Origin of the sequence: Parahaemophilus parainfluenzae (genome assembly GCF_001053575.1) — a bacterium.
In the GTDB taxonomy this organism is placed as follows: Bacteria; Pseudomonadota; Gammaproteobacteria; order Enterobacterales; family Pasteurellaceae; genus Haemophilus_D; species Haemophilus_D parainfluenzae_S.
Genome location: NZ_JVSL01000031.1, coordinates 1 through 57,671, shown reverse-complemented (window position 1 = coordinate 57,671; position 57,671 = coordinate 1). Strand labels below are relative to the sequence as shown.

The 57,671-nt window shown below is 39.4% G+C and carries 48 protein-coding genes, 1 rRNA gene and 1 riboswitch (1 of these 50 running past the window's edge); of the genes, 23 read left to right on the top strand and 26 right to left on the bottom strand.

Annotated features, from left to right (window positions below):
• Positions 1-12 carry the beginning of a GTP cyclohydrolase I FolE gene (gene folE / locus AC979_RS06120; RefSeq protein WP_049370463.1) on the bottom strand. Its footprint begins 645 nt before the window's first position, so only the first 12 of its 657 coding nucleotides appear in the window; it begins with the start codon at positions 10-12; its stop codon lies beyond the left edge, outside the window.
• A 155-nt stretch (positions 13-167) separates the two neighbouring features.
• Here folE and moeA point away from each other — a divergent pair, with 155 nt between their 5' ends.
• The 4 genes from moeA (at position 168) to yedF (ending at position 3,874) form a co-directional block, all read left to right on the top strand.
• Positions 168-1,385, top strand: a complete 1,218-nt coding sequence (gene moeA / locus AC979_RS06115; protein WP_049373379.1) for a molybdopterin molybdotransferase MoeA — start codon at positions 168-170, stop codon at positions 1,383-1,385.
• Positions 1,385-2,107, top strand: a complete 723-nt coding sequence (gene moeB / locus AC979_RS06110) for a molybdopterin-synthase adenylyltransferase MoeB (RefSeq protein WP_049368841.1) — start codon at positions 1,385-1,387, stop codon at positions 2,105-2,107. The genes moeA and moeB overlap by 1 nt, the downstream gene beginning before the upstream one ends.
• Positions 2,108-2,339: 232 nt before the next feature.
• Entirely contained in the window at positions 2,340-3,563 is a 1,224-nt protein-coding gene (gene yedE / locus AC979_RS06105; protein WP_049373378.1) for a selenium metabolism membrane protein YedE/FdhT, read from the top strand.
• 41 nt (positions 3,564-3,604) lie between these two features.
• On the top strand, positions 3,605-3,874 hold the full coding sequence (gene yedF / locus AC979_RS06100; protein WP_049373377.1) for a sulfurtransferase-like selenium metabolism protein YedF: 270 nt from the start codon (positions 3,605-3,607) through the stop codon (positions 3,872-3,874).
• Between the two features lie 101 nt (positions 3,875-3,975).
• Here yedF and AC979_RS06095 read toward each other — a convergent pair whose 3' ends face one another.
• The 6 genes from AC979_RS06095 to rsmI all read right to left on the bottom strand — a co-directional run bounded on the left by AC979_RS06095 (position 3,976) and on the right by rsmI (position 11,026).
• Positions 3,976-4,815 carry a hypothetical protein gene (locus AC979_RS06095; protein ID WP_049373376.1) on the bottom strand — a complete coding sequence of 280 codons (840 nt, stop codon included), beginning with the start codon at positions 4,813-4,815 and terminating at the stop codon, positions 3,976-3,978.
• 78 nt (positions 4,816-4,893) lie between these two features.
• The gene (locus tag AC979_RS10565; RefSeq protein WP_049373375.1) at positions 4,894-5,259 is read right to left on the bottom strand and encodes a hypothetical protein; all 366 of its coding nucleotides are present in this window, start codon (positions 5,257-5,259) and stop codon (positions 4,894-4,896) included.
• A gap of 149 nt (positions 5,260-5,408) precedes the next feature.
• On the bottom strand, positions 5,409-6,788 hold the full coding sequence (pntB, locus tag AC979_RS06085; RefSeq protein WP_049373374.1) for a Re/Si-specific NAD(P)(+) transhydrogenase subunit beta: 1,380 nt from the start codon (positions 6,786-6,788) through the stop codon (positions 5,409-5,411).
• Positions 6,789-6,798: 10 nt separating this feature from the next.
• Positions 6,799-8,340, bottom strand: coding sequence for a Re/Si-specific NAD(P)(+) transhydrogenase subunit alpha (gene pntA, locus AC979_RS06080; RefSeq protein WP_049373373.1), 1,542 nt, complete (start codon positions 8,338-8,340; stop codon positions 6,799-6,801).
• Positions 8,341-8,648: 308 nt separating this feature from the next.
• A complete protein-coding gene (tldD, locus tag AC979_RS06075; protein WP_049373372.1) occupies positions 8,649-10,097 on the bottom strand; it encodes a metalloprotease TldD in 1,449 nt (482 codons plus the stop codon).
• A gap of 80 nt (positions 10,098-10,177) precedes the next feature.
• A complete protein-coding gene (rsmI, locus tag AC979_RS06070) occupies positions 10,178-11,026 on the bottom strand; it encodes a 16S rRNA (cytidine(1402)-2'-O)-methyltransferase (RefSeq protein WP_049373371.1) in 849 nt (282 codons plus the stop codon).
• Between the two features lie 69 nt (positions 11,027-11,095).
• On the opposite strand from rsmI, the gene AC979_RS06065 reads away from it, so the two are divergent.
• The 7 genes from AC979_RS06065 (at position 11,096) to lysS (ending at position 20,021) form a co-directional block, all read left to right on the top strand.
• The gene (locus AC979_RS06065; protein WP_049373370.1) at positions 11,096-12,817 is read left to right on the top strand and encodes a penicillin-binding protein activator; all 1,722 of its coding nucleotides are present in this window, start codon (positions 11,096-11,098) and stop codon (positions 12,815-12,817) included.
• Positions 12,818-12,820: 3 nt separating this feature from the next.
• The gene (locus AC979_RS06060) at positions 12,821-13,180 is read left to right on the top strand and encodes a YraN family protein (protein ID WP_049365807.1); all 360 of its coding nucleotides are present in this window, start codon (positions 12,821-12,823) and stop codon (positions 13,178-13,180) included.
• A 12-nt stretch (positions 13,181-13,192) separates the two neighbouring features.
• On the top strand, positions 13,193-13,777 hold the full coding sequence (locus AC979_RS06055; RefSeq protein ID WP_049365806.1) for a D-sedoheptulose-7-phosphate isomerase: 585 nt from the start codon (positions 13,193-13,195) through the stop codon (positions 13,775-13,777).
• Between the two features lie 84 nt (positions 13,778-13,861).
• Positions 13,862-14,443, top strand: coding sequence for a division/outer membrane stress-associated lipid-binding lipoprotein (gene dolP / locus AC979_RS06050; protein ID WP_049373369.1), 582 nt, complete (start codon positions 13,862-13,864; stop codon positions 14,441-14,443).
• A 274-nt stretch (positions 14,444-14,717) separates the two neighbouring features.
• A complete protein-coding gene (gene nrdA, locus AC979_RS06045) occupies positions 14,718-16,988 on the top strand; it encodes a class 1a ribonucleoside-diphosphate reductase subunit alpha (protein ID WP_049368852.1) in 2,271 nt (756 codons plus the stop codon).
• Between the two features lie 94 nt (positions 16,989-17,082).
• The gene (gene nrdB / locus AC979_RS06040; protein ID WP_014065539.1) at positions 17,083-18,213 is read left to right on the top strand and encodes a class Ia ribonucleoside-diphosphate reductase subunit beta; all 1,131 of its coding nucleotides are present in this window, start codon (positions 17,083-17,085) and stop codon (positions 18,211-18,213) included.
• 299 nt (positions 18,214-18,512) lie between these two features.
• Entirely contained in the window at positions 18,513-20,021 is a 1,509-nt protein-coding gene (gene lysS / locus AC979_RS06035) for a lysine--tRNA ligase (protein ID WP_049373368.1), read from the top strand.
• Between the two features lie 136 nt (positions 20,022-20,157).
• Here the strand turns inward: lysS and AC979_RS06030 are convergent, their stop codons facing one another.
• From AC979_RS06030 to pxpB, 5 genes are all read right to left on the bottom strand, one after another.
• The gene (locus AC979_RS06030) at positions 20,158-21,303 is read right to left on the bottom strand and encodes a 5-methyltetrahydropteroyltriglutamate--homocysteine S-methyltransferase (RefSeq protein ID WP_049373367.1); all 1,146 of its coding nucleotides are present in this window, start codon (positions 21,301-21,303) and stop codon (positions 20,158-20,160) included.
• 184 nt (positions 21,304-21,487) lie between these two features.
• On the bottom strand, positions 21,488-22,681 hold the full coding sequence (locus AC979_RS06025) for an NRAMP family divalent metal transporter (RefSeq protein WP_049373366.1): 1,194 nt from the start codon (positions 22,679-22,681) through the stop codon (positions 21,488-21,490).
• Between the two features lie 48 nt (positions 22,682-22,729).
• Positions 22,730-23,467 (bottom strand): 5-oxoprolinase subunit PxpA, encoded by a 738-nt coding sequence (gene pxpA, locus AC979_RS06020; RefSeq protein ID WP_049373365.1) that lies wholly within the window; start codon positions 23,465-23,467, stop codon positions 22,730-22,732.
• On the bottom strand, positions 23,454-24,383 hold the full coding sequence (locus AC979_RS06015; protein WP_049373364.1) for a 5-oxoprolinase/urea amidolyase family protein: 930 nt from the start codon (positions 24,381-24,383) through the stop codon (positions 23,454-23,456). Before AC979_RS06015 ends, pxpA begins: the two co-directional genes overlap by 14 nt.
• Positions 24,380-25,021, bottom strand: coding sequence for a 5-oxoprolinase subunit PxpB (gene pxpB, locus AC979_RS06010; protein ID WP_049373363.1), 642 nt, complete (start codon positions 25,019-25,021; stop codon positions 24,380-24,382). Before pxpB ends, AC979_RS06015 begins: the two co-directional genes overlap by 4 nt.
• A 209-nt stretch (positions 25,022-25,230) precedes the next feature.
• Between pxpB and fbp the strand changes: the two genes are divergently transcribed.
• Positions 25,231-26,235, top strand: coding sequence for a class 1 fructose-bisphosphatase (gene fbp / locus AC979_RS06005; protein ID WP_049373362.1), 1,005 nt, complete (start codon positions 25,231-25,233; stop codon positions 26,233-26,235).
• Positions 26,236-26,327: 92 nt separating this feature from the next.
• Here fbp and lptG read toward each other — a convergent pair whose 3' ends face one another.
• The gene (gene lptG, locus AC979_RS06000; protein WP_193387053.1) at positions 26,328-27,401 is read right to left on the bottom strand and encodes an LPS export ABC transporter permease LptG; all 1,074 of its coding nucleotides are present in this window, start codon (positions 27,399-27,401) and stop codon (positions 26,328-26,330) included.
• An 11-nt stretch (positions 27,402-27,412) separates the two neighbouring features.
• A complete protein-coding gene (lptF, locus tag AC979_RS05995) occupies positions 27,413-28,504 on the bottom strand; it encodes an LPS export ABC transporter permease LptF (protein WP_049373361.1) in 1,092 nt (363 codons plus the stop codon).
• 104 nt (positions 28,505-28,608) lie between these two features.
• Between lptF and AC979_RS05990 the strand changes: the two genes are divergently transcribed.
• Positions 28,609-30,084, top strand: a complete 1,476-nt coding sequence (locus tag AC979_RS05990; protein WP_049373360.1) for a leucyl aminopeptidase — start codon at positions 28,609-28,611, stop codon at positions 30,082-30,084.
• 59 nt (positions 30,085-30,143) lie between these two features.
• Here AC979_RS05990 and AC979_RS05985 read toward each other — a convergent pair whose 3' ends face one another.
• Positions 30,144-30,995, bottom strand: a complete 852-nt coding sequence (locus tag AC979_RS05985; protein ID WP_049373359.1) for an endonuclease/exonuclease/phosphatase family protein — start codon at positions 30,993-30,995, stop codon at positions 30,144-30,146.
• A gap of 214 nt (positions 30,996-31,209) precedes the next feature.
• On the opposite strand from AC979_RS05985, the gene ytfE reads away from it, so the two are divergent.
• On the top strand, positions 31,210-31,884 hold the full coding sequence (gene ytfE / locus AC979_RS05980; RefSeq protein ID WP_049373358.1) for an iron-sulfur cluster repair protein YtfE: 675 nt from the start codon (positions 31,210-31,212) through the stop codon (positions 31,882-31,884).
• A 69-nt stretch (positions 31,885-31,953) separates the two neighbouring features.
• Here ytfE and AC979_RS05975 read toward each other — a convergent pair whose 3' ends face one another.
• Complete coding sequence (locus AC979_RS05975; protein ID WP_049373357.1) at positions 31,954-33,879, bottom strand: LTA synthase family protein; 1,926 nt, start codon at positions 33,877-33,879, stop codon at positions 31,954-31,956.
• A gap of 146 nt (positions 33,880-34,025) precedes the next feature.
• Complete coding sequence (locus tag AC979_RS05970; protein ID WP_005697259.1) at positions 34,026-35,300, bottom strand: malic enzyme; 1,275 nt, start codon at positions 35,298-35,300, stop codon at positions 34,026-34,028.
• Positions 35,301-35,501: 201 nt separating this feature from the next.
• Here AC979_RS05970 and AC979_RS05965 point away from each other — a divergent pair, with 201 nt between their 5' ends.
• From AC979_RS05965 to AC979_RS05955, 3 genes are read left to right on the top strand one after another with little or no spacing between them, the layout of a single operon-like run.
• Positions 35,502-36,131: a DUF1919 domain-containing protein gene (locus tag AC979_RS05965; protein ID WP_049373356.1), complete on the top strand. Its 630-nt coding sequence runs from the start codon at positions 35,502-35,504 to the stop codon at positions 36,129-36,131.
• Positions 36,132-36,140: 9 nt separating this feature from the next.
• Positions 36,141-36,839, top strand: a complete 699-nt coding sequence (gene rsuA / locus AC979_RS05960; protein ID WP_049373355.1) for a 16S rRNA pseudouridine(516) synthase RsuA — start codon at positions 36,141-36,143, stop codon at positions 36,837-36,839.
• Position 36,840: 1 nt separating this feature from the next.
• On the top strand, positions 36,841-38,031 hold the full coding sequence (locus AC979_RS05955) for a Bcr/CflA family multidrug efflux MFS transporter (RefSeq protein WP_041918277.1): 1,191 nt from the start codon (positions 36,841-36,843) through the stop codon (positions 38,029-38,031).
• Positions 38,032-38,105: 74 nt separating this feature from the next.
• Here AC979_RS05955 and AC979_RS05950 read toward each other — a convergent pair whose 3' ends face one another.
• The 3 genes from AC979_RS05950 to AC979_RS05940 form a co-directional block, all read right to left on the bottom strand.
• Positions 38,106-39,545: an alanine/glycine:cation symporter family protein gene (locus AC979_RS05950; RefSeq protein WP_049373354.1), complete on the bottom strand. Its 1,440-nt coding sequence runs from the start codon at positions 39,543-39,545 to the stop codon at positions 38,106-38,108.
• 135 nt (positions 39,546-39,680) lie between these two features.
• Positions 39,681-40,598: an N-acetylglucosamine kinase gene (gene nagK, locus AC979_RS05945; protein WP_049373353.1), complete on the bottom strand. Its 918-nt coding sequence runs from the start codon at positions 40,596-40,598 to the stop codon at positions 39,681-39,683.
• A 145-nt stretch (positions 40,599-40,743) separates the two neighbouring features.
• Positions 40,744-41,469 (bottom strand): phosphatase PAP2 family protein, encoded by a 726-nt coding sequence (locus AC979_RS05940; protein WP_049373352.1) that lies wholly within the window; start codon positions 41,467-41,469, stop codon positions 40,744-40,746.
• A 67-nt stretch (positions 41,470-41,536) separates the two neighbouring features.
• Between AC979_RS05940 and ribA the strand changes: the two genes are divergently transcribed.
• Positions 41,537-42,184 carry a GTP cyclohydrolase II gene (gene ribA, locus AC979_RS05935; protein ID WP_049373351.1) on the top strand — a complete coding sequence of 216 codons (648 nt, stop codon included), beginning with the start codon at positions 41,537-41,539 and terminating at the stop codon, positions 42,182-42,184.
• A gap of 45 nt (positions 42,185-42,229) precedes the next feature.
• Here the strand turns inward: ribA and AC979_RS10495 are convergent, their stop codons facing one another.
• Complete coding sequence (locus AC979_RS10495; protein ID WP_014065561.1) at positions 42,230-42,373, bottom strand: hypothetical protein; 144 nt, start codon at positions 42,371-42,373, stop codon at positions 42,230-42,232.
• A 123-nt stretch (positions 42,374-42,496) separates the two neighbouring features.
• Positions 42,497-42,541, top strand: a riboswitch (PreQ1 riboswitch).
• A 1-nt stretch (position 42,542) separates the two neighbouring features.
• On the opposite strand from AC979_RS10495, the gene queC reads away from it, so the two are divergent.
• The 5 genes from queC to gltS all read left to right on the top strand — a co-directional run bounded on the left by queC (position 42,543) and on the right by gltS (position 50,043).
• Positions 42,543-43,220, top strand: coding sequence for a 7-cyano-7-deazaguanine synthase QueC (gene queC / locus AC979_RS05930; protein WP_049373350.1), 678 nt, complete (start codon positions 42,543-42,545; stop codon positions 43,218-43,220).
• A gap of 196 nt (positions 43,221-43,416) precedes the next feature.
• The gene (gene parE, locus AC979_RS05925; RefSeq protein WP_049373349.1) at positions 43,417-45,315 is read left to right on the top strand and encodes a DNA topoisomerase IV subunit B; all 1,899 of its coding nucleotides are present in this window, start codon (positions 43,417-43,419) and stop codon (positions 45,313-45,315) included.
• Positions 45,316-45,331: 16 nt separating this feature from the next.
• Positions 45,332-46,525, top strand: coding sequence for a copper-containing nitrite reductase (gene nirK / locus AC979_RS05920; protein WP_049373348.1), 1,194 nt, complete (start codon positions 45,332-45,334; stop codon positions 46,523-46,525).
• An 11-nt stretch (positions 46,526-46,536) separates the two neighbouring features.
• The gene (gene parC, locus AC979_RS05915; RefSeq protein ID WP_049373347.1) at positions 46,537-48,792 is read left to right on the top strand and encodes a DNA topoisomerase IV subunit A; all 2,256 of its coding nucleotides are present in this window, start codon (positions 46,537-46,539) and stop codon (positions 48,790-48,792) included.
• Between the two features lie 36 nt (positions 48,793-48,828).
• Complete coding sequence (gene gltS, locus AC979_RS05910) at positions 48,829-50,043, top strand: sodium/glutamate symporter (protein WP_049373346.1); 1,215 nt, start codon at positions 48,829-48,831, stop codon at positions 50,041-50,043.
• Positions 50,044-50,094: 51 nt separating this feature from the next.
• Here gltS and mfd read toward each other — a convergent pair whose 3' ends face one another.
• The 5 genes from mfd to rrf all read right to left on the bottom strand — a co-directional run bounded on the left by mfd (position 50,095) and on the right by rrf (position 57,652).
• A complete protein-coding gene (mfd, locus tag AC979_RS05905) occupies positions 50,095-53,532 on the bottom strand; it encodes a transcription-repair coupling factor (RefSeq protein WP_049373388.1) in 3,438 nt (1,145 codons plus the stop codon).
• 116 nt (positions 53,533-53,648) lie between these two features.
• Positions 53,649-53,822 carry a DUF5363 domain-containing protein gene (locus AC979_RS10450; RefSeq protein ID WP_005697264.1) on the bottom strand — a complete coding sequence of 58 codons (174 nt, stop codon included), beginning with the start codon at positions 53,820-53,822 and terminating at the stop codon, positions 53,649-53,651.
• Positions 53,819-55,663, bottom strand: a complete 1,845-nt coding sequence (locus tag AC979_RS05900; RefSeq protein WP_049373345.1) for a tRNA(Met) cytidine acetyltransferase TmcA — start codon at positions 55,661-55,663, stop codon at positions 53,819-53,821. Before AC979_RS05900 ends, AC979_RS10450 begins: the two co-directional genes overlap by 4 nt.
• 3 nt (positions 55,664-55,666) lie before the next feature.
• Complete coding sequence (locus AC979_RS05895) at positions 55,667-57,433, bottom strand: ATP-binding protein (protein WP_049373344.1); 1,767 nt, start codon at positions 57,431-57,433, stop codon at positions 55,667-55,669.
• 103 nt (positions 57,434-57,536) lie between these two features.
• Positions 57,537-57,652 (bottom strand): 5S ribosomal RNA (rrf, locus tag AC979_RS05890).
• Positions 57,653-57,671: the final 19 nt, after the last annotated feature.

The window sequence follows — 57,671 nt, the reverse complement described above, 5'->3', positions numbered from 1 at the left end:
AATCGCGTTCATTCACTTTCCATTTATAAAAAAATAATGCGGCATTTTAGCAAAAGATGAATTATTCGTAAAATGCGAAAAATCACCCTAATTTATTAATTTCCTTCATATTGTATTTCGGGCTACAATATATCCACTTTTATTTCGCTCAACCCAAAGGATTGATTATGTTGCCACTTGAAGATGCCTTGGCGCAAATGCTCAACAAACTTCCCTTCCCTACAAAAACTGAAACACTGGCTTTAACTGAAGCCGCTGATCGAGTGTGTGCGGAAGATGTAATTTCTCCAATTAACGTGCCTTCTTTTGATAACTCTGCGATGGATGGTTATGCAGTTCGTTTAGCCGATTTACAGCAATCTATGACGCTTTCTGTCGCAGGAAAATCCTTTGCGGGTAATCCGTTTCAAGGGGTATGGGTAGCACAAAGTGCGGTCAGAATTATGACGGGTGCAATGATTCCTGAAGGTGCCGATGCGGTGGTTATGCAAGAAGAGGTCACCGTCAATGAAGATGGTTCTGTTACTTTTGCTGCCTTACCTAAAGCCAATCAGAATATTCGCCGCATTGGTGAAGATGTGAAAAAAGGTGATGTGGTATTACATCAAGGCGATGAGTTAAATGCCGTATCTTTACCTTTACTTGCTTCATTAGGTATTGCTGAAGTCAAAGCTTACCCTCGCTTAAAAGTGGCCGTGCTTTCAACCGGCGATGAATTAATCCCTGTTGGTCAACCGTTACAAGCAGGACAAATTTACGACACCAACCGCTTCACTGTGAAATTAATGCTAGAAAAATTAAATTGTGACGTACTTGATTTCGGTATTCTGCCGGATAACCAAGCAGAATTTGAAGCGGCTTTTGTGAAAGCACAAGCTCAAGCAGATCTTGTCATCACGAGCGGTGGCGTTTCGGTGGGTGAGGCTGACTTCACGAAAACTGTGTTAGAAAAAGTAGGCCAAGTGAATTTCTGGAAAATAGCAATGAAACCTGGCAAACCATTTGCATTTGGTAAATTAGAAAATGCTTGGTTCTGCGGTTTACCTGGCAATCCGGTTTCTGCATTAGTGACATTCTATCAATTGGTTCAACCGGCTATTGCCAAATTAAACGGTAAAAAACACCCGAAAAAACAACCGCACTTCCAAGCGATTGTCCAAACCAATTTGAAAAAATCACCAGGACGTTTAGATTTCCAACGTGGTTTCTATCAAATTAATGAAAATGGTCAACTTGAAGTGCACCCTGTTGGTTTCCAAGGCTCGCATTTATTCAGTTCTTTTGTGAAAAGTAACTGTTTTATTCGTCTTGAAAAAGATCGCGGTAATGTCGCTGCGGGCGAAATCGTCACCATTGAACCGTTTAATCACCTATTGGGGCAATAATGGCTGAATTAAGCTACGAAGAAGAACTGCGTTATAACCGCCAAATTATCTTAAAAGCGGTTGATTTTGACGGTCAAGAAAAGCTGAAAGACAGCCGAATGTTAATTGTCGGTCTGGGCGGTTTAGGCTGTGCGGCAAGTCAATATCTTGCAGCGGCTGGCGTGGGTCATTTAACCTTGTTGGATTTTGACACCGTATCGCTTTCTAATTTGCAACGTCAGGTATTACATACCGATAGCAGATTAAATATGCCTAAAGTGGAATCAGCAAAAATTGCGTTACAACAGATTAATCCACACGTAGAAATTGAAACCATCAATGCACAACTTTCCGAAGAAAAACTCGCGGAAATCATACCGCACTTTGATGTGATATTAGATTGTACCGATAACGTGGATATTCGTAATGCGCTCGATCGTGGGTGTGAACAAGCGAAGATCCCACTTGTTTCTGGTGCTGCGATCCGTTTAGAAGGACAGGTTTCCGTCTTTACTTATGAACCCAATACCCCAACCTATCGCCAACTTAGTCAGCTCTTTGGGCAAAATGTTTTAAGCTGTGTAGAGGCGGGCGTACTGGCACCAATCGTGGGGATTGTTGGCTCTATTCAAGCCTTAGAAGCCATCAAAGTGCGGTTAAAAATCGGTTCAAATTTATGTGGACGCTTATTGTTAATCGATGGATTAACCATGCGTGTACGAGAAATGAAATTGCCTGTTTAACTTTTCTATCAATATTTAGACAGACAGTAAGTCTGTCTAAATCCTAAATTACCCACAAATAATTATCCCTCCCCTCGTGCATTGCCAAAAAACAAATGCTATTATCTTGCTCGACAATTCATTTGTCTTATATCGCAAGTTTTGTGTATAGGAAAATGGCAGACACTTCAAAATATCTTCATTTTATACCTCACTTGCAAATCATCATTTCAATTTAAGGATTTATTCACTAATGAAAGAGATTTTGCAGCAATTCAAACAAAATTATCTGATCAAATACTGGAATCCTGTCGCTGCAGTTATTGCTGCTGGGCTCATTTCAGCTTATTACTTTGGGGTAACTGGCACTTATTGGGCAGTTACTGGGGAATTTACCCGTTGGGGCGGTCATGCTTTGCAAGCGCTAGGCGTCGATGTGTCCGACTGGAGCTATTATAAAATTATCGGCATGCAAGGCACGATCTTCACCCGTATTGATGGCGTGATGATTTTAGGTATGTTCGCCGGTTGTATTTCTGCTGCACTTTGGGCAAATAATGTAAAATGGCGTAATCAACCACACAAACGTCGTATTGTTCAAGCCCTTATTGGTGGTGCATTAGCCGGTTTCGGTGCACGTTTAGCGATGGGTTGTAACCTTGCTTCTCTCTTCACTGGTATTCCACAATTTTCGGTTCACGCTTGGTTCTTTACCATTGCGACTGCTGTAGGTACTTATGCAGGGGTAAAAGTCACCTTACTTCCGATATTCCGCGTGAAATTAGAATTGAAAAAAGGCGCTGCAAAATTACAAGAAACTGACCCGAAACAAGCTAATCGTCGTTTCTGGATTGGTATGGTTGTCTTTTTTGCCTATCTTATCGCTTCCCTTTATGTGATGACAAACTCCGTCAAACTGGGCTTTGCAATGCTTTGTGGTTTAGCTTTCGGCTTATTAATTGAACGTGCTCAAATCTGCTTTACTTCTGCTTTCCGTGATTTATGGGTAACAGGCCGTGCTTATATGGCAAAAGCGATTATCTTCGGTATTATCGTGGGTACGCTTGGCGTATTCAGCTACATTCAATTAGGTGTGCCAGCCAAAATCATGTGGGCAGGCCCAAATGCGATTATCGGTGGTTTATTATTTGGCTTCGGTATCGTATTAGCGGGTGGATGTGAAACCGGTTGGATGTATCGTTCAATGGAAGGTCAAGTTCACTTTATGTGGGTGGGCTTAGGCAATGTTATCGGTTCAACTTATTTAGCCTATGCATGGGACGATCTTGCCCCTGTGCTTGCGTTAGATTACGAAAAACTTAACTTATTGAAATCCTTTGGCCCAGTTGGTGGTTTATTAGTGAATTACGGCTTGCTTATTCTTTGCTTAATTGCCGTAGTTTGGTGGGAACGCCATTTCTTGAAAAAAGCCAAAGCAAAAATCGCCGCAGCAAATCCACAAGCTTGTGGTTGCTAATTAAATATTAACGAATTCATTCAAAAAAAGAGGACATTATTATGGCATTTACCGTTGTTCAAAAATTAGATAAAGATCCAAAAGACATCACCCCAGATTATACGTTAGATACGCTAGGTGAACCTTGCCCGTATCCAGCGATCGTGATGCTCGAAACTATGCCACAATTACAAAAAGGCGAAATTTTAGAGCTATTAAGTGACTGTGCCCAATCCATCAACAACATTCCTATTGATACTAAAAACCACGGTTACACACTATTAAGCGTGGAACAAGATGGCACTAAATTACGCTATTTGATTCAACGTTAATGTAAAAAGTGCGGTCAATTTTGACCGCACTTTTATATTTTTTAGCAAGACACATCTGATAAAAAACAACTCCATTTTACTATCAGTGCTTACATTGAAGCCTATTCATAATACTCATATTGATAAGTTTTTTTGGTTTTCCATACACCATCTTTGTTATAGATTATCTCTTCAATAACATTGCCATGTTTATCAAATTGGTATGATACGGTTATCCAGTTGATGCGTATTCCAACGCTAAACATTTCACTTTTTAATAAGCGATGATTTTTATCAAAAGAATTTTTCACACTATTGATAAAAACGTTTAAAGATTCGGTAAATGAACCATCATTTTCGTAATGATAAATATCGCAATCTTTTTCTACATTATCTTCAATACGACATATTTTGCTCAGTTTACCATTCTCATAGTCGTATTTTTTTATATCTGATGTTGTTTTATTCTCTACATCATACTCTTGAGTTTTGAGCAAAGTACCCGCTTTATCATAAAAATGTTCTTTATATGAGGATGAAAAATCTGGTGTGTCCTTATATTCCACAAACTGCACCACACCACTACCATCCTGATTTTCTAAATAACGATAAAATTTGCTAAAGGTTTTGAGCTCTGGATTAGTTTCAGTTACATTGTCATCTTGAATTTCTAATAATCGATTCTGATCATCATACTTATAGTAACGAATTGTGATCTTTTCTTTATCAAAAAGAACGCCCTGTTCCTTTTCTTTTATCAAAAAGCCTTGTTCGTTATAAAAGCTATCTAGATAACTTACTGTCCCATTATCGGGCAAGACTGAATTACCTTCATCCTTGGATTTAATTGATTTCACTTTTCCTTGCAAATGATGTTTTGTCCAGTCATTCTCAATTGGAAATAATGCGAAAGCAGAAGTTGAAAAAGAAAAAAGCAATAAGAAAAATAAGGATTTATTCATAAAATTCTCTTTAAAAATTAAATACTGAATAATTCTAAATAATTACAAGAAAAATTCAATAAACGAAAGTTGTGATACCTAATACTTACCCCAAGGCTTAGCATCAGGCTTGCTGTGTTTTTTTCGCCATTGGGTACATATTGGACTATCCCACATTAGTCTTTCTTCACAAACCGGACCGCCTTCTAGATACCAACCTTTTTTCTCTAAACAAAGATTCACTTCTGGATTAACACTTTCACCGGTAACAAAATCCATACCGCAATCCTTCATATTTTTTTCTTTTCTATCAACATATTTAGTTAAAACATTAGGATCTGATTCAGGGAATAATGCATCTGCATTACGCAAACGCCAATGATAATATTGTGGTGCTGGCTTAAATCCGCCAAAAGAACAACCAAACAAAGTTAGAGATAATAATAGTAGTAATATAAATCTCATTTTATAGCTCCCTCGCCTATTTTGATTTTGGGAAGTTAGTGTATTACTTCTTAAAGTTCGGTTATTTAATCATATACGCACTTAAAAACATACAAAAAAACCGCACTTTAATTTCTCAAAGTGCGGTTAGTTTTACGTCAGTTTTTTGCTTATTTGTTTAATGCTGTAAGAATGTCATCAACACGTTCTTTTGCATCACCAAAGAGCATTTGAGTGTTTTCTTTGAAGAATAATGGGTTTTGAACGCCTGCGTAACCTACCGCCATAGAGCGTTTGAATACGATAACGTTTTGTGCTTTCCATACTTCTAACACCGGCATACCGGCGATTGGGCTGTTTGGATCTTCCATTGCAGCTGGGTTTACGGTGTCGTTTGCACCGATAACCAATACCACATCGGTATCTGCGAAATCATCATTGATTTCATCCATTTCAAGCACGATGTCATAAGGCACTTTTGCTTCTGCTAAAAGTACGTTCATATGACCCGGTAAACGACCTGCAACAGGGTGAATACCAAAACGCACGTTAATGCCACGTTCACGCAATTTCGCTGTAATTTCAGCCACTGGATATTGCGCTTGTGCTACCGCCATACCGTATCCTGGTGTGATGATCACAGAGTTTGCATTTTTGAGTAATTCAGCCACTTCTTCTGCCGTTGTCTCACGGTGCTCACCTTGTTCTTCATCAGAAGACACTTGAACATCATTACCAAAACCACCTGCGATAACGCTGATAAATGAGCGGTTCATCGCTTTACACATAATGTAAGAAAGAATCGCACCAGAAGAACCCACTAATGCACCGGTAACGATAAGCAAGTCATTGCTTAACATGAAACCCGCTGCAGCTGCTGCCCAACCAGAATAAGAGTTAAGCATTGAAACCACAACCGGCATATCCGCACCACCGATAGATGCCACTAAATGCCAGCCGAATGCAAGGGCAATCGCGGTCATGAGTAACACTGGGAAGATATTATCTGGGTTGTTCAAGAATGCCACCATCAAGAAAGCAGAAACCACTAATGCCGCTAAATTTAATTTATGGCGATGTGGCAACATTAATGCTTTTGAATTGATTTTGCCGCTTAATTTACCGAATGCGACGATAGAACCCGTGAATGTTACAGCACCGATGAAGATCCCTAAGAATACTTCAACGTTATGGATATTCATTAACACAGGATCAGTTTCGTGTGTTAAGCCGTAGCTGTTAAAGCCTACGAGCACTGCGGCTAAACCCACAAAGCTGTGAAGAATCGCAACAAGTTCAGGCATTTCAGTCATTTCAACTTTTAATGCACGTTGAACACCAATCACGCCACCGATGATCATCGCAATGATGATCCATAATGTGCCTTCTGATTGCGGGCCGAAAATGGTTGCAACAAGGGCAATTGTCATACCGACAATACCATACCAACAACCGGCTTTTGCCGTTTCATGTTTAGAAAGACCGGCTAAGCTCATAATGAAAAGTAATGCAGCGATAATATAGGCTGCTTGTACTAAACCTTCAGACATCGTCTTCTCCTTAACCTTTTCTAAACATCGCCAACATACGTTGGGTTACACGGAAACCACCAAAGATGTTGATGCTTGCCACCAAGATTGCCACAAAGGCTAATACATCAATAAAGAAGTTGCCTGTTGGTTGTCTAATTTGCAGTAATGCACCCACAATGATAATACCTGAAATCGCATTGGTTACCGCCATAAGTGGGGTGTGTAAAGCGTGGCTGACGTTCCAAACCACGTAGTAACCAACTACACAAGCCAATACGAATACGGTGAAGTGAGAAAGGAATGCCGCTGGCGCCACAGATGCAAGCCAGAGGAATAACACACCTACACCCGCCATCACACCGTATTTGATGCGAGGATCTGCTGGTTTTTCTTCCTCTTTTTTAACCGCACTTTGTGCCGCTTTCGCTTCTTGTTTTGGCTGTGCTGACACTTGGATTTGTGCTGGTGGAATTTCTTCCCCATCACGTACCACAGTCACACCGCGTAATACCACATCGTCAAAATCGATATTGATCTTGCCGTCTTTTTCTTTACAAAGTAGTTTTAATAAATTAACTAAGTTTGTACCGTAAAGTTGGGAAGATTGTGTTGGTAAACGACTTGGGAAATCGGTATAACCAATGATTTTCACTTGGTTTTCAGTGGTGACAACTTTACCTGCTTCAGTGTAAGCACAGTTACCGCCTGTTGCAGCCGCTAAGTCCACCACCACAGAACCTGGTTTCATGGAATCAACCATTTCTTTCGTAATTAAGCGAGGGGCTGGTTTACCTGGAATCGCTGCAGTGGTAATAATGATATCCACTTCTTTGGCTTGTTCCGCATAAAGCTCCATCGCGCGACGGTTAAATTCTTCTGACATCACTTTCGCGTAACCATCGCCGCTACCGCCTTCTTCTTTGAAATCAATTTCTAAGAAAGACGCGCCCATACTTTGTACTTGTTCTTTTACTTCTGGACGAGAGTCAAAAGCACGTACAATCGCACCAAGGCTATTAGCTGCACCAATCGCAGCAAGACCAGCTACACCCGCACCAATGACTAACACTTTTGCTGGTGGCACTTTACCTGCTGCAGTAATTTGTCCAGTGAAGAAACTACCAAATTCATGAGCGGCTTCAATCACCGCACGATAACCAGAAATATTCGCCATAGAGCTTAATGCATCAAGCGCTTGCGCACGGGAAATACGAGGCACAGAATCCATCGCTAATACATTAATTTTTTTCGACGTGAGTTTTTTCATTAAATCCGGATTTTGTGCGCGCCAAATGAAGCTCACAAGTGTTGCACCTTCCTTCATTTGATCAATTTCTGCATCCGTTGGTGGATTCACTTTAAAAATTATATCCGAATGCCACACTTCTGAACTTGAGCCAATTTTTGCGCCGGCGTCGATAAATGCTTGGTCTTCAAAACTTGCTTTAAATCCCGCATTGTGTTCTACGATGACGTCAAAGCCCAGTTTTAAGATCTGCTGAACCGTTTTTGGCGTCGCCGCCACACGATTTTCGCTCTCAAGCAGTTCTCTAGGTACACCAATTAACATAAATGTTTCCCTCTGGTTGATGAAATTTCAGACAAACTCACGCCTGTCCCTGTCTCTTAAATGACAAAAAGTCATGCAACGATAAATGTATCACTTATTATGGTTATTTGGGGAATTTTTTTAACTGGTTTTACAAGATATTGTGATAGGGATCATAAAAGAATCGAGAGAAATGTGTAGTGTGTTTAACTTTTAGCCTAACGAAATAATGATTCATCAGAAACTAATTAATCAAAAATAGATGAAAAACTGACCGCACTTAGAAAGAAGATAATAAAAAGCCCGATATGATTTATCGGGCTATATGATTAATTTGTTCCACCAACGGTGATTTCATCAATTTTCAAGGCGGGTTGCCCAACACCGACCGGTACACTTTGGCCATCTTTGCCACAAACACCGATACCAAGATCTAAGTCGGTTTCATCCGCGACCATAGAGACTTTTTGCATCACATCAATACCGCTACCAATCAACGTTGCACCTTTAACGGGTTTGGTGATTTTGCCTTTTTCAATAAGATAAGCTTCAGATGTCGAGAACACAAATTTACCTGAGGTGATATCCACTTGCCCACCACCGAAGTGCGGTGCATAAATACCGCGATCCACAGAAGCGATTAAATCATCAAATTTACTTTGACCAGCCAACATATAGGTATTCGTCATTCGCGGCATTGGCAAATGTGCATAAGATTCACGACGACCATTCCCTGTTGGTTTAACGCCCATTAATCGCGCATTGAGTTTATCTTGCATGTAACCTTGCAAAATCCCGTCTTTGATTAAAACGTTGCACTGACTTGGCACGCCTTCATCATCAATGGTTAAAGAACCTCGGCGGTTTTGTAATGTGCCGTCATCCACAATCGTACATAATGGCGACGTCACCAACTCACCAATTTTACCCGTAAATAAGGAACTTTCTTTGCGGTTAAAATCCCCTTCTAAACCATGCCCCACTGCTTCATGAAGCAATACGCCCGGCCAACCGGCTCCCAATACCACAGGCATTAATCCTGCCGGTGCCGCGACCGCACTTAGATTCACAAGGGCTTGACGAACCGCTTCTTTTGCAAAGTTAACGGCACGAATATCCCCATTTACCACTTCAAAGAACCAATCTAAGCCAAAGCGTCCCCCTGAACCACAGCTACCGCGCTCACGTTTACCATCTTCTTCCACGAGAACTGAAATGGATAAACGCACAAGCGGGCGAATATCTGCGGCAAGTGTGCCATCTGTTGCGACCACTAATACTTCTTCATAAATCGAACTTAATGCGGCGGAAACATGAGTAACACGAGGATCTTCAGATCGAGCTGTACGATCCACGAGATGCAATAACTCGATCTTTTTCTCTTTGCTTAAACTTTCTAATGGATTAATCGCTGCATAACGCTGAACCGCATTCACCGCATTAAATGCTTGAGGCGAGATTAAATTGCCTTCTTTAATTTGTGCAATACCTTTTACGGCCTCCGCACACTGTTGTAATGAGGCTAAGTTAATTTGATCAGAATACGCAAAGCCTGTTTTCTCGCCAGAAACTGCGCGTACACCAACACCGCGATCAATATGAAAGCCACCTTCTTTAATAATACTATCCTCTAATACCCAGCTTTCATCTTGACTTAATTGAAAATAAAGATCTGCATAATCAATATGACGATGTGACATCACATCAAAAATATTAAGCAATGATTGATGAGATAAATTGCTTGGTGCAAGTAAGGTATCTGAAACCTGTTTTAACATTTGTTCTCCGACATTTATAAAATTTAATTCTGCCAAATCTCCCCTCACCCCTCTTTGCCAAAGAGGAGGATAGTTTTTGACTAATCTAAATTATCCAATCCAAATTGGTATAAGGCATTTTTCTTATAACCATAAAGTTCTGCCACAATCGCAGCCGCTTTTTTTAAGGGTAATTCTTTGGCGATCAAGGTGAGTGCTTTAATTGCTTGTGGTGCAAATTCTTCGGTATCTTCTGATTTTGGTTTACCTTCCACGATTAACACCATTTCACCTTTCGTGCGATTCGGATCTTCACTTAACCATTGACGAAGAGCACTTAATTTATCCCCAGTAATGGTTTCCCACGTTTTCGTAATTTCACGGGCAAGTACAACATAGCGTTCGCAACCTAATACCTCTTGCATATCAGCAAGGGTATCTAAAATGCGGTGAGTTGATTCATAGAAGATTAAAGTGCGGTCTTCTTCCGCAACGTTTTCTAACTTATCCTTACGCGCCTTGGTTTTCGCAGGTAAAAAACCTTCAAAGCAAAAACGGTCAGATGCGATGCCCGATGCACATAATGCCGTAATTGCCGCACAAGCACCGGGTAATGGCACCACTTTAATGCCTGCCTCACGACATTGACGCACTAAATGAAAACCCGGATCGCTAATTAAGGGTGTCCCTGCATCGGAAATTAATGCAATATTGGTGCCTTGTTTTAGCTTTTCTACCAATACATGAGCTTTTTCTTGTTCGTTGTGATCATGCAAGGCGAAAAAAGGCTTTTTGATACCATAATGGCTGAGCAACAAACCACTGTGACGCGTGTCTTCCGCGGCAATTAAATCCACTTGTGAAAAGGTCTCTAAAGCACGTTGTGTAATATCTTGTAAATTCCCGATTGGCGTAGCGACAATATATAAAATTCCGGTTAAATCATTCATTTTTGTTTGCTTTTACATTGTGAGATAAGTAAGATCGCCCATTATTGATTTATTCATTATGGAGCGAATATGTCTATTCTATTACAAGGCGGTCGTTTTAAAAAACGTTTAATGCCGATTTTATTGTCTGTTGCGTTAGCAGGTTGTTCCAACTTATTTGGCAGCAGCTTTACCCAAACATTACAACGTGATGCCAATGCAAGTTCTGAATTTTATATGAACAAATTAGGGCAAACACAGGATAAAGAAGATCAACAAACATACAAACTCTTAGCCGCTCGTGTATTAATTTCTGAAAATAAAGTACCCCAAGCGGAAGAGCTATTAACGGAGTTAGTTGACTTAAACGAAGCACAACAATTAGATCGCACGTTAATTGAAGCGCGCATCGCCGCAGCAAAAGGCAATAATGATGTTGCTGAAGGTAAATTGCGTGCACTCGATCTGACTAAATTAAGTCCATCACAAAAATCTCGTTATTACGAAACCTTTGCTCAAACAGCTGAAAATCGTAAAGACGTGATTGAAGCGGTGAAAGCGCGTATCAAAATGGATGAAAACTTAACAGACATGCAACGTCGTAAAGATAATGTTGATAAAACGTGGTCGTTACTTCGTTCTGCGAATACTGCTGTCATCAATAATGCCTCTGATGAAGGTAGCGTGGCATTAGGCGGTTGGCTCACCTTGATTAAAGCTTATAACGACAACATCCGTCAGCCAGTACAATTAAGCCAAGCGTTACAAAGTTGGAAATCCGCTTATCCAAACCACGTTGCGGCAACCTTTTTCCCTAAAGAGCTAGAAAGCTTGTTGAACTTCCAACAAACGAATTTAGCTCAAATTGGTTTAGTCTTACCTTTAAGCGGCGATGGCCAAATTTTAGGTACAACTATCCAATCAGGTTTTAACGATGCAAAGGGTGATTCAACAATCCCTGTACAAGTATTTGACTCATCAACTACACCGATCAATGACATTATTGCACAGGCAAAAGCATCGGGTATTAAAGCGTTAGTGGGTCCATTACTTAAACAAAATGTTGATGCCATCATTGCGAATCCTAGCGCAGTACAAGGCATGGATGTGCTCACATTAAATGCAACAGCAAATACTCAAGCAATTAACCAAGTCTGTTATTACGGTTTATCTCCAGAAGATGAAGCAGAGTCTGCGGCGAACAAAATGTGGAAAGATGGTATTCGCAATCCAATCGTTGCCATGCCGCAAAATGATTTAGGACAACGTGTTGGTAATGCTTTCAACGTACGTTGGCAACGTTTAGCGGGTACAGATGCGAATATTCGCTACTACAACTTACCGGCTGATATTACCTACTTCTTCCAAGGTGCACCGCAAGATACAAGTGCACTTTATGTCATCTCTTCACCAGATGAATTGGCTGAAATTAAAGGTTATTTAGATACCAGCAATCCGAATGTCCGTATCTATGCAAGCTCTCGTTCTAATGCGGCAAGTAATACACCAGAATACTATGCGAAAATGAATGGCGTTCAATTTAGTGATATTCCATTCTTTAAACAAAGCGATTCTTCACAATATCAAAAAGTGGCTGGCTCAACCGGTGGTGAATTCCAATTAATGCGTTTATATGCAATGGGTTCTGATGCATGGTTGCTCATCAATCACTTTAATGAATTACGCCAAGTACCAGGTTATACCTTAAGCGGTTTAACCGGTCAGCTTAGCGCGGATTCAAACTGTGATGTGGATCGCGATATGACATGGTATCAAGTACAAGATGGTAACGTGGTAGCGGTTGCGAACTAATCCATGTTTTCATTAAAACGTCAACAAGGGGCGGGCTTTGAACATCAAGCCCGCCTTTTCTTAGAGGCTAAGGGGCTTAAATTCATCGCGGCGAATCAACATTTCAAATGCGGTGAATTAGATCTCATTATGCAAGACGGACAAACTATTGTATTTGTTGAAGTTCGTCAACGATCCAGCTCAGCATTTGGATCTGCTGTTGAAAGTGTGGATTGGCAAAAGCAACAAAAATGGCTAAATGCCGCAAATTTATGGCTTGCCAAACGTAACCTAAGCCTTGAAGATGCGGATTGTCGTTTTGATCTTATCGCCTTTGGAAAAACCGCCAGTGATATCCAATGGATTCCTAATTTTCTCGATTAACCTTTTCCGATTATGTTACAAAAAGTTAAAGATATTTATAGCGAAAGTATTCAGATTCAAATCTCTGCTTCGAGTCTATTATCAGAAAACATTGCCACCGCCACACAAATGGTGATGCAATGTTTATTAAGTGGTCATAAAGTGATTGCCTGTGGTGTCGCTCGTTCTTACGCGAATGCGCAATTCTTAGTGTCAAATTTGCTTAATCGTTATGATTTTGAGCGCCCTAGCCTGCCATCCGTACATCTTAGCCTTGAAAGTGCGGTCGGTTCTTCACTGGTTTTTGATCAACCTATCGATCAGCTTTATCAACATCAATTTAACGCTATCGCTAAACCTGGCGATTTATTAATTGCCTTTGCGCCGCTTGGTACAGAAAAAGCGGTGCTGAATACGATTGCGAATGCCGTCAATAAAGAAATTCAGGTCATAGCCTTAACCGGTGCAAACAATGATGCGATTCAAGGTGTGTTAGCTGAAGCGGATTTAGAAATCTCTATTCCGGCGACGAAAGAAGCGCGCATTTTGGAAAATCATTTATTCGTCATTAATGCACTGTGTGAGCTTGTTGATAGCACGCTTTTCCCAAGAGCTTGACATTAAAGGCTTTTCCAACCAAACTATTTCTAAAATTAATTGACTAATTAATTAACTCACTCATTTATAAAAAGGAGATTAATGATGAAATTAACCCCATTTAAAAAACTCGCCTTCGTACTTGGTGCATCTATTATGTTACAAGGCTGTGTGGCTGCTGTACTTGGTGGCGCGGCTGCAGGTGCTAAAGTTGCAACAGATCCTCGCACAATGGGTACGCAAGTCGATGATGAAACCCTAGAAGTAAAAGTTGAAAATGCATTAGATAAAGATGCACAAATTAAATCAGAAGGTCGTGTACATGCCGTTTCTTATAGTGGTCGTGTATTATTGATTGGTCAAGTGCCGAGTGAAAGCGTCAAAGAAACCGCGACCAGTCTTGCAAAAGGCGTGGACGGTGTGAATGACGTCTATAACGAATTACGTGTAGGCAATAAAATTAACTTTGGTCAAATTACCAAAGACAGCTGGATTACCACACAAATTAAATCAAAACTCTTCGTGGGCGATAATGTAAAAGCCACAGATGTGAAAGTGATCACCGAAAATGGTGAAGTATTCTTACTCGGAAACGTCACTCAATCACAAGGTGACTCAGCAGCAGAAATTGCAAGTAAAGTTACCGGTGTTCAAAAAGTCGTCAAAGTATTTAAATACTTGAATTAATTAAATTTTTAAACTTTAAAGTGCGGTCAAAAATTATCTCGTTTTTGACCGCACTTTTTTCTTTACAAAGATTTACAAAAAAGATCCTGCCTAAAAAAACATCACTTGAAAGATAAGTCATTTATTTTAAATGACTTATCTTTTGTCAATAATGTAAGTAAAAAATTTACTGCTTGAATTCAATTTTAAAACACTCTATCTTGTGCACCGTCATTTTCCACAACACTATATCTTGTGTTTTATTAAATTCATTTCTCTAGTAGGTTTATCTCCCATGAACAAAGGATTAATGGTTACAAAGCGCGATGGTACGCTTGAACAAATCAATTTAGACAAAATTCACCGTGTGATTACTTGGGCGGCTGAAGGCTTGGAAAACGTCTCAGTTTCTCAAGTTGAATTGCGTTCTCATATTCAATTTTATGAAGGCATTCGTACGTCTGATATTCACGAAACGATTATTAAAGCAGCAGCAGACCTAATCAGCAAAGATACCCCTGATTATCAATATCTTGCTGCACGCCTTGCCGTTTTCCATTTACGTAAAAAAGCGTATGGCCATTTTGATCCGCCTCGTTTATATGATCATGTGAAAAAATTAGTGCGTATGGGCAAATATGATCCTGCCCTTTTAGCCGACTATACTCGTGAAGAATGGGATGAAATGGATGGGTTTATTGATCACTGGCGTGATATGACCTTTTCTTATGCCGCAGTAAAACAATTAGAAGGGAAATACTTAGTTCAAAACCGTGTAACCGGTGAGATTTATGAATCTGCACAATTCCTTTATTTATTAGTTGCAGCGAGCTTATTCTCAAAATATCCACAAGAAACCCGTTTGGATTACATTCGTCGTTTCTATGATGCGACCTCAACCTTTAAGATTTCTTTACCAACGCCTATTATGGCCGGGGTTCGTACACCTACGCGTCAATTCAGCTCTTGCGTATTGATTGAATGTGGTGACAGCTTAGACTCTATCAATGCTACCTCTGCAGCAATCGTGAAATACGTTTCACAACGTGCAGGTATCGGGGTGAATGCAGGTGCAATTCGTGCGTTAGGTAGCCCAATTCGTGGTGGCGAAGCATTCCACACTGGCTGTATTCCATTCTATAAACATTTCCAAAGTGCCGTCAAATCTTGTTCACAAGGTGGCGTACGTGGTGGTGCGGCGACAGTTTACTACCCGATTTGGCACTTAGAAGTTGAAAGCTTATTAGTATTGAAAAATAACCGTGGTGTGGAAGATAACCGTGTTCGTCACATGGACTATGGCGTACAGTTAAACAAATTAATGTATCAACGCTTAATTAAAGGCGCAGACATTACTTTATTCAGTCCTTCAGATGTACCTGGACTTTATGAAGCTTTCTTTGCTGATCAAGATAAATTTGAAGAACTTTACGTGAAATACGAACAGGATCCAAACATCCGCAAACGTTCTGTAAAAGCCGTTGAGTTATTCTCTTTATTAATGCAAGAACGTGCATCAACCGGTCGTATTTATATCCAAAACGTGGATCACTGTAATACTCACTCACCGTTTGATCCGCTTGTTGCGCCAGTGCGTCAATCTAACTTATGTTTAGAAATTGCATTGCCAACTAAACCATTACAACATTTCCATGATGAAAATGGTGAAATTGCCCTTTGTACACTTTCAGCGTTCAACTTGGGTAAATTAGATGATTTAGACGAGTTAGATAACCTGGCAGATCTTGCAGTACGTGCATTAGATGCATTACTAGATTACCAAGACTACCCTGTTCCTGCGGCGAAACGTTCTTCATTAGGTCGTCGTTCACTTGGTATCGGTGTAATTAACTATGCGTATTACTTGGCGAAAAATGGCGTGCGTTATTCAGATGGCTCAGCGAACGATTTAACTCACCGTACATTTGAAGCAATTCAATACTATCTATTGAAAGCCTCCATGAACTTAGCAAAAGAATTAGGTGCATGTGAATACTTCAATGAAACCAATTACGCGAAAGGTATTTTACCAATCGATACCTATAAGAAAGATATCGATAGCTTAACGCAAGAACCATTGCATTATGATTGGGAAACTTTACGTCAAGAAATCAAAGAATTCGGTTTACGTAACTCGACCTTAACCGCATTAATGCCGTCAGAAACCTCTTCACAGATTTCTAACGCAACAAATGGTATCGAACCACCACGTGGTCATGTAAGTATTAAAGCATCAAAAGATGGTATCTTAAGACAAGTGGTACCGGATTATGAAAACTTAAGTGATAACTACGAGTTGCTTTGGGATATTCCAAGCAATGATGGTTACTTACACTTAGTAGGTATCATGCAAAAATTCGTGGACCAAGCGATCTCTGCAAATACCAACTACGATCCAAAACGTTTTGAAGACGGTAAAGTGCCAATGAAAGTGTTGTTAAAAGATCTTTTAACCGCTTACAAATACGGCTTAAAAACCCTCTACTATCAAAACACCCGTGATGGTGCGGAAGACAGCCAAGAAGATTTAGATGACGGCTGTGCAGGCGGGGCTTGTAAGATTTAATCATTTAGGTGGGCTTGTTTACAAGTCCGCCTTTTGATATTTTAGGCAATCAATCATTAAGTGGGTAAAAGCCCGCTATAAGTAAGGATATAATATGGCATATACTACTTTCTCACAAACTAAAAACGACCAATTAAAAGAGCCGATGTTCTTTGGTCAAAACGTTAACGTTGCGCGTTACGATCAACAAAAATATGAGACGTTTGAAAAGCTCATTGAAAAACAACTTTCTTTCTTCTGGCGTCCGGAAGAAGTGGATGTGTCGCAAGACCGTATCGACTATGCCGCGTTACCTGAGCATGAAAAACATATTTTCATCAGTAACTTAAAATATCAAACCTTATTAGATTCGATTCAAGGCCGTAGCCCGAACGTCGCATTATTACCGTTAGTGTCTATTCCTGAATTAGAAACCTGGATTGAAACTTGGACCTTCTCTGAAACCATCCACTCTCGTTCTTACACACATATTATTCGTAATATTGTGAACGATCCATCTATCGTATTTGATGACATCGTGACAAACGAAGAAATTATCAAACGTGCACGTGATATTTCTTCTTACTACGATGATTTAATTCGTGATAGCCAACTTTACAGTCTATATGGCGAAGGCACTTACACCGTGGATGGCAAAGAATGTGTGGTGACATTACGTAACCTAAAAAAACAACTTTACCTTTGCTTGATGAGTGTGAACGCACTTGAAGCGATTCGTTTCTATGTATCTTTCGCTTGTTCCTTTGCCTTTGCAGAACGTCAATTAATGGAAGGTAATGCGAAAATTATTAAATTTATCGCTCGTGATGAAGCCTTACACTTAACCGGTACACAGCACATTTTAAACATTATGGCTGCAGGTCAAGACGATCCTGAAATGGCAGAAATTGCGGAAGAATGTAAACAAGAAGCCTATGATTTATTCTTAGCCGCAGCGGAACAAGAAAAAGAATGGGCAGATTACTTGTTCAAAGACGGTTCAATGATTGGTTTAAATAAAGACATTTTAGTGCAATACGTGGAATATATCACTAATATCCGTATGCAAGCCGTTGGTCTTCCATTACCATTTGGTGCACGTTCAAACCCAATTCCATGGATTAACGCATGGCTTGTTTCTGACAACGTACAAGTGGCACCACAAGAAGTCGAAGTGAGTTCTTACCTTGTTGGTCAAATTGACTCTAAAGTCGATACCAATGATTTCGGTGATTTCGATCTTTAATTAATCATGCGATACAAAGAGCGGTCAATATTTTCATCGTTTAAAACCTTTGAAAAATTGACCGCTCTTTTTGTTTGCATACACGGTAAACCGGATTCAAGAGACAAAGATAAAATTATCTTATGTGGAAAAGAGGTACCATTCCATCTCTACCACTCCAATTCCGACAACTTTCTGGATAAAAAGGATAACTTAATTAAAAAAGGCTTAACAAAAAACAATGCTATAGGTAGAATAGGAAAATTCTGTTTATTATTAAATAAATCACATTCTAAGTAAAAACTAACGAGGTAAAGGATATGTCAGAGCAAGAAGTAAAAGAATTAGATCTCCATGGCGAAATGCTCGTTCGCCGTGAAAAATTAGCCGCATTACGCGCAAAAGGTAATGCGTTTCCAAACCAATTTCGTCGTGACGCCCTTGCCCAAGATTTACATGATAAGTACGAAGTTGAAGATGGTGAAGCATTAAAAGAAAAAGCCATTGAAGTGGCAGTTGCTGGTCGTATTATGACTCGTCGTGCAATGGGTAAAGCCACCTTTATTACCTTGCAAGATATGAGTGGCAAAATTCAATTATACGTTGCTCGTGATAACCTTCCTGAAGGCGTTTATGCGGAAGATGTGGGTAGCTGGGATTTAGGCGATATTATTGGGGTGAAAGGTACGCTTTTCAAAACCAAAACAAATGAATTAACCATTAAAACAACTGAAGTACAACTTTTAACAAAAGCACTTCGTCCATTACCAAACAAATTCCATGGCTTAACAGACATGGAAGCGCGTTATCGTCAACGTTACTTAGATTTAATTTCTAATGAAGAATCTCGCCGTACATTTATTATTCGTTCAAAAGTGGTTGCGGGTATTCGTGAATTCTTTATTTCTAAAGGTTTCATGGAAGTGGAAACTCCAATGTTACAAGTGATTCCAGGCGGTGCATCTGCTCGTCCATTTATCACTCACCACAACGCATTAGATGTTGATATGTATCTTCGTATTGCGCCAGAACTTTACTTAAAACGTTTAGTGGTTGGTGGTTTTGAACGCGTATTCGAATTAAACCGCAACTTCCGTAATGAAGGGGTTTCTGTCCGTCATAATCCAGAATTCACCATGCTTGAATACTACCAAGCTTATGCGGATTATCATGATTTAATGGATAACACCGAAGAATTATTACGTAAATTAGCGATTGATATTCTTGGTACAACCATTGTGAAATACGGTGATTTAGAATTTGACTTCGGCAAACCGTTTGAGCGTATCACATTACATGATGCGACCATTAAATACGGTGCAGATAAAGGTATCGTAAGAGAAGATCTTTATGACTTCGATCGTGCAAAAGCAACCGCTGAACGCTTAGGTATCGAAGTACAAAAATCTTGGGGCTTAGGCTCTATCGTAAATGCAATCTTTGAAGAAGTGGCTGAACATCACTTAATTCAACCAACTTTCTTAATGGCGCATCCAGCAGAGATTTCTCCACTTGCACGTCGTAACGATGAAAACCCAGAAGTAACAGACCGTTTTGAATTGTTCATCGGTGGACGTGAAATTGGTAACGGCTTCTCAGAATTAAACGATGCCGAAGACCAAAATGAACGTTTTGATGCGCAAGTTGCAGCGAAAGAAGCAGGTGATGATGAAGCGATGTTTAAAGATGATGACTTCGTTGTGGCACTTGAACACGGTTTACCACCAACAGCAGGTGAAGGTTTAGGTATCGACCGCTTAGCAATGCTTTATGCTAATGCACCATCTATCCGTGATGTGATCCTCTTCCCTGCAATGCGTCAAAAATAATTAAATTGAAATAACATAAAAGGAAGTCTATTGACTTCCTTTTTTATTGTTTAAAAGTGCGGTCATTTTTTACCGCACTTTCATAAAAAAAGAGATAACTGCTTTCACCGTTATCCCTTTTACATTCTAATTGAAATTATTTACCCCAAACTTCTTCCGCGATACTACGGATAAATTCGAGTTTCTTCCATTGTTGCTCTTCCGTCAGAATATTACCTTCTTCTGTTGAAGCAAAACCACATTGTGGACTTAAGCAAAGTTGATTGATATCCACATATTGTGCCGCTTCTTTAATACGAGCAATAATTTCATCACGGTTTTCTAACTCACCCGATTTAGAGGTGATTAATCCTAACACCACTTGTTGATTCTTAATAAAGCGTAAAGGTTTGAAATCGCCTGCACGATCACTGTCATACTCCAAGAAGAAACCATCTACATTACAATGACCAAATAAGGTTTCTGCGATAGGCTCATACCCCCCCGCTGAGAACCAAGTTGAACGGAAGTTACCACGACAAATATGCATTGTAATCGCTAAATCAGACGGTTTAGCAGCCACGATTTTGTTTAACATATACACATAATCTTTAGCAATTTGATCTAAATCTAAACCTCGTTCAGTATAGGTTTTACGTTTATCTTCCGCACAGAATTCGCCCCAACTGGTATCATCCAACTGTAAATTGCGGCAGCCTAATTTATAGAAGATATTCATCGCATCAATATAAGCATCAGCAATATCATCTAATAACAACTGATTGTTATCTTTATAACGTTCAATTGGCTGATAATCTGTGGCACGTACTGTACAAATTAAATGAAGCATAGACGGAGAAGGAATCGTTAATTTGACTTCAGTCTTCCCTGCTATTTTTTGCAATGAGCGGTAATGTTCAACGAAAGGATGGCTCTCTGAAAAACCGATCTTATCCACAATTTTTAATGTTTTCGGGCGTACATTATCGTGTTTAAATTGCACTGAGAATTTTTCAGCATCTACTTCTTTCACGCCATCTAATGCAGCTAAGAAATCTAAATGCCAAAAAGTACGACGAAATTCACCGTCTGTTACTGCATGCAATCCGACATTTTTTTGATGCTCTACCAATTTTGCAATTTCTGTATCTTCAACTTGCGTTAAATCAGCACAAGAAATATCACCACAACTACATTGATAACGAGCCTGTTTTAAAGCCTCTGGGCGTAAAAAACTGCCTACAATATCAAAACGATATGGCGCAGAAGTACGAATAGTGGCATTTGGAAAAAGTTTACTCATTTTGCTTTCCTATATTTAATTAATTCTAAGATAGACTGAGTGTAACAAAATTAACGTCCTCATTAAAGATTTAGACGTCTAGATGGATGTGAATTTTATTGTGATTTTATATGAATGGAATTGATATAAAATTTAAAAAGAAAAGTGCGGTCATTTCTAACCGCACTTTAGTTTGAAATAAAAACTAACTTACAAAACTAGATACATAAGAAATTATGGTTTTTCCACTTAATATTGCCATAATAATCACTACAAACCAGCCAGCAAAAGCTAAACAAATTGGGTGTTTATAGCTACCCACAATATTGCTTCGATAAGCGGCTAATAAAATCAAGGCTAGTGCTATTGGTAAAATTAAACCATTTAGGGTTCCCACAAAAACCAGTACAGCAGCAGGTTTCCCTACAGTGACAAGAACTGCTGTAGAAACCACTATAAACCCAATAATCCAACAGTTTCTATTTCGTTCAATTGTCGGACAAAGGCTCGTGAGGAATGATACCGATGTATAAGCGGCACCAATAACTGATGTGATAGAAGCTGCCCAAATCACTACGCCAAATAAGATTTGGCCAAAATTGCCTGCCACGTATTCGAAAGGCGTTTCTGCTGGATTTTTAGGATTCAACGGAATCCCTTTGGCGACAACACCAAGCACGGCAAGAAATAATACAACACGCATGGTAGAGGCGATTAAAATAGCCGATACAGAGCTACGACTCACTTCAGCCATGGCTTTTTCACCCTGGATCCCCGCGTCTAATAAGCGGTGAGCGCCAGCAAAGGTAATATATCCCCCTACAGTTCCTCCAACTAATGTCACAATTGCGATAGGATCAACTTGCTCTGGAATAAAGGTACGGTATGCTGCTTCTACCACTGGCGGTTCTGTTTTAAACATGACATACAAAGTCAGTGCAATCATAATAAAACCCATTAATTGAGCAAAGCGATCCATTAACAATCCTGCTTCTTTACGTAAAAAAATTAAAATTGCAATGATGCCACTGATAACAGCTCCTGTTTCTGGGGCGATACCAAAGATTGAATTAAGCCCTAGGCCTGCGCCCCCTACATTACCAATATTAAAAGCCAACCCTCCCATCACGATAAGTGACGCAAGAAAATAGCCCGCGCCTGGAAAAACAGCATTAGAAATATCCTGTGCTCGCTTTCCTGATACCACCACAATTCGCCAAATATTAAGCTGAGCACCAATATCTAACAAAATCGATAATAAAATCACAAAGCCAAAACTGGCTAATAAGGTGTTTGTAAAGGTTGCAGTTTGAGTTAAAAAGCCAGGACCAATTGCTGAAGTCGCCATTAAAAATGCCGCCCCTAGCACTGCATTTCGGCGGTGATTGATTGATGCCATAAAGCACCTCCCTTGTTAAGTTGATGTTGTGTGTTATGTTTATTCGGCTTATACCGTTATTGTTATATGATTTTTTTCTAATTCTTCCACAATGCGTGCTGCAAATTGTAGAGAATGTTGATTATCGCCATGTAAACAGATACTTTCTGCTTTTACTGGCACAAGGCTTCCATCAATGGCTTTGACTTGACCTTCTGTTACCATTTGTAACACTTGTTGAATGGCTTCCTCATCAGACTCCACCATGGCATTCGGTTGCGAACGAGATACCAAACTCCCATCAGGCATATAGTGACGATCCGCAAAAACTTCAGAAATGGTTTGTAAACCTTCTTCCTCAGCTACGCGTAATATTAAGCTCCCCGCCAATCCCATTAATTTTAAATTAGAATCAAATTGACGAATTGTTTGTGCAATTAAACGTGCCAACTTTTCATCTTTCGCAGCTTGATTGTATAAAGCACCGTGTGGCTTAACATAACTAATTTCCGTGCCTTCCCCATCACAAATCGCTTTTAATGCACCAAGCTGATACCGTAAATGCGCAATTAATTCCTGTTCAGGTAAATCCATTTGAGTACGCCCGAAGTTTTCTCGATCTGGAAAACCTGGATGAGCACCAATGCGAACCTGATTTTCTTTCGCAAATCTGACCGCACTTTGCATTTCTTTTGCTCCACCGGCATGTAAACCGCAAGCAATATTGGCAGAAGAAAGCAATTTTAATAATGCCTCATCAAAAGGAAAACCTTCAGCAATATCGGCATTTAAATCAATTTTTTTCATCGACAATTCTCCTAATTTGATCGAGGTATATCTCATTTTTACGACGCAATTTTGCGGCTTGTTCTAAACTAACTGCCTCGAATTGAATGGTTGAGCCTAAACGTACCTGTGCCAACGCACCAAGATCCGCATCGATCACATTGGCAATTTTGGGATAACCGCCCGTAGTTTGTGCATCAGCCATTAAAATAATTGGTTGACCACTTGGTGGCACTTGTACGCTACCAAATTGAATCGCGTGAGACAGCATTTCCAGAGGTTGCTTTAATTCTAATTTTTGCCCTTGAAAACGATAGCCCATGCGATCACTGCTGCTTTGTAACGTCCATTCACCTCGCCACCAATAATATTGAGATTTTCGTTTAAACGCTTGATATTCAGAGGATGGTAACGCATGAATCGTATGCTTAAGTGGAATGGGTGCAATCCCAATTTCACTACGTAAAATAGGATCATTTACCGTTTTTAATTGATCTCCAACTTGTAAACAACGTCCTTCTACACCGCCTATTTGAGCTCGAAGATCCGTACTACAAGAGTTCAATTCTTGGGGTAAGATAAAACCACCTTGAACACATAAATAGCCATACATACCAATTTTTGCACGTACCATTTTCAGCACTTGCCCCGCTCTCGCCTGATAACGCCAATAGGCAAAAATCGGTTTGTCATCTAAGGTCATTTCATAAAATGCCCCCGTCACACAAAAATTCATATCTTGCTGAAATTGTAATGTAAGACCACCTAAAGGCACTTCGATTGCTGGGGCTCCCTCTGCATTTCCCAGCAGAATATTGCCTGCACGTAACGCCAATTTATCCATTGCTCCACAGTGACTAATGCCAAATCGACGTAAACCAAAACGGCCTAAATCCTGCATTGTGGCACGGGATTGCACATCAATAATATGAATCATAATTCAATGCCCTCCACAACAAATTTCACCGTATCGCCAGCTTGTAATAAAGTGGGTTTTGCTTGATTTTTGTCAAAGAGCGCTTGCTTGGTATGGCCGATTAATTGCCATCCACCTGGAGAGGAAAAGGGATAAATGCCAGTTTGAGATCCACCAATACCCACAGAACCTGCAGGAACAACTGTTCTTGGTGTGGCACGACGAGGCGTGTGTAAGCATTCTGGTAAACCACCCAAATAAGGAAAGCCTGGTTGGAAACCAATCATATACACGGTATAGATAGGATCACTGTGCATTTGAACGATCTTTTTGGGAGTTGTGTTATGTAATTTTGCGACCTCAGATAAATCCTGGCCTAATTCACCGCCATAAATCACCGGAATTTCTATATGACGTCCTTGAAAAGTAGAGACTTTCAATTCTGCCCAATGTTGTTCCAAACGTTGAATAAGCGGTGCAAAATCCACATAAAAATCAGTAAAGACCGTAAGGTTATTCATTCCCACGACAACTTCTACAATATCTTGCTCAGACTGTAGTTGATTGGCAAACGCCCAGAGTTGGCGTTGTTGTTGAAGTGAAGCTGGTGGTGGTAAAGAGCAAACCACCGCCGACTCGCTGATCGGGGTTATATTCATAGGATACCCTTTATTGTGATGTTGTGTTGTTTGTTATTTTTTTGTTACACCTCTCTTTTAAAGGATATTTATAGCTTTTGTCAAGGTTTTGTATTGAAAATAAAGTGTGATGCAGATCTCATTATTCATATTTTGATCTCAATCAAAATTATGAAATAGCGTATAATCGAGGTGTCTGTTACTTAACAATGATAAAAAAAGGAATAAAAATGAAAACATTGAGTGAATTTATTGTTGAACGCCAAGCAGAGTACCCAAATGCAAAAGGGGAACTTAGTGGTATTTTGTCTTCTATTCGTTTATTAGCAAAAATCATTCATCGTGATATCAACAAAGCGGGTTTAACCAATATACTTGGCCAGTCTGGTGTCGAAAACGTACAAGGTGAAAGCCAAATGAAATTGGACTTATTCGCCCATAACACCATGAATGCGGCCCTTATGTCGCGTGAAGAGGTAGCGGGTTTTGCTTCTGAGGAAGAAGAAAGCTTTATCGCTTTTGATACTGAACGTGCTCGCAATGCGAAATATATTATTTTGACCGATCCTCTTGATGGTTCATCCAATATTGATGTAAACGTTTCAGTTGGGACAATCTTCTCTATTTACCGTCGTGTTTCACCAATTGGCTCACCTGTTACTTTAGAAGACTTTATGCAACCGGGTAATAAACAAGTCGCGGCGGGTTATATCGTATATGGGTCTTCAACCATGTTAGTCTATACCACTGGTCATGGGGTGAATGGCTTCACTTACGATCCATCTATCGGTACATTCTGTCTTTCTCATGAAAATATGCAAATGCCAAAAGACGGTAAAATCTACTCCATCAACGAAGGACAATATCTCAAATTCCCACAAGGGGTAAAAAAATACATTAAATACTGCCAAGAGGAGGATAAAGCAACTAACCGTCCTTATGCGTCACGTTATATTGGTTCATTAGTGGCAGACTTCCACCGTAACTTATTAAAAGGCGGTATCTACATTTATCCAAGTGCAACTAACTATCCAAATGGTAAGCTTCGTTTGCTTTATGAAGGCAATCCAATTGCATTCTTAGCGGAACAAGCAGGCGGTATTGCCTCTGATGGTTACAATCGAATTTTAGATATTCAACCAACTGAACTTCACCAACGTATACCACTTTTCGTCGGTTCAGCAGAAATGGTGAAAAAAGCAGAAGAAATGATGAGAGAATTCAAAGAAGATTAAATTCTTAAAGTGCGGTCAATTTTGACCGCACTTTTTTTTAGCAAACAAAAAGGCGAACTATATCAGTTCGCCTTTTTCATTTTTTGTATTAATTAATCTCGTTTTCTTGCAAGTAGCCACCAAATAATCGCCATAAACAAGAGGCTTGGCATCAGCGCACCTAAAAAAGCTGGTGCATTAAATACCACGCTCATTTGTCCAAAAATTTCATTGACGACATAGAACAAGAACCCAAAACAAATCCCCGTGACGATTCTCGCCCCTGCAGTGACACTACGTAATGAACCGAAGATAAAAGATAACGCAAGCATCATCATTACACCTACTGAAACGGGCTGTAAAATCTTACGCCAATAGGTTAATTCAAAACGGCGAGAATCCTGTCCTGTTTGTTTTAAGAACGCAATATATTCATACAAACCTGAAATAGATAATGATGTTGGACGTAATGAAACTGCACCTAATTTATCTGGCGTTAAGCTTGTTGCCCAATCTTCGGTTAAGCGGTTTGTCGTGGTAATTTGCTCTTTTGATACCACTGAATTATTGACTTGGCGCAACTGCCATTGATTATTTTCAGCAGAATATTGTGCTTGATTCGCATGTTTTAAATGAGTGAGGTTACGCTGCTCATCAAAGGTATAGATGTAAATATCTTCTAATTTTGCATCATCTTTAATACGACGCACATACACGAAATTATTACCGTCTTTTGCCCATACACCATTTTTCACCGAAAGCATTGAGCCACCAGAAAGTGCACGAGTACGCATATCACGGGCAAACTGTTCAGTTTGTGGAATTCCCCACTCACCAATAATCATGGTAAAAAGTACCAGTGGAAGTGCCGTTTTCATGACGGCTAATCCAATTTTAAAGCGAGAAAAACCCGCAGATTGCATTACCACTAATTCACTTCGGCTGGCTAAATTACCTAACGCAATTAAGGCACCTAACAAGGCCGCCATTGGGAAAAAGGTTTCTACATCTTTTGGCATCGTTAAACCTGTATAAGCCACAGCTTGCCAAATATCATAAGAGCCTTTACCTACGCTACGAAATTGCTCTACAAATTTGATGATTGCCGAAAGACCAACTAACGTAAATAGTGTAGCAAAAATTGCCCCTAAGATGCTTTTACCGATATAACGATCAAGAGTATTCATCAACATTGTTATTATCCTTTTCTGAATACACGACGGAATTTATGCATAGCGGTGCTATCCCAACTATTCAGCACAATTCCTAAAATTAAAAAGGCGATATTTACCAGCGGCATTAATAAACCTGCATCAAGCTTACCTGCGCCACCCGCAGATTTAAATGAACTTTGTAATAAGAAGTAAATTAAATAAAGCAATAATGCCGGTAAGATTTTCGCGAAACGGCCTTGGCGAGGATTTACTTTACTCATTGGTACAGCAATAAGCGCCATTAAAGGAACCGCTAAAATTAAGGTAATGCGCCAATGCAATTCTGCTTTGGCTGCGGGACTTTTATCTTTTAATAATTGCTCAAAAGATAATTCAGCGGCTTCATCACTTTCCGAATTTGTCTCTTGATGACCCAAATACGCTTGGTAATCATCAAAATGGGTAATACGGAAATCAGGAAGTACCGAAGTCCCTTCGACACGCAAGGTATTCTGTAAATTCAAGACTTGGTCGCCATTAGGTAACGCTTTTAACTCACCTTTTTCAGCCGTAACCACTGACGGTTTCGTTTGACCTTTGGCTTTCATTTGGAAAAGATAAACATCACTGATTTGATTACCATTGATCTTATCAATGAATAAAACAAAATTATTGTTGCTCGTGGACATAAATTGCCCCGAAGTCAACGCGCCCATAGTGGGATTTGCTTTAGCATCTTCAACAATAGCAGCTTGTTTTTGAATCGCCCATGGGGAAAGCCACAAAGCGTTGTAAGCTGCCAAACCCGCAGTGAGTAAAGAAAGAATTAACGCCACGCGAACAAGAATACGTTGACCCACACCGCAGGCTCGCATAACGGTGATCTCACTTTCTGCATAGAGTCGACCGAAAGTTAGCAAAATGGCGATAAACAAACATAATGGCAACATTAATTGCGCCATTGTTGGCATCCCTAATCCGAGTAAAGAGAACACAAGATCGGCAGGCACTTTACCATTTGCCGCTGAACCAAGAACGCGAACAAGTTGTTGGCTGAAGAAAATTAAAAGCAAAATAAACAAAATCGCAATTTGGCTTTTAAAGACTTCTTTTGTTAAATATCGGGTTAATATCATTCTTTTTTCTAACTAAAAAACACGGGAAACTGGCTAATTTAGATGGCGTATGATACCTTATTTTCACTGATTTAAATAGCAAATTAGCAACATAAGGAAATAACATGAAATATCAAGCAAACTCAACCGCACTTTCTCAATCAACCGATTGCCTTATCATCGGCATTTATGAGAACAACGAATTTACAAAAAGTTTCAATGAAATCGATCAAATCACACAAGGCTACCTCAGCCAATTAGCTCAAAGCCAAGATCTTTCAGGCAAAATTGGTCAAGCGACTCTGCTTCATTCGTTACCAAATCTTGCCGCTAAACGTGTATTAGTAGCAGGTTGTGGCAAAAAAGGTGAAACGACTGAACGCCAATTTAAACAAATCATCCAACGTGTTACCCAAACATTAAAAGAATTAAATATTCAACAAGTGGTAAATAATTTAACGGATGTGGAAATCAAAGATCGCGATCTATTTTGGAATGTGCGTTTTACCGTTGAAACCATCGAACATAGTCTTTATCAATTTGATGAATTTAAAAGTAAAAAAGCGGATGCTATCTCACTTCAAGAAATCATTTTTAATACCGATGACACACAAGTTCAGCAAGCCATTGCAGAAGCTCAAGCCATTGCAAATGGTGTGAAAGCTGCGCGTAATATCGCGAATATGCCACCTAATATTTGTACACCGGCTTATTTAGCAGAACAAGCTAAAAATTTAGCCGAAACATCAACCGCACTTTCCCTCGATGTAATTGATGAAGAAGATATGACAAAACTTGGCATGAATGCGTATTTAGCTGTATCTCGCGGTTCGCAAAATCCGGCTTATATGTCTATTTTACATTTCAACAATGCGCCCGATAAAAATGCGAAACCAATCGTGTTAGTAGGTAAAGGCTTAACCTTTGATGCGGGCGGTATTTCTTTAAAACCTGCCGCAGATATGGATGAAATGAAATACGATATGTGCGGTGCGGCTTCGGTATTCGGTACGATGAAAGCCATTGCTGAATTAAATCTGCCATTAAATGTCATTGGTGTATTAGCAGGTTGTGAAAACTTACCTGATGGCAATGCTTATCGCCCTGGTGATATTCTCACCACAATGAATGGTTTAACCGTAGAAGTATTAAATACAGATGCGGAAGGACGTTTAGTACTTTGTGATGCGCTCACCTATGTAGAACGTTTTGAACCGCAATATGTGATTGATGTCGCAACCCTAACAGGTGCTTGCGTGGTGGCGTTAGGCCAACATAACAGCGGCTTAGTTTCAACTGATGACGCCTTAGCAGAACAGTTATTAAAAGCGGCACAGCAAACTACCGATAAAGCTTGGCGATTACCGTTGAGTGAAGAATATCAAGAGCAATTAAAATCTCCATTTGCTGATTTAGCCAATATCGGCGGTCGCTGGGGAGGCGCAATTACTGCTGGCGCATTCCTCTCTAATTTTACGAAAAAATATACTTGGGCACATTTAGATATTGCGGGGACAGCTTGGCTTCAAGGTGCAAATAAAGGTGCAACGGGTCGTCCAGTATCTTTATTAACACAATTCTTAATTAACCAAACTAAATAATTAATACATAGGGCTAACATTACGTTAGCCCTAAATTTTTCTAAAAATCTGACCGCACTTTATTCCAATTCGAATTCCATCAGTAATGGATTATGATCTGACGAAGTAACCACTTCGGATGTCGCACTTACCACTTTTACGCCTCGCGTAAAAATATAATCCAGTGGATACCCTAAAAATCTAACCCGCTCATCTTGAGTGAGCGCCACAGAATCTAAGCCATATTTTTGTATCAAATTATTGACTAAATTCAGACGACGTTCATTCCACGCATTAAAATCACCAGACATGATGATAGGACCTTGATGATTTTCAACAAAGGAAAATAGCTGCTCTAACTGGGTTTGATAAGTGGAAATACCCCATTCAAAATTAATTAAATGCACATTAATAAGTAGCAAACTATCGCCTTTTTCTAATGGAAAATTCATCACACTTGCCACCTTAGGTATTCGTATTAATGGTTCAGCTACGCCACCACCGCAATACCATTCTGGTTGCGTGTTGGTGAATGTTTTTACACCTGATAAGAGATCTTTAAAAGAAAAAGAGGACACAAAAAGTGCGGTCGAAAATGTACTTAAATTTTGATACTGCGTCGCCTCTTGTAATAACACAAAATCCGCTTGTTTAGAAAGTTGCGCTAAATCTTCTTGCCAACCTTTATCTTGCCCTTTATGTACATTCCAAGTTATCAAATTAAAACGAGAACTGGCTAATTTAGGCACTGAATAATCAGCCTTGTCACATTGCATATTTAACTTGTTTTTAAAAGGAATATAACTCACTTTTTGTGATGTTTTTAGTTGAATAAATGTATGGTCAAAAATCGTTAAATTCGTAAGAAAATATCCAACACCTAAAACCACTAACACTAAGCCAATAGCCAAAAATCGATAGATTCGCTTCATTATTATCCCCTCTCTATGCTCGAATAATAACACCTCATCAAAGCAATGCAACTTTCACTTTAATACGCATCAATACCTACCTACAACACGGTAACTTTAACTTTTAGCTTTGATTTAAATCATACTTTGCTAAAAAATCCGTTGCATTTTTCTTTCATTATCTTAGTATTTCACTCAACTTTTTAACTCTACCTAATCAATAAGGAGATTCATTATGTCTTTTGGAGATAAAAAATTAAGTGAAATCGCTGTCAGCGTACCCGGCTCAACATCTCTACTTCGCGAATACGATTTGGATTTCTGCTGTGGTGGTTCCGATACACTTGCAAATGCAGCGGCAGAAAAAGGATTAAATTTAGCAGAAATTGAAACACGTTTAACCGAGCTTCAAAATAGCAAAGCAGAAAACCCTGAAGAATATTGGGTTAATGCAACTTATCCTGAAATTATCGATCATATTTTAGTTCGCTACCATCAACGTCACCGTGAACAGCTTCAAGAATTAATCGTCTTAGCGGATCGTGTAGAAAGTGTTCATGGCGATCGTGAAGATTGTCCAATGGGTGTGGCAGCTGAATTACGCAATGTCTATGAAGATTTGAGCAACCATATGATGAAAGAAGAGCACGTGCTTTTCCCAATGATCAAAGCCGGTAATTATATGATGGCGCAAATGCCAATTCGTATGATGGAAATGGAACATGCGGAACACGGCGAACATTTAGATGTATTGAAATCATTAACAAATAATATGACGCCTCCAGCAGATGCTTGCAATACATGGCGCGCTCTTTATAGTGGCATCCAAGAGTTTGCTGATGATTTAATGATGCATATTCACCGTGAAAATAATATTTTATTCCCACGTGTAATTGCTGAAAATCACTAAGCAAAAATCATATAAAGAAAAAGGGCGAAATCATTCGCCCTTTAAAATTAGCCTAAAACTGACCGCTCTTTATTTCTCTTCACTGCCTTTATATAAACGGTTTTTATATAAATAGCTGCCAAGTAAAGCATGTGCCAAAGCTTCTTTTTTCATTTCTTCCGGCACTTCTTTTTCAGTTAATGTGTCTTTTTCCTTATCGTAAACATAGCCTTTTGCTTTACTATTTGGTGTTTGGATAACGACATCATGATTACCTTTCATTAACGCTTGCGTTTGATCGAATTGCATAAAGGCACGATCTGGATTCACATCTTTCGTTAAATCAAAGCCAATCATCGGATAATTACCACTTACACCAGCAATAGAAAGCAAGGTTGTCGGCATATCAATTTGGCTCACTAAACGACTATCTCGGCGTGGATCTACATTATCCCCTAAAATTAACGCTGGAATATGGAAATGCTTAATTGGTACTAAGCTTGCACCCGCTGCACGGGAATCATGGTCTGCAATCACCAAGAACACGGTATCTTTCCAATAATTAGATTGTTTCGCTAATTTGAAAAAATAACCAATGGCATAATCCGCATATTTTGCGCTGTTATTACGGGTTGCTTTCGGTTGTTCGTAAAGCTCAATTTTACCATCCGGAAATTCAAAAGGATCGTGATTGCTTGAACTGAACACTAAGCTAAAGAATGGTTTTCCTTCATTCTGTAATTGGGTAAAGGTTTCGTTCGCTTTATCAAATAAATCCTCATCACTCACGCCCCAAGTCGCAGTAAATTTCGGATTTTGATAATCCTTTTGATCGATAATATTTTGGAAGCCATTGCCATAGAAGAAGCTTGCCATGTTATCAAAGTGTTTTTCACCACCATAAATGAAGGACGTGTTATAACCTTGTTTAGCAAGTAAATCTGCAATGGTAAAGAAACCACTTTGACTATTATTTAATTTCACTACCGCACGTGCTGGAGTAGGTGTAAAACCTGCTGTTGTGGCTTCAATACCACGTACAGAACGTGTACCGGTCGCATAGAGATTTTCAAATAACCAGCCTTCTTTGGCTAATTTATCAAATTCGGGGGAAAGTGGTTTTCCGCCTAATGTACCAACAAATTGCGCACCAAAACTTTCTTCCAAAATAATGACGATATTTTTCGGTTTACCTTGGTAAGTGGCTTGGTTTTTCGTTAAGGTTGGAATCTTCTCTGAAATATAATCACTTTCAGGACGGCCACGGCTTGCTTTGACAATACGCAACATTTCATCGGTATCCATTTTGCCATAGGCTTCAGAAGATGCCCCTTCGTCTTTAAATTGTTGGGCAGCATAAAGAACGGAGTAACCTGAATTCAACACAAGCGAATTCACTAAACCATCAGAGGAAAAAGCCACCATTGCAGGATTCACACCACGGTGCTGAAAACTAGAACGCGCCCCTAAAAAAGCAACTGCAATCACAAGCAATGCGACAATAGGACGTAATTTCCAACTCATTGGGCGTAAATTTTTCACCGCATAACCAGATAGCTTCCAATAACAGAAGAAAGCTGTAACGGTAAAAATAAGGCTAAAAATGACTGCAGTTAAATGGCCTTCCATCAACATTGAAAAGACTTCTTTCGGATAAATTAGATATTCGATAAACAGACGGTTTGGACGGAAATCATAGGTTTCGATAAATGCCGGTGTAGCCAATTCCATAAATAGAATAAACACACTGCCAAGGGTAAGCCAGATACGTAAAATCATTTTCCAAATACGGCTATGATGAAATAACACCGTAAATAATGCTGGCACACCAAATAGATAACACAAAGCTACGATATCCATGCGCAAGCCTTGTAAGAATAATTGCCCCCAGCCCGCTACCGCAGAGACACGGTCTGCCTGCCAAATCGCAAGCCCAAGACGAGACAAGGTGAAAATGATCAGATTAATGATGACGAAGAGAAAAATCGGATATAAAGGAGAACGTGTTTGTTTCATTTTGACACTCATAAGTCCTAAGGGAATCGCTACCCTCTGATTAATTTAAAGCACGTGAATGTGCCATTCCTTCCATAGACAGATAAAAAAACACAAAGTGCGGTTAAAAACATCATCATTTTTGACCGCACTTTGGAAGAGAAAGATTAAGCTGCAACTAATGCTTTTAATTGTTTTTCATAAGCTGCCCAATCTGTAATTGGACGTGTTGCCACACCTGTTTCCATCGCTTTTTTCGCTACCGCAGAAGAGACAGTAAACAATAAGCGTGGATCAAATGGTGTTGGAATCACATAATCAGGTCCAAAAGATAACGCACCATAATTAGCAATAATTTCTAATGGAACCGGTTCTTTCGCAAGACTTGCAATTGCATGAGAAGCCGCCAATTTCATTTCCTCATTAATCGCTGTTGCACCTACATCTAAAGCGCCACGGAATAAGAATGGGAAACAAAGCACATTATTAACTTGGTTTGGAAAGTCTGAACGACCAGTACAAACAATCGCATCCGGACGTACTGCTTTCGCTTCATCTGGGGTAATTTCAGGCACTGGGTTAGCTAATGCAAGAATTAATGGATTTTCTGCCATGGTTTTCACCATTTCAGGTTTTAATGCACCGGCTTTAGAACAGCCTAAGAATACATCCGCACCCTTAACGGCATCGGCTAATGTGCGCCAACCATTATCTTCAATGGCGTAGAATTGTTTGGTTTCATCCATGTTATCGCCACGGCCTTTGAAAATCACACCTTTAGAGTCACACATGGTGATGTTTTCTTTTTTGAAGCCTAATGCACGAAGCAAGTTAGTACAAGCAATAGCAGAAGCACCGGCACCATTTACTACTAAGCGTACATCAGCAATGTTTTTACCAATAATTTCTAAACCGTTTAATGCTGCTGCACCTACGATGATAGCTGTACCGTGTTGGTCATCATGGAATACCGGAATTCCCATACGTTCACGCAACGCTTTTTCAATGTGGAAACATTCCGGTGCTTTGATATCTTCAAGGTTAATGCCACCAAACGTTGGCTCTAGTGAAGCGATGATATCGATTAATTTATCTGGATCATGCTCATTGATTTCAATATCAAATACATTGATGCCGGCAAATTTTTTGAACAATACCCCTTTCCCTTCCATAACAGGTTTTGAGGCGAGTGCACCAATATTTCCTAAACCTAATACGGCAGTACCATTTGAAATCACAGCAACCAAGTTAGCGCGAGCGGTATAACGGCTTGCAGCAGAAGGATCTTTTTCAATTTCTAAGCAAGGCTCTGCAACACCTGGAGAATAAGCAAGGGCTAAATCATGTTGGGTTTCTAGCGATTTGGTTGGGGTAACGGCAATTTTCCCCGGAATTGGGAATTCATGAAAATCTAATGCGGCTTGGCGTAATTGTTCGCTCATATAAAAATACTCCATTTTCACTTAGGCTAAATAAAATTTGCGCCATTATACTCTCTTTTTTAGAGAAATTTGTGATATACCGCAAAAATTTTACAAAATGATCACAAAATATGAGTGAAATCGACCGCGCTTTTTGTCTTTTCTTCACATTTTGAGCCAAAAACGTTACTATGTCGCAAAAAAACATGCAGGATGTAAATAATGAGTTTGTTTTCTAAATTTAGAAGTGCCATCAATAAATTACAACGGAAAGCGATTAACAAAACCTTTCAAAAACGGTTAACCAACCAAGGTATGTCAGTGATTTCTGCAAACTGTGTCGGTGCATTTATTTTGCACGACCTCAATCAGCCTTTTAATTCTCCGTTTGTTAACCTTTATTTAGACCCTAGCGATTTTGTTCGCTATCTACAGAACATCACATTCTATCAAGCACAACCGCTTCAATTTATACAAACAGAAAAACCGTACCCAGTTGGTCTATTAGGTGATCTTAAAGTGCACTTTATGCACTACCACTCCGAACAAGAGGCTCGGGAAAAGTGGGAAGCTCGCTCACAGCGTTTAGATCTCGATAATTTGTTTATTATGATGACAGATAAAGATGGTGGAAAAGGTGCAAAATATGAAGACTTGCAAGCCTTCGATAACTTGCCTTATCCAAACAAAGTCGTCTTTACCCACAAGCCATATCCTGAATTAAAATCCGCTTTCTACATTAAAGGCTTTGAAAACGAAAGCGAAGTGGGCGATTTATTTACTTTTTCCGGTTGGAATGGCGAAAAATATTACGATCAGTTTGATTACGTCAGCTGGTTCAATCAAAAATAAGAGTTTACGATGCGACTAGATAAATTTATTGCTGAGAATACAGGCTTAACCCGTTCACAAGCCACCAAGGCCATTCGCCAAAGTGCGGTCAAAATTAATGGTGAAATTGTGAAAAATGGTGCGATCAAAGTAAGCCTAGAAGATGAAATTTATTTTGAAGATGAATTGTTGCCTTGGATAGAAGAAGGGCAATATTTTATGTTGCATAAGCCACAAGGCTACGTTTGCTCTCACGATGATGGTGACTACCCAACCATTTATCAATTCTTTGAACCGCCTCTTTCTGGCAAGTTACACAGTGCTGGTCGATTAGATGTGGATACCACAGGACTCGTGCTATTAACGGATGACGGTCAATGGTCACATCGTATTACTTCACCCAAACATCAATGCGAAAAAACCTACTTAGTCACTTTAGCCGATCCAGTTGAAAACCATTATGCTTCAGCCTGTGAAGAAGGCATTCTACTACGTGGTGAAAAAGAACCCACTAAGCCGGCGAAATTAGAAGTATTAGATGATTACAACGTTAATTTGACTATCGCTGAAGGGCGCTATCATCAAGTGAAACGAATGTTTGCTGCACTTGGTAATAAAGTCGTTGCGCTACACCGTTGGAGAATAGGTAACGTTGAATTAGATGAAAGCTTAGAAGAAGGCGAATTTCGTCCACTCACTCAGGAAGAAATCGACAATTTAGTGAAATAATATGAGCCAAAATATTAAACCTACTTTTATCTTTATCGCCACGCTCGGCATCCTCTCGATGCTACCGCCTTTGGGCGTGGATATGTATATCCCGTCCTTTTTAAATATTGCTGAAGACTTAAATATCAACTCCGAGCAAGTTCAGCACACGCTGACATTCTTTGCTTACGGTATGGCAGCAGGGCAATTATTCTGGGGGCCATTTGGTGATAGTTTTGGTCGTAAACCAATTATTCTATTAGGTGTCATTATTGGTGCTATCACCGCTATTATTTTAACCGGTATCCATTCTATTGGTAGTTTCACTGCTCTGCGTTTCATTCAAGGTTTCTTCGGTGCTGCGCCAGTGGTGCTTTCAGGGGCGTTATTACGAGATTTATTTAGCAAGGATCAACTCTCTCGAGTCATGTCCACCATCACGCTTGTCTTTATGATCGCGCCGCTTGTTGCACCTGTGATTGGCGGATATATTGTGAAGTATTTCCACTGGCACATGATTTTTTATGTGATTGGTACGATGGGATTTCTTGCCGCATTACTCGTCTTTTTCATTATTCCTGAAACCCATAAACAAGAAAACCGTATTCCACTACGCCTAAATATCATTGCTCGTAACTTTATGATGCTTTCAAAACAAAAAGAAGTGTTAGGTTATATGGCGGCCGCCTCTTTTGGATTTGGCGGTTTATTTGCTTTCGTCACTGCAGGGTCTATTGTCTATATCGGTATTTATGGCATCCCTGTCGATGAATTCGGTTATTTCTTTATGATCAATATTGCCATCATGACAACGGCTTCTTACCTCAATGGGAAATTTGTATTGAAATTAGGTGCTGAAACCATGTTACGAATTGGTATTGCAGTACAATTCATATCCGGAATTTGGTTATTTTTAACCGCACTTTTTGATTTCGGTTTTTGGCCAATGGCAATTGGTGTGGCTTTTTTTGTAGGACAAAATCCATTAATCTCATCCAATGCCACAGCCTCTATTCTCGAAAAATTCCCAACGATGGCGGGTACCGCAAATTCATTAATGGGAAGTGTACGTTTTGGTGTAGGTGCGGTGATGGGTTCCTTGGTAGCGAGCTTTAAAATGGAAACCGCGGCACCAATGCTCTATACAATGACAGCTTGCGTGGTCATTTCAGCCCTCTCTTATTACTTCCTGACTTATCGAAATGAACGATAAAGTGCGGTCAATTTTCAGATCAATTTAAAACAATAAAGGCGGGACTCCCCGCCTTTTTCATATTCCATCAAAATTTATTTCCAAATTCGATGATCTAATACTCGTTTTTTAATTTCAGGATAGAGGTCAATTTTAAATTCAGGCTCTTTTCCTGCTTTTAATTGATGCTGATAGTCTTTCATTAACTTCCATACAATTGGGGAAAGTAAAACAATCGCGACTAAGTTAATAATTGCCATCACAGCCATCACAGTGTCTGCAAAATTCCACACAACATTACCTGATTTTACCGAGCCGAAATAAACGAAGAATAATACCGATAAACGGAATATCCATACAAACCACGGTTTATTTTTGATAAAGCGAATGTTACTTTCTGCGTAAGCATAGTTACCGATAATAGAGGAATAAGCGAAAAGCAATAAAATAAAAGCTAAGAAGTGTACGCCAAACTCCCCAACATGATAACGCAATGCGTTTTGCGTTAAGGAAATACTTTTCAGTGTTTCACTGCCATAGTTATCAGAAAGCAGAATAATTACCGCCGTACAAGTACAGACAATCATGGTATCTACAAACACACCAAGCATTTGTACTAAGCCTTGACTAACTGGATGTTTTACATGAGCGGCAGCTGCTGCATTTGGTGCAGAGCCCATCCCCGCTTCATTAGAGAATAATCCACGTTTAATCCCCATCATCATGGCTTTGGAGACTAAAGCACCAAACATACCACCAGCAGCTGATTGGAAAGTAAAAGCACTTTTATAAATATTGGCTATTACCGTCGGAATCATATCAATATGCATACCTAAGATAATTACCGCCATGATTAAATAAAAGAGTGCCATCATCGGTACTACGCTACTAGAAATGGTCGCAATACGTTTTACGCCACCGAAAATAATTGCAGCAGTTAATACCACTAAAACCAGACCTACATATTCACCTTGCCAATCCCAAGCATTTTTAGTTGCTTCTACTATTGAGTTTGCTTGTACTGAATTAAATGCAAAACCAAAAGTAAAAATAAGTGATACCGCAAACGCTACCGCTAAGCAACGTGATTTTAAACCTTGTGTAATATAGTAAGCAGGGCCACCACGGAAAGAACCATCTTTATCTTGAATTTTGAATACCTGTGCTAAAGTCGATTCCGCAAAAGCACTCGACATCCCAATAAATGCCGTTACCCACATCCAGAATACTGCCCCTTCTCCACCAAGTGCAATGGCTGTTGCCACACCACTGATATTACCTACGCCAACTCGACTGGCGAGCCCGGTTGCAAACGCTTGGAATGGCGTTAAAGAATTTCCCTCTGCTGCACGTCCAAACCACATTTCACGTATACTTGTAGGGAAAAGACGTAACTGCACTAACCCTGTAGTAATGGTAAAAAATAGACCTACACCTAATAAAATAACAATGGTGATATTCCATAATGGTTCATCAAAATGTTCGATAACCCATGTCAATCCTTGTTCAATCCAGTTCCCAAATTCTGTCAGCATAAAAACCTCACTAAAAAATCAATATTCTGATTGTAGAGAGACAAAAGAAAAAATCCAGTTTTCTTAAAGAAAAACTGGATTCTTATCCTATAACATAAAATTTATTCAAATTTTCACTGTATTTTTAGATTAAATCTATTCACAGTTTAAAAATAACGCGGCTGCTCCACGAACACCACCGGAATCACCATGTTTAGCTTTTTTGATTGGTGGCACTTTTGCACTACGCATTAAATGAGCAGGCAATGCTTTTGGTAAGGCTTCATAGAGATAATCAAAATTCGATAAACCACCACCGAGCACAATCATATGCGGATCAAATGCCGTGATAATGTTGCCGATAGAAATAGCTGCTAACTCCACAAAAATACGAACAAAATCAACCGCACTTTCCTCTTTCGCATAAAAGCGATCGATAATGTCTTTGGCTGATAACTCTTCCCCTTTTAAATCACGATACAACATTTCAAAGCCGCGACCGGAAATATACGTATCTAAACAGGCATGATTACCACAACCACATTGATAAATAGGTGCTTTATCCCAGCCCAATAATTTTAAGGCATGATAATTTAATTGAAGATGGCCTAACTCCCCTGCCATCCCGACTTGGCCTGAGTGAATTTTGCCATTAATTACAAAACCACCACCAAAGCCCGTCCCTAAAATAAGCCCTAACACAGATGGATATTGGGTATTTTCTTCATCACAGGCTTCCGAGAGTGCAAAACAATTTGCATCATTTTCTGCCCGTACTTCACGATCTAAAACGCGTTCAAGATCGGCTAAAATTGGCTTATTATCTGCAACACGAATATTCGTCACTTCAGCAAGCCCAGTTGTTAAATTAACAAATCCAGGCAAACCTAAACCTACTGTGCCTTTTTCACCAAAGTGGGCATCAGCACGTTCTACTAGCGTTTTGATCGCTTGTAACCAATCTTGATAATCTGTTTGTGGCGTTGGCACGCGCTCGGTATAAAGTTTTTCTAATTTTTCATTAAAAGCAGCCAATTCAATCTTTGTGCCACCGATATCAATACCGTAATACATATTGTCTCCTCAAAAGAGCGGTCAAAATTGTTGGAATGTCTGGACTGTATTTTCCTTGAAATCAAAATGAAAATCCATGATAAAAATCATATTTTCTACAAGCAATAAAAAAGACCGGCTTTATCACTCAAACCGGTCTTTGATGCTATTTATTGTTAAACAAGCCTTTCTTCTGTAAGAAACCAAAAATAATCAAATGAACAATCCATGCCGAAATTATCGCCACAAATAAATCGATAGGATAATGCATTCCAAGGCGCACACGACTAATCAACATTAATACGCCCCAAATTGTCATGGCTCCAATAAGCAATTCCGCTTTAAAAGAACGCTTCCCTAATAATTGGCTAAATCCGACAGCTAACATAAGCCAAGTGGCGGCAAAAATAGAATGACCAGATGGGAAAGAATAACCTGTTTCATCTTCATAATGCGCTTTTAACCAGGCTGGTGTATCCGCTTGTGTTGAATAAAATTTATCCACTAATTTCGCACGCTCTGAACGCTCTTGATGGTAAAAAGCGTCTGTCGTGCTATCTGTTTTTTCCGCTAAATAGACAGTGAAAGGACGCGGCTCAGCAAAAACCGTTTTTAAACCTGTTTTAATCACTTGTGTGGATAATACCGACAAGCCCATTACAATCACGCCCATAATCCACTGTTTACGGTTTTCAAAAAGAAAACGGAAAAGTAAAGCAAACACACCACAGGTAATTAAAGCGTAAGGTACGCTACCGGTTTCGGTTAAAAGATAAAGCCAATAATCCCATTCCATTAATTGGTTGTTTCCATGCCAATGATAAGCAAAACCCCAAACAAAAAATGGTACAAGACAAAGGAATAACGTATATAATGACAGCCTTTTAAACATTGTTGCCTCTTGATAATAAAAATAAAGTGCATATTTTAACAGAATAAAATTGAAAAAAGGATAAGTTATGTCAAAAATCCAATTGGTTGCTCAAGCCAATTTGCCTACCGAATATGGCATATTTAAAATGGTCGGATTTGAATTTCCCGATACAAAAAAAGAGCACGTTGCATTAGTAATGGGGGATATTTCAAACCAAGATGAGCCTGTGCTCGCCCGTATTCATTCTGAATGCTTAACAGGTGATGCATTACACAGTTTAAAATGCGATTGTGGTTTCCAGCTTGCCGCCGCATTACGTCAAATTAGTGAAGCGGGTCGAGGCGTATTGATCTATCATCGTGAAGAAGGGCGAGGCATTGGTTTAATTAATAAAATTCGTGCCTATGCATTACAAGATCAAGGCATGGATACGATTGAAGCCAATCTTGCATTAGGTTTTAAAGCCGATGAACGTAACTTTAATGTATGTGCCGATATGTTTGAATTATTAGGGGTGAAACAAGTGCGCCTGATGACAAACAACCCGCAAAAAGTAGAAACGATGAAAAAAGCGGGCATTAATATCGTAGAACGTGTACCGTTGAATGTGGGTGAAAATCGTTACAACACGAAATACCTTGATACTAAAGCGAAAAAAATGGGACATTATATTGTGCACAATAATGAAGAACATTTAATGGCTTGCCCACATTGCCAAGAAGAAGTAATTTAAACAAAAAAGCCATACAACAGTATGGCTTTTCTTTTGTCAAAACAATTATTGATTAACGCCCCAATGGCGAGTGTCTTTATCAAATTTCATGCCTGAATGAGATCCTTCCGAACCATTAAAATAAACGTCTTTATTTGCGCAAGCTGAAATTACTAATGCACCGATAACAATAAGAATTAATTTTTTCATTGTGTTTACCTTTTTAAAACTAACTTGCCAAAATTGTATCACAACTTCCCCAGCTTTTTCCTGCTTAAATTAGTCCTTTTCTTGCAAAATTTATCTTTGACTTCTACAATACCGCCTCATTTTTAACTTGTAGTTCGCAAACCTCCTACATAAAAAAACTAGGTATTCTATGAATATTTCAAATCCTAATCACAATCGTAAAGCCCTTGTGATCTTCTCAGGTGGACAAGATTCCACAACCTGTTTAATTCAAGCTATTGCCGAATATGGCGTAGAAAATGTGGAAACAGTTACCTTTCAATATGGCCAACGTCACGCTATAGAATTAGAAAAAGCCCGTTGGATCGCCAAAGATCTCGGCGTAAAACAAACGTTGATTGATACGTCTGTCATCAAATCCATTACTCATAATGCCCTAATGGATGCAAATGCAGATATTGAACAAAAAGACGGTAAATTACCGAACACCTTTGTGGATGGCCGCAATGCGCTCTTCTTATTGTATGCCGCGATTTACGCAAAAGGACAAGGTATTAATGACATTATCACGGGTGTATGTGAAACAGATTTCAGTGGTTATCCAGATTGTCGTGATGTGTTTATCAAATCCATGAATGTCACCCTTAATTTAGCCATGGATTATCCGTTCAATTTAAAAACACCGTTAATGTATCTTACCAAAGCACAAACTTGGGCATTAGCCGATGAATTAGGTGCGTTAGATTATATTCGTCAGCATACTCACACTTGTTACGAAGGTGTTGAAGGCGGTTGCGGGGAATGCCCAAGCTGTAAATTGAGAGATAAAGGCTTACAGGAATATTTAGCAATAAAAGCAAAAGCTTAGTATCTCAATAACTCAATCTATAGCAGATTAAATAGGTTCAAATGAATCCAAAGTGCGGTCAAAATTCACGTCAAATTTTGACCGCACTTTTACTTGATATAGTATCCTTCTCTTTTCTCATCTTTAATTTTATAAATGCGTCATTTTTTGATAAAATCACGCTAATTTTTTTATAAATAAGTAACTAATTTTAAAAATGACTACAAATTATTCTGCTCAAGAAATTACGGTTCTGAAAGATCTCGAACCGGTGCAAATTCGCCCCGGCATGTACACGGACACTACCCGTCCAAATCACCTTGCTCAAGAAGTTATCGATAACAGTGTGGATGAAGCCCTTGCGGGTTTTGCCACCAAAGTTGAAGTAATTTTACATGCTGATCAATCGCTTGAAGTTATTGATAATGGACGCGGGATGCCAGTGGACATTCATCCAACGGAAGGCGTTTCTGGTGTGGAAGTGATCTTAACTAAGCTTCATGCAGGCGGTAAATTCTCGAATAAAAACTATGAATTTGCTGGTGGTTTACACGGGGTGGGGATTTCTGTCGTCAATGCCCTTTCTGAACGCGTTGATATTCAAGTTAAACGTAACGGCGAAGTATATAAAATTGCCTTTGAAAATGGCGTAAAAGTAGAAGAATTAGAAGTCATCGGGACTTGTGGCAGACGTACGACCGGCACCACTGTTCACTTCAAACCAAACCCAAAATATTTCGATAGCAAGAATTTTTCTGTTAGTCGTTTACGCCACTTATTGCGTGCGAAAGCCGTGCTTTGTTCAGGCTTAGAGATTAAATTTGTCGATAAAGTGAATAACACCGAAGATGTATGGTGTTATCAAGATGGTTTATCCGATTACTTAACCGAAGCAGTGAATGGTTTTGAAACCTTGCCTGAAAAACCTTTTGTCGGCGAGTTTAAAGGCTCCAAAGAAGCCGTAAGCTGGGCATTATTATGGTTGCCAGAAGGTGGTGAGCTTATTGCAGAAAGCTATGTAAACTTGATTCCAACAGTACAAGGCGGAACACACGTGAATGGTCTTCGCCAAGGTTTGCTCAATGCCATGACTGAATATTGCGAATTCCGCAATAAATTACCACGTGGCGTGAAATTAACTGCAGACGACATTTGGGATCGCTGTGCTTATATTCTTTCACTGAAAATGCAAGATGCTCAATTTGCTGGCCAAACAAAAGAACGTTTATCTTCCCGTCAAAGTGCGGTCTTTGTTGCGGGTGTTTTAAAAGATGCCTTTAGTTTATGGTTGAATCAAAACGTACAGGATGCAGATCGCTTAGCTGAAATGGCGATCAGTTCTGCACAACGTCGTCTGAATGCAGCCAAAAAAGTCGTGCGTAAAAAATTAGTGAGTGGTCCTGCTCTACCAGGTAAATTAGCCGATTGTGCATCACAAAATTTAGAAAAAACCGAATTATTCTTAGTAGAGGGTGACTCTGCGGGTGGATCGGCCAAACAGGCGCGAGATCGTGAATATCAAGCGATCCTGCCGTTACGTGGAAAAATCTTAAATACTTGGGAAGTCGCCAGTGATCAAGTGCTTGGTTCAACGGAAATTCATGATATTGCTGTGGCGCTTGGTATCGATCCTGATAATGAAGACTTATCTCAACTTCGTTACGGGAAAGTCTGTATTTTAGCCGATGCGGACTCTGATGGTTTGCATATCGCCACCCTACTCTGTGCCCTCTTTTTACGTCACTTCCCTAAATTGGTTCAAGATGGACACATTTATGTGGCAATGCCACCACTCTATCGTATCGACTTAGGTAAAGAAGTCTTTTATGCCCTCGATGAAAACGAAAAAGAAGCAATTTTAGAACGCTTAAAAGGTAAAAAAGGCACTTTAAACGTACAACGATTCAAAGGTTTAGGTGAAATGGATCCATCACAATTACGTGAAACCACCATGGATCCGAATACACGCCGTTTAGTTCAATTAACCTATGAGCTAGGCGAAGATCAAGGCGCGGAAACATTAGAATTAATGGATATGTTACTTGCCAAAAAACGAGCGGAAGATCGCAAAAATTGGTTACAAACCAATGGCGACCAAGTGGATTTAGCTGTTTAATTATTTGAGGTCAATCATGAACGAACAACGTCGAGATTTTTTTAAAAACAGTGCACTAGGCCTAGCAACAATTACATTAGGTGCTGGTTTAAGCCTTATTCCTTCTGCTCAAGCAGAAGAAAAAGCCTCAAATACAGCAACCACTGCAGTTGAGAATTTACCAGAGATTGAAGCTGAACTGACGCTTGCGCCAAATGTGCCAAAACCGATTGAGCGTAACTATCCAGCAAAAGTCGTGGTAAAACTGACCGCACTTGAGCAAATTATGGATTTAATGGATGGTGTGCAATTTAAATTTTGGACATTAAATGGTAGCGTGCCTGCGCCGTTTATTCGTGTGCGTGAAGGCGATATGGTGGAAGTGCAACTTTCCAACTCAGCGAGTTCAATGATGCCGCACAGTATCGATTTTCATGCTGCCGCTGTGCCAATGGGGGGCGCTATCGCAAGTGAAACGCCACCAACGCGTACATCAACCTTCCAATTTAGAGCATTGCGTTCGGGCATTTATTTGTACCACTGTGGCAGCCAACCTGTAGATATTCACCTTGCTAAAGGGATGTATGGTTTAGTTTTAGTTGAGCCAAAAGAAGGCTTACCAAAAGTGGATCGCGAATTTTACATTATGCAAAGTGAATTCTATACCAAAGGTGAATTTGGTGATCCTGGTTTGCAACCATTCAGTATGCAAAAAGCCATTGATGAACGCCCTGAATACGTTCTCTTCAACGGTAAAGTCGGTGCAACTATGGATGGAAATGCCTTAAAAGCAAAAACCGGTGAAACCATTCGTCTATTTGTAGGAAATGCAGGACCAAATTTATGCTCTTCTTTCCACTTAATTGGTGCCGTATTTGATAATGTGTATGTGGAAGGCGGTACGCTTGTTAATCATAATGTTCAAACTACCCTGATTCCATCCGGCAGTGCCACCATGGTGGAAACACGAATTGATGTACCTGGCACTTATGTCTTTATGGATCACTCGATTTTCCGTGCTGTAAATAAAGGCACGATGGGACAAATCGTGGTCGAAGGCGAAAAAAATCCGAATATTTATTCCGGAAAACTAAAAGACGAAGCCTTTAAAGAAGCCAATCCACAAAAACCACAACCTGTTCCTTACGAAATTGATAGTCATAAAGGAATGGATATGGGACATTCTCATCATGAACATTCTGATGCGAGTTCCGGTGCAACAAGAAAATAGATTAGAAGAATATGAGCAATATTAACTACGAAGGCATCGAGCAGATGCCACTTCGCACCTTTACAGAAAAGGCTTACCTTAATTATTCAATGTACGTCATCATGGATCGTGCATTGCCTTTTATTGGCGATGGCTTAAAGCCTGTTCAGCGCCGTATTGTCTATGCGATGTCTGAACTGGGTTTAAATGCTGCAGCGAAATTTAAAAAATCTGCGCGTACAGTCGGTGATGTGTTAGGTAAATTCCATCCACACGGCGACTCCGCCTGTTATGAAGCCATGGTATTAATGGCTCAGCCCTTTTCTTACCGTTATCCGTTAGTGGATGGGCAAGGAAACTGGGGGGCACCAGATGATCCTAAATCATTCGCCGCAATGCGTTATACGGAGTCTCGCCTGTCCAAAATTTCTGAAATTCTATTATCTGAATTAGGCCAAGGCACCGTTGATTTCCAACCAAACTTTGATGGCACTTTAGAAGAACCACAATATTTGCCTGCACGTTTACCTCATATTCTGTTAAACGGCACCACCGGAATTGCCGTCGGGATGGCAACCGATATTCCACCACACAATATTAATGAAGTGGCGGATGCAGCGGTCCTGCTATTAGATAATCCAAAAGCAGGATTAGATGATGTACTCAATATCATTCAAGGCCCAGATTTTCCAACTGAAGCGGAAATTATTTCGCCAAAAGATGATATTCGCAAAATGTATGAAACTGGTCGTGGTTCTATCAAAATGCGTGCAACATGGCATAAAGAAGACGGTGAAATCATCATTAGCGCACTTCCTCATCAATCTTCACCCTCTAAAATCATTGCACAAATTGCTGAGCAAATGACGGCGAAAAAATTGCCTATGGTAGAAGATATTCGTGATGAGGCGGATTATGAAAATCCTGTGCGTATTGTACTTGTACCTCGTTCAAATCGCGTTGACACGGATGCCTTGATGGCGCATTTATTTGCGACGACGGATCTCGAAAAAAGCTATCGTGTGAATATGAATATGATCGGACTTGATCATAAACCAGCTGTGAAAGGTCTACTTCAAGTTCTTACCGAATGGCTGACATTCCGTCGTACAACAGTAACGCGTCGTTTACAACATCGTTTAGATAAAGTACTCGCTCGTTTACACATTTTAGACGGCTTGATGATTGCCTTCCTCAATATTGATGAAGTGATTGAAATTATTCGTACTGAAGATGAACCTAAACAAGTTTTAATGGCTCGCTTTAACTTAAGTGATGAACAAGCAGAAGCCATTTTAAACTTACGTTTGCGCCATTTAGCCAAATTAGAAGAACATCAATTACAAGCTGAAAAAGATAAACTCGAAGAAGAGCGGTCAAATTTAGAGTTAATTTTAGGATCTGAGCGTCGCTTAAATACCTTGATCAAAAAAGAAATTCAAGAAGATGCGAAAAAATACGCCAGCCCTAGAATGTCTCAATTAGTTGAGCGTGAAGAAGCGAAAGCCATTTCTGAAAGTGAAATGACTCCTGCTGAACCCGTTACCGTCATCTTATCTGAAATGGGCTGGGTTCGTTGTGCGAAAGGTCATGATATTGATCCAGAAGGATTAAGCTATAAAGCAGGCGATAAATATCTAGCACACGCTTGCGGTAAAAGTAATCAGCCCGTAATCTTTATTGATAGCACTGGTCGTAGCTACGCTTTAGATCCATTAAGCTTGCCTTCTGCGCGTTCACAAGGTGAACCACTCACCGGTAAACTTACATTACCGGCCGGTGCGACCATTGAACAAGTTATTATGGAACCTGAAAAACAAGAATTATTGATGGCATCAGATGCAGGATACGGTTTTATTTGCAAATTTGAAGATTTAATTGCACGTAATAAAGCTGGAAAAGCCTTGATTTCTTTGCCAGAAAATGCGAAAGTCTTGAAACCTGAGAAACTTTCCGAGTCGGCCTCACTTCTTGTGTCCCTCACTTCAGCGGGTCGAATGCTGATTTTTCCGGTACGGGATTTACCGGCATTATCAAAAGGGAAAGGCAACAAAATCATCAGTATTCCAGCAGCGAATGCAAAAGCGCGGTCAGAATTATTGGTGAAATTGTTCTTAATTTCAGAGCAAGCCAGCCTTGAGTTCCATTCCGGTAAACGAAAAATCACATTAAAACCGGAAGATCTGCAAAAATTCCGTGCGGAACGCGGCAGAAAGGGCTCCCAATTACCACGTGGATTACATAGTAATGTTGACATTGTGGTGGTTGAACCTGAACACAACTCATAAGAATTCTCGAAACCAAACTAAATAGGAGGATATTTCGTGAATATTGTTTTTGATACCTATCAAACACTTGCTTTAGCAAGTTTTGTATTATTACTCGGTTTTTTTCTAGTAAAACGCATTCGAGTTTTACAAACATTTAATATCCCTGAGCCTGTTGTTGGCGGCTTTATTGTGGCTATTGCATTAACCATTTTATACAAAGTAAATGGCACTTCATTCACTTTTGAGAAAAGCTTACAAACATCTATGATGTTGGTATTCTTCTCCTCTATCGGTTTAAGTGCAAACTTTGCTCGCTTAATTAAAGGCGGAAAACCATTAGTTATCTTCCTATTGGCGGCAGCAATACTCATTGTTTGCCAAAATGTCATCGGTATTTTAGGTACTGAATTATTAGGCATTGATCCTGCTTACGGCTTACTTGCTGGTTCAGTTACCCTAACCGGTGGTCATGGTACAGGTGCGGCATGGGCAGAAACATTCACTAAAGAATTTAATCTACCGGCTGCGACAGAAATCGCTATGGCGTGTGCTACATTCGGTTTAGTCTTTGGTGGTATCTTAGGTGGTCCAGTATCTCGTTATTTATTAAATCATCAAAAACAAGGTGAGAACCCAGAAAATGATGAAGTAGATGACGTACAAGAAGCATTTGAGCACCCAACTTATAAACGTAAAATCAATGCGCGTTCAATCATTGAAACCATCGCTATGCTTTCTTTATGTTTACTCATTGGTCAATACTTAGATGGTTTAACAAAAGGTACTCACATTCAATTACCTACATTCGTATGGTGTTTGTTTACAGGCGTAATCATTCGCAACAGCTTAACCCACTTATTCAAATTCCAAGTGGCTGATTCAGCGATTGACGTATTAGGTAGCGTAGGTTTATCTATCTTCTTAGCGATTGCTTTAATGTCTCTCAAACTTTGGGAATTAGCAGGTCTTGCAACAGATGTATTAGTTATCTTAGCGGTTCAAGTTGTCTTCATGGCTTTCTTCGCTATCTACGTCACATACCGTATGATGGGTAAAGATTATGATGCGATTGTATTAAGTGCGGGTCACTGTGGTTTCGGTCTCGGCGCAACACCAACAGCCGTTGCTAACATGCAAGCGATTACCAGTCGTTTCGGGCCATCTCACAAAGCGTTCTTAATCGTACCAATGGTAGGGGCATTCTTTATCGACTTATTAAATGCCGGTATCTTAAAAATGTTCTTAAGCGTTGTTGAAGCGCTTCACTAATAAAACGTGAAAAAGAAAGGCTGACATTTTGTCAGCCTTTTTATTTACTTGCTACTCAGTAAGTGTCTTCACTAAATCCATCACAAATTCTAACCGCACTTTGTTTTCTGGAAGAGCTTTCACAAACTTAAATTTCAATGGACCATCAAAGCGATAAACAATTGGATTTTGTTGAATTAATTTAATGAATTTTTCTGGATCAACTTTTGCTGAAGGAGAGAATTCAATAAAGCCACCTTGAGCCCCTGCATCGATTTTCAGTACTTTTAATGGTTTCACCATTAAACGCATTTCAGCAATTTGTAAAAGATTTTTAGTTGCTTCAGGTAATAAGCCAAAACGATCAATCAATTCAACTTTTAATTCATCTAACTCTTGTTTGCTTTCTGCTGCTGCAATGCGTTTATAGAACGACAAACGCATATTCACATCGCCCAGATAATCCTCAGGCAATAGGGCTGGAACACGTAACTCAATTTCGGCTTGTTGATGTGTAATCTCTTCTAATGAAGGCTCTCTCCCCTCTTTTAAGGCTTTCACTGCTGCATCGAGCAATTCCATATAAAGTGAGAAACCGATGCTTTCAATTTGCCCACTTTGTTCATTCCCTAATAATTCACCTGCACCGCGAATTTCTAAATCGTGCGTCGCAAGAATGAAACCTGCACCTAAATTATCTAAACTTTCTAATGCCTCTAAACGACGTTTCGCATCTTTCGTCATTAATTTCAGCGGCGGTGTAAGTAAATAGGCATAAGCTTGGTGGTGAGAACGTCCTACTCGACCACGCAACTGGTGAAGCTGTGCCAAGCCAAAATTATCTGCACGTTCAATAATAATCGTATTTGCCGTTGGTACATCAATCCCCGTTTCAATAATAGTGGAACAAACTAATACGTTATAACGTTGATGATAAAAATCACTCATCACGCGTTCAAGTTCACGTTCTCGCATTTGACCATGACCAATCACGACTCGAGCTTCTGGTACAAGTGCGGTCAGTTTTTCTGCCGTATTTTCAATACTCGCCACATCATTATGTAAATAATAAACTTGCCCGCCACGCAAAATCTCACGCAGAATCGCTTCACGAATAATTAAATCATCTTTCTGGCGAACAAACGTTTTGATACTCACTCGACGAGCCGGTGGTGTCGCAATAATAGAAAGATCGCGAATACCATTCATCGCCATATTCAAAGTGCGAGGAATTGGTGTTGCGGTAAGCGTTAAAATATCAATATTCGCTCGAAGTTGTTTAATTTTTTCTTTTTGTCCCACACCAAAGCGATGTTCTTCATCAATGATGAGTAAGCCAAGATCAGAAAACTTCACATCGGATTGAATTAATTTATGGGTTCCAATCAGAATATCGACTTTTCTTTCGGCTAAATTTTCTAAGATTTGTTTTTGCTCTTTAGCTGTTTTAAAGCGAGAAAGTACTTCCACATTAACCGGAAGATTAGCAAAACGATCTTTAAAATTCTCGTAATGCTGTTGCGCTAACAAGGTTGTCGGAACCAATACAGCCACTTGTTTATGGTTCATGACCGCCAAAAATGCGGCTCGCATCGCTACTTCAGTCTTCCCAAAACCTACATCACCACAAACCAAACGATCCATCGCTTTAGGTTGGCACATATCCGAAATGACGGCATTAATTGCCATGGCTTGATCATGTGTCTCCTCAAAAGGGAAGGTTGCAGCAAATTGCTGGAACTCCTCACGATCATATTTAAATTCAAAGCCTTTTTTTACTTCTCGCTGAGCATACACATCAAGTAATTCAGCAGCCACATCACGAATTTTTTCAGCGGCCTTTTGACGCGTTTTCGCCCACGATTCATTACCTAATTTATGCAATGGTGCGGTTTCATCTGAACCACCTACATAACGACTAATTAAATGAAGAGAACCAACAGGCACATAAAGTTTGGATTCATTCGCATAATTGATCAGCAAATATTCCGCTTTTAAACCACCTGTATCAAGCGTGACTAACCCACCGTAACGCCCCACACCATGATCTAAATGCACCACAGGCTGCCCAATTTTTAATTCTGCCAGATTACGCACTAAGGTATCTGGATTCACAGCCTTACGTTTATCACGCTGACGTTGCTGTACCCGCTCACCTAAAATTTCATGTTCAGTAATGATGGCTAATTTAGCCTCATCAAGAATAAAACCTTGCTCAAGACGACTTACCCAAAGATTAAACTTGTCTTGATTGGCTTCAGATAAGGTTTTAATCTGTTTAGGTTTAATTTTTAATGGTGAAAGTAAATCCAGTAAAGTTTCACGTCGTCCTTCAGTTTCAACCGAAAATAAAACATTTCCTTTAAAATGCTCAATAAACTGACGAAGTTGCGATAACGGTTCTTTTTGCTGTGATTGAATGGTCACTGCTGGTAATGCGGACACCGCTAAATTTTTCTGACGAACAGATGACCGCACTTTTTCTGCTTTAAAATTAATTTTAGGATAATTTTTTAATGCATGATTTACCGCATCAATGCTTAGCCACAAACGTTCTGGAGGCAAAAGAGGACGCATAGGATCGACTTTACGATGCTCATAACGCTGTTTAGCATCAAGATAAAAACGTTCACCTTGTGCTTGATTTGTTTCCATATCCACAAACAACGTTTTTTCGGGCAAGTAATCAAACAACGTTGCCATTTCATCAAAGAATAACGGTTGCCAATATTCAATCCCTGAAATTAATGTACCTTTACTGATTTGCTGATAAATATGTTCTGGATCACGACGAATTTCACCAAAGGTTTCTCTAAATTGTGTGCGAAAAAACTCAATACCTTTCTCATCTGTTGGAAATTCGTGTGCAGGTAATAAATTAATAGATTGAATTTCATCTAACGTTCGTTGCGTATCAACATCAAAAGTACGAATCGAATCAATTTCATCATCAAAAAAATCTAAGCGAAATGGAACCGCACTTCCCATTGGGAAAAGATCTAAAAGTGATCCGCGCACAGCATATTCACCATGTTCAAGTACTTGCTCTACGGAACGATATCCAGCTGACTCTAATTGTAATCGCAATTTTTCAATAACAAGACAGTCGCCTTTTTTAATCAAAAGGACATTATGCTGTAGATATTTCGGCGGGCACACACGTTGCATTAATGTGCTAATCGGTAAAACAAAGATACCTTTTTTAGTATTTTGCAAATAAAATAGCGCACTTAAACGAGAAGAAATAATTTCTTGATGAGGCGAAAAAGAATCGTAAGGCAACGTTTCCCAATCTGGAAAAAACTGAACGGGCTGAGAAGTTAAATCTGGTAAAACTTGTGATAAACGAACCGCACTTTTAGTATCTGGTGTCACTACCACTGTTAATCCATCATATTGCTCAGCAATTTCACTGACAGCAAGTGCATCAACCCCCGTTAATACGTTGCCAAGAATTTTATGGTCATTTGGCTGAGTGGGAATATCAAAATTAAAATAGGTTGTTTTCATACGTGCGGTCAATTTTATCTCATTTTTTATTTGAACAGCGAGTTAGTTTAGCAAATTCACTCTACTTTTCAATAATTATCTGTATAAAAAAACAGGGTTGATTAACCCTGTTTCTCCTATTTTTTGAGTGGTTCAAGTGGCTTCTCTTTTTTTACATGCCCATCATCATCGAATTCGATACGTGGCATACAGCCTCTACAAGAGCCTTTATCTAAACCAAGCTCTTTACAAAACTTATTATATTCATCTACGGCTTTGCGAAACCAACCTTTTTTTTCTTGTTCGCTCATCTTGCCTCCTTTTTTAATTTTTGTGCAATTTCCGAACGTAATAATTTTACCCCATTTTTCTTGTTATAGGGTATCTGTTTTGTGATGAAATAATCTCGCATTAAAGGACAATCTTTTTCATCTAAATTCATTAAAAATCGACGAATTGCCGGCAAAGCGGAAGCTAAAGTGCGGTGAAAATAAGCGAAGTTTTTTAGGCTTAACCAATCTTCATCAAGCAATTCCCAATCTACTGATGTGGTATTAAATTCCTGAGCAAGTGGATGGAAAGACAAAGGCATATTCCGTTGAAAAGATTGCTTTGCTTCTCTTTCTAATTCAATCCCTTGTGCAGAAAGCCCTTTTAAAGCAATAGCTGAATAACAACCACTACTCGCCTCTAAATGCTCGCCTAAATGAACAAGAAAAAAACCACATTTCAGCCAAAATTGAGCCAGTTCTTTGGTATAACCGAAACTCACTGATAAATAATCCACATCAGAATTTTGTATAATATATTCAATGAGTTGTGTCCCAATACCATGCTGCTGCCACATAGGCTGAACAGCAATTCTCGAAATGCGTAAAGAATGCAATTCACAACCCTTTTGTAGCTGAGCATGAAAACAAAGTGCTTGCGGGACGAGATTGCCTTTCGGGCGTCTACTCCCTTGTTGAATCGCTTCAATGAGGGCTGCATCTTCAATCCCACCTTCTTTTAACGCCCAAACTGCACCTAGTAAATCTTGTTTATTTTCAGCGGTAAAAAAACGCTGCGCATTAGCATCAAACAATCGTCGTAGATCTAATGGTGATGTACGATAATGAGCTAATGTCATCAAGCCATAGAATTGAGACAATGAAGAAAGTATTTCCTCTTGTGATCGTTCAGTAATTTGGCATATTTTGCTTTTATCATATGGTGTTTGTTTAAACTCATCCTCTACATTCAATAATAAAAGTTCATCAATAAATGCCTCTAAAGCGTCATCTTTCGACCAACGTAGCGGTTCAATAAGCTCAAAGTCAGAAAAAGTGCGGTTAATTTTTTGCTTAAATTTAAGCTCAAAGCCTCGTCCGGTTCCCTCATAACTATGAATGGTTGTCGTAAATAAAATATGCTTAAAATGGTGGGAGAAAGTAGCAAGTTGAGCAATCGGCAGCATTGCCGCTTCATCAACCAAAAGCCACGCATTTTCAGAAAAAGAAGGATCATTTTGCAAAGCAAGGAAAAGCTCATCTGGTGCAATAAAGATAATCTCTTTTTGTGAAAATTCAGCCAAAATTTTAACCGCACTTTTATTCGGTGCAGTGAGGTAAATTTTAGTATCCAGTTGATTCGCTAATAAGCCTGCTAGAGCTGATTTCCCTCTTCCTCGTTTGGCAGTAAGAAAGTAGAGTTCAGATTCTTTTTTTAGGATTTGCTCAATGATTTTCTGCTGATCTAAGGTCGCATTGTGATTTACAAATAACTGCTGAAAAGTGCGGTCAAATTTTAAATCATTTTGATGATAAAGGACGGGAAAACCATATTTATGAATACAATGCTTAAAATATGCAATAAATCTTGGCGTCGTAATTGCCTCAAGCGAACCTGACCAACGAAGACTATCTTCGTCTATTTGGAAATGAAGTTTCTCCCAATTTGATAGCAAGACAATTAAGGCACCATTCATTTTCAATGTACCGGCCGCAATGGCGAGCGCCTCTAAATGGATACCTTTTCGTGCATCAAACAAGATCGTCTCAAACTCTTGCCCAAGAAGATTTTGAATTTTAGAAAACTCATTAATGATCAAGGTATTTGCCGGCAAATTAGACGGCATATTCTCACTGATCAAAATTTGAAAATGACGTGTCATGAATTATTTTTCTAAATATGCTTCTAATTCAGCTACATTTTGAAACCATTCATTACTGAGTTGCTTTATCCATAAAGCAATATCAGATGCCCAATTAGGTAATGACGTGTCTTGAGCCTGTTTTGCGATATTTTGAATATTAACAAGCCCTACTGATGCTGCTGCGCCTTTTATTTTATGTGCCACATCTGACACCATTTGTTGCATATCTGCGTTTGCAAGATAATCTTCATACGCCGTTTCTAATTCATCTAAATAAATTGGCATCCACTGTTTGAATAACTCCACATTAGCTTTAGCTTGTGATTTTCCAATTAACTCAATAAGTGAAATATTAATACCTTCTTGAACTTGAGGGAGCTCTTCTTCATCAGAGGTAGTCTCGATATCATCTCCTAAGAATGTTTTAAAACACTGACGTAATTCCGTTAGAGAAAGAGGCTTACGCAACACGCCATCCATACCCTGATTTTGATATTCCTCTTCGCTGTGCATAACGTTTGCCGTAAAAGCAATTAAAGGTGGAAGAAAATCATAAATCCCTTCTTCATAGTTTTTACGTAAATAGTATGCAATATCAAAGCCTGACATATCTGGTAACTTAATATCAAGAAAAACAATATCATAAGTATTTTTCTCAAATAATTGGATAGCCTGTTCACCATTCATCGCTACATCAACATAATGACCTTGCTTTTCAAGAATACTTTTGGCTACAACCACATTCAATTCAACGTCTTCTACTAATAAAATAGAAAGATGCTGCATGGCTTTTTCAGCATTACCATCATGAGCCTGAGCTTTTTCTGCAATGATCGTTAAGTAAAAGGTTGAACCTTTGTTCAATTCACTTTCAACCGTTAAATCCCCTTTCATTAATTGAGCTAAATTCTTAGAAATTGCAAGACCAATGCCACTTCCCGCAGAACGATGAATATTATCTTTAACCTGATAGTACATGGTAAAAATCTTATCTAATTCGCAAGGTGCAATTCCTGCCCCCGTATCAGTAACACTAAATTGATACTGATTATCTTGCATTTTCTGCACCCTTAAAATAACGTCACCTTTGTCTGTGAATTTGACGGCATTACTAATTAAATTCCAAAGAATTTGGCTAAGGCGAGCACGATCGAGATAAAGCCAATTAGGTAAATTATCATCTAGCTTTAAAGAGAATTTTAGCCCCTTTTGCTCCGCCATCAAGGTACCAAAATTATAGAAATCATTAAGTAGTGAATGGAAATCGCAAGGCTGGATATTTAATTCAATGCGCTTAGAGTCGATCTTATCTAAATCAATAATATCACTGAAAATATGGCCTAAACTGACCGCACTTAGATTAATTGTATTGAGGTAATTTTGTTGTTGCTCTGTTAATTTATCATCCAATAGAATTCGACTAAGACCAATGATCCCATTTAAAGGCGTACGTAACTCATGGCTAATTGTTGCCAGTAAGGTACTTTTATCACGACTATTTTTTTCTAATCGAGCAAGCGTTTTAGACAGTTCTAAACGGGAACGTTCTAGTCGTTCAACAAGTAGCGTAAAGAAATAAATAACAAAAGGCGCAGTAAATAAACCAAAAGTGATTGAGCGAGCAATATCACTCCAGTGAATACCATCACTAAGAAGCGTGCTTAATAAGATTTGTATACAGATAGCTAAAATCGCAAGAATAGCGATACCAAGTAAAGAGAAACGAACTCGACCTAATCGAATAACCCAATCAACATAACGTTGCGCAAAATATCTAAAGTTTTTCATGGTTTATATTGAGAAATAAAAATTGAGATCATTCTATATAATTTTTAATAAAAATCTATAAACAAAAACCCCAAGCCATTCAGCTCGGGGTTCTATATTCAGTACCTGGCGGTGTCCTACTCTCACATGGGGAAGCCCCACACTACCATCGGCGCATCGGCGTTTCACTTCTGAGTTCGGTATGGGGTCAGGTGGGACCACCGCTCTATCGCCGCCAGGATTATTCCTTTAATAACTT

Coding starts and splice junctions, on each gene's coding strand:
- lptG (WP_193387053.1), bottom strand. CDS start 27,401: ATGAATACTCTTGATCGTTATATCGGTAAAAGCATCTTAGGGGCAATT.
- AC979_RS05975 (WP_049373357.1), bottom strand. CDS start 33,879: ATGAAACAAACACGTTCTCCTTTATATCCGATTTTTCTCTTCGTCATC.
- AC979_RS05965 (WP_049373356.1), top strand. CDS start 35,502: ATGAGTTTGTTTTCTAAATTTAGAAGTGCCATCAATAAATTACAACGG.
- AC979_RS05970 (WP_005697259.1), bottom strand. CDS start 35,300: ATGAGCGAACAATTACGCCAAGCCGCATTAGATTTTCATGAATTCCCA.
- AC979_RS10450 (WP_005697264.1), bottom strand. CDS start 53,822: ATGAGCGAACAAGAAAAAAAAGGTTGGTTTCGCAAAGCCGTAGATGAA.
- rsuA (WP_049373355.1), top strand. CDS start 36,141: ATGCGACTAGATAAATTTATTGCTGAGAATACAGGCTTAACCCGTTCA.
- ribA (WP_049373351.1), top strand. CDS start 41,537: ATGTCAAAAATCCAATTGGTTGCTCAAGCCAATTTGCCTACCGAATAT.
- AC979_RS10565 (WP_049373375.1), bottom strand. CDS start 5,259: ATGAGATTTATATTACTACTATTATTATCTCTAACTTTGTTTGGTTGT.
- parC (WP_049373347.1), top strand. CDS start 46,537: ATGAGCAATATTAACTACGAAGGCATCGAGCAGATGCCACTTCGCACC.
- AC979_RS06055 (WP_049365806.1), top strand. CDS start 13,193: ATGTTACAAAAAGTTAAAGATATTTATAGCGAAAGTATTCAGATTCAA.
- nagK (WP_049373353.1), bottom strand. CDS start 40,598: ATGTATTACGGTATTGATATCGGTGGCACAAAGATTGAATTGGCTGCT.
- dolP (WP_049373369.1), top strand. CDS start 13,862: ATGAAATTAACCCCATTTAAAAAACTCGCCTTCGTACTTGGTGCATCT.
- AC979_RS10495 (WP_014065561.1), bottom strand. CDS start 42,373: ATGAAAAAATTAATTCTTATTGTTATCGGTGCATTAGTAATTTCAGCT.
- AC979_RS05895 (WP_049373344.1), bottom strand. CDS start 57,433: ATGAAAAACTTTAGATATTTTGCGCAACGTTATGTTGATTGGGTTATT.
- moeA (WP_049373379.1), top strand. CDS start 168: ATGTTGCCACTTGAAGATGCCTTGGCGCAAATGCTCAACAAACTTCCC.
- pxpA (WP_049373365.1), bottom strand. CDS start 23,467: ATGAAAAAAATTGATTTAAATGCCGATATTGCTGAAGGTTTTCCTTTT.
- pntB (WP_049373374.1), bottom strand. CDS start 6,788: ATGTCTGAAGGTTTAGTACAAGCAGCCTATATTATCGCTGCATTACTT.
- AC979_RS06060 (WP_049365807.1), top strand. CDS start 12,821: ATGTTTTCATTAAAACGTCAACAAGGGGCGGGCTTTGAACATCAAGCC.
- fbp (WP_049373362.1), top strand. CDS start 25,231: ATGAAAACATTGAGTGAATTTATTGTTGAACGCCAAGCAGAGTACCCA.
- tldD (WP_049373372.1), bottom strand. CDS start 10,097: ATGTTAAAACAGGTTTCAGATACCTTACTTGCACCAAGCAATTTATCT.
- queC (WP_049373350.1), top strand. CDS start 42,543: ATGAATATTTCAAATCCTAATCACAATCGTAAAGCCCTTGTGATCTTC.
- parE (WP_049373349.1), top strand. CDS start 43,417: ATGACTACAAATTATTCTGCTCAAGAAATTACGGTTCTGAAAGATCTC.
- AC979_RS06030 (WP_049373367.1), bottom strand. CDS start 21,303: ATGAGTAAACTTTTTCCAAATGCCACTATTCGTACTTCTGCGCCATAT.
- pxpB (WP_049373363.1), bottom strand. CDS start 25,021: ATGAATATAACCCCGATCAGCGAGTCGGCGGTGGTTTGCTCTTTACCA.
- nrdB (WP_014065539.1), top strand. CDS start 17,083: ATGGCATATACTACTTTCTCACAAACTAAAAACGACCAATTAAAAGAG.
- lysS (WP_049373368.1), top strand. CDS start 18,513: ATGTCAGAGCAAGAAGTAAAAGAATTAGATCTCCATGGCGAAATGCTC.
- AC979_RS05900 (WP_049373345.1), bottom strand. CDS start 55,663: ATGACACGTCATTTTCAAATTTTGATCAGTGAGAATATGCCGTCTAAT.
- yedE (WP_049373378.1), top strand. CDS start 2,340: ATGAAAGAGATTTTGCAGCAATTCAAACAAAATTATCTGATCAAATAC.
- moeB (WP_049368841.1), top strand. CDS start 1,385: ATGGCTGAATTAAGCTACGAAGAAGAACTGCGTTATAACCGCCAAATT.
- lptF (WP_049373361.1), bottom strand. CDS start 28,504: ATGATATTAACCCGATATTTAACAAAAGAAGTCTTTAAAAGCCAAATT.
- rsmI (WP_049373371.1), bottom strand. CDS start 11,026: ATGAATGATTTAACCGGAATTTTATATATTGTCGCTACGCCAATCGGG.
- AC979_RS05950 (WP_049373354.1), bottom strand. CDS start 39,545: ATGCTGACAGAATTTGGGAACTGGATTGAACAAGGATTGACATGGGTT.
- ytfE (WP_049373358.1), top strand. CDS start 31,210: ATGTCTTTTGGAGATAAAAAATTAAGTGAAATCGCTGTCAGCGTACCC.
- mfd (WP_049373388.1), bottom strand. CDS start 53,532: ATGAAAACAACCTATTTTAATTTTGATATTCCCACTCAGCCAAATGAC.
- AC979_RS06015 (WP_049373364.1), bottom strand. CDS start 24,383: ATGATTCATATTATTGATGTGCAATCCCGTGCCACAATGCAGGATTTA.
- AC979_RS06065 (WP_049373370.1), top strand. CDS start 11,096: ATGTCTATTCTATTACAAGGCGGTCGTTTTAAAAAACGTTTAATGCCG.
- AC979_RS05990 (WP_049373360.1), top strand. CDS start 28,609: ATGAAATATCAAGCAAACTCAACCGCACTTTCTCAATCAACCGATTGC.
- AC979_RS05940 (WP_049373352.1), bottom strand. CDS start 41,469: ATGTTTAAAAGGCTGTCATTATATACGTTATTCCTTTGTCTTGTACCA.
- AC979_RS05985 (WP_049373359.1), bottom strand. CDS start 30,995: ATGAAGCGAATCTATCGATTTTTGGCTATTGGCTTAGTGTTAGTGGTT.
- AC979_RS05955 (WP_041918277.1), top strand. CDS start 36,841: ATGAGCCAAAATATTAAACCTACTTTTATCTTTATCGCCACGCTCGGC.
- AC979_RS06025 (WP_049373366.1), bottom strand. CDS start 22,681: ATGGCATCAATCAATCACCGCCGAAATGCAGTGCTAGGGGCGGCATTT.
- nrdA (WP_049368852.1), top strand. CDS start 14,718: ATGAACAAAGGATTAATGGTTACAAAGCGCGATGGTACGCTTGAACAA.
- nirK (WP_049373348.1), top strand. CDS start 45,332: ATGAACGAACAACGTCGAGATTTTTTTAAAAACAGTGCACTAGGCCTA.
- AC979_RS06095 (WP_049373376.1), bottom strand. CDS start 4,815: ATGAATAAATCCTTATTTTTCTTATTGCTTTTTTCTTTTTCAACTTCT.
- pntA (WP_049373373.1), bottom strand. CDS start 8,340: ATGTTAATTGGTGTACCTAGAGAACTGCTTGAGAGCGAAAATCGTGTG.
- yedF (WP_049373377.1), top strand. CDS start 3,605: ATGGCATTTACCGTTGTTCAAAAATTAGATAAAGATCCAAAAGACATC.